The organism is Kitasatospora sp. NPDC051705 (assembly GCF_044453265.1).
In the GTDB taxonomy this organism is placed as follows: Bacteria; Actinomycetota; Actinomycetes; order Streptomycetales; family Streptomycetaceae; genus Kitasatospora.
Genome location: NZ_JBITCO010000005.1, coordinates 1 through 55,965 on the forward strand (window position 1 = coordinate 1; position 55,965 = coordinate 55,965).

Below are 55,965 nucleotides of genomic sequence, written 5' to 3' on the forward strand. Positions count from 1 at the left end.
GACGACGCACACACCCGCGCCACCTCCTCGATCACGATCACCGTCGCCAACGCGTCCGCACCCGCACCGCCGTACTCCTCCGGCACGTGCACCGCGTGCAGGTCACTGCCCTGCAACGCCTCCAGCGCCTCCTGCGGGAACCGGCCCAGCTCGTCCACCTCCGCCGCGAACGGAGCGATCTTCGCCTCGGCCAGCGAACGCACCGCCTCACGGAGCATCCCGTGCTCCTCGGAGATACGGAAGAGATCGAAGTCAGCCGCGCCTGCGCCGCCCGCCATGTTGCCCGCCTCGCCAGTGGTCGAAGTCAATTCGGGTTAACTACCGTTCAGTAGAGATCCTAGGGCTCCGACCTGCGGCTGCCTAGCGTTCCCCGTGACCGGGCGATCCCTGCCGACTCCGGCGGGCGGATAGCATCAGGTGCACCCGTACAGGTCGAGTCCGCACAAAGGGGAACCCGTGACCCTCCGCATCTCCGTGATCGGCACCGGCTACCTCGGCGCCACGCACGCCGCCGCGATGGCCGAGTTCGGCTTCGAGGTGCTGGGCCTGGACATCGACCCCGACAAGATCGCCACGCTGACCGCCGGCCGGGTGCCGATGTACGAGCCGGGCCTGTCGGAGCTGTTGCTCAAGCACGTGGCCGGACACGAGGGCTCGACCGGCCGGCTGCGCTTCACCAGCTCCGTCCAGGAGGCCGCCGAGTTCGGCGACGTGCAGTTCATCTGCGTCAACACCCCCCAGCGCAAGGGCGAGTTCGCGGCCGACATGTCCTACGTGGACACCGCCATCGACGACCTCGCGCCGTACCTGACCCGCCCGGTCCTGGTGGTCGGCAAGTCCACCGTGCCGGTCGGCTCGGCGAGCCGGCTGGCCGAGCGGCTGGCCGCCCTGGCTCCGGTCGGCGCGGGCGCCGAACTCGCCTGGAACCCGGAGTTCCTGCGCGAGGGCTTCGCCGTCCGGGACACCCTGCGGCCGGACCGGATCGTCGTCGGCGCCCACAGCGAGAACGCCGAGCGGCTGCTGCGCGAGGTGTACGCCGAGCCGATCGCGGCCGGGGTGCCGTTCATGGTCACCGACTACGCGACCGCCGAACTGGTCAAGGCCGCCGCCAACTCCTTCCTGGCCACCAAGATCTCCTTCATCAACGCGATGGCCGAGGTCTGCGAGGCGGCCGGCGCGGACGTCACCCAGCTCAGCAAGGCCCTCGCCCACGACGAGCGGATCGGCGGCAAGTTCCTCAACTCCGGCCTCGGCTTCGGCGGCGGCTGCCTGCCCAAGGACATCCGCGCCTTCATGGCCCGGGCCGGCGAGCTCGGCGCCGACCAGGCGCTGACCTTCCTGCGCGAGGTCGACTCGATCAACATGCGCCGCCGCTCCCGGATGGTCGAACTGGCCCGCGAGCAGTGCGACGGCGGCTTCCTGGGCCGCCGGGTGGCCGTCCTGGGCGCCGCGTTCAAGCCCAACTCGGACGACATCCGGGACTCCCCCGCGCTCAACGTCGCCGCCCAGATCCAGCTCCAGGGCGCCCAGGTCACCGTCTACGACCCCAAGGCCGTGGACAACGCCCGCAAGATGTTCCCCTCGCTCGCCTACGCCTCCTCGGCCCTGGAGGCCGCCGAGGGCGCCCACGTCGTCCTGCACCTGACCGAGTGGAGCGAGTTCCGCGAGCTGGACCCGGCGGCGCTGGGCGCCGTCGTCGCCGAGCGGCGACTGCTCGACGGCCGCAACGTGCTGGACGCCGAGGCCTGGCGCGCCGCGGGCTGGACGTACCGCGCCCTCGGCCGCCCCAGCTGACGGCGCCCCCACCGCCGGTCGCGGGGGCGGCCGGATGGCTCATCCTCGTTGGCACCGCCGCCCGGCGCGCCGGATGCTCGTCGCACCGGGCGTCGGCTCCACCGTCACCGGAGCGGGCCGGATGAGGTGAGGGCATGGCCGCAGCGGACGCGTCGAGCGTCGTCCACGACGTGGTGACGTCGGCGCTCCCGGCCGTCGTGGCCGCGCTCCTCGGCGCCGCGGGGCTCTGGTTGCGGGACTGGCGCGCCCGGCGGAGCGCCGCGACCAGGCGGCGGCAGCAGCTGGACGAGGCGCAGGCCTACCTCGGCTTCCTCGGCCAGTGGTTCAGCACCTACGCGGCCGTCGCCCCGGGGGCGGACGCCGCCCAGGCGCGGGCCTGGGCCGCCGGGTACCTGGAGGACCAGCTCCGGGCCCTGCAGACACCGGAGGCCGAGGCGCCGCGGGGCGAACCGACCCCGTTCCGGACGAGGACGAGGCTGGTGCTCCTCCTCTACCCCCTGCACTCCTTCGCCGGCTCGATGGTGCGACTCCTGTACTACGCCGCGCTGGGGCTCACGGTCGAGTTCACCTCGGCCTCCCTCGTGACCTCCGACGAGTGGCTCGTCAGGGTCGCGCTGGCCGCGTTCTTCCTGGTGGCCGGGCTCGTGGTGCTCGGCGTCCTGTGGCGGCTCGCCGTTCAGCTCTCGCCCGGGAACGCCGTCCCCGGGAGCCGTCACGAGGACCGCGCGCGGCGGGCCGGCCCGGCGCCGGACGGGAGCGGTGCAGACCACGACCGGGCGCCTCCCCCGCCGCCGTCCGCACCGCCGCCCGGGCCGCCGCGCTGATCTCCGGGATCCGCCCGCGTCCGCCGGACGGGCGCTAGCCGAACCGGCCGGCCAGGCCGAGGCGGGGGATCTCGATGGCGGGGCACTTGTCCATCACCATCGCGAGCCCCGCCGCCCGCGTCCGCTCGTACGCGGCCTCGTCGACCACGCCGAGCTGGAACCAGACGGCCGCGGCGCCGATCGCGGCCGCCTCGTCCGCGACCCCGCCGGCGAGGTCCGAGCGGACGAAGACGTCCACCACGTCGACCTCGAACGGGACGTCCGCGAGCGAGGCGTACCCCTGCTCGCCGTGCACCGTCTCCGCCTTCGGGTGCACCGGCACGATCCGCTTGCCGAAGCGCTGCAGCACCTCGGCGACGCCGTACGCCGCTCGCCGCCGGTTGGACGAGAGGCCCACGACGGCCCAGGTGTCACCCAGCTCGGTAAGGATCCTCCGGACCGTCTCCGGGTCGCCGTACATGTCCTGCCTCCTCGCAGCCGGGAACTCACCGGAGCCAGCGCCACCGCGGCCCCGGCCATTCCCGGCCGCCGTCAGCACGGGTCGGCGCGGGTCGGCACCGTCGACCCGGACGGTCGGGTCAGGCCTCCCCGTCCCCGGCGCCGTCCAGCTGCGCGATGGTGGCGATGGACGGGCGGCGGCGCGCCCGCAGCCCGGCGGCGGCCGACTCGGCGTCGCGCAGCACGCGGACGGCGTTGTGCCAGGTGAGCTTGGCGAGGTCGCCCTCGGACCAGCGGCGGCGCAGCAGCTCGGCGACCAGGTTGGGGTAGCCGGCCACCGAGTCCAGGCCCTCGGGCAGGAAGGCGGTGCCGTCGAAGTCCCCGCCGATGCCGATGTGGTCGATGCCGGCGACCTCGCGCATGTGGTCGAGGTGGTCGGCGACGGTGGCCGGGGTGGCGGCCGGCCGCGGGTTGTCGGCCTCGAAGGCGCGCTGGCGGTCCATCGCGGCCGGCGTGGTGTCGAGCGGGTGGAAGCCGTGGGCACGCATGTTGGCGTCGGCGGCGAGGGTCCACTCGATGGCGGCGGGCAGGATGAACTTGGGCACGAAGGTGGCCATCGCCACGCCGCCGTTGGCGGGCAGCTGGGCGAGCACGTCGTCGGGGACGTTGCGCGGGTGGTCGCAGACGGCGCGGGCGGAGGAGTGCGAGAACACCACCGGGGCCTCGGTGACCCGCAGGGCGTCGCGCATGGTGTCGGCGGAGACGTGCGAGAGGTCGACGAGCATGCCGAGCCGGTTCATCTCCCGGACGACCTCCTCGCCGAAGCGGGTCAGGCCGCCGGCCGCCGGCTCGTCGGTCGCGGAGTCCGCCCACGGGGTGTTGTCGTTGTGGGTGAGCGTCAGGTAGCGCACGCCGAGCTCGTACAGGGCCCGCAGGGTGGCGAGCGAGCAGTCGATGGAGTGGCCGCCCTCGGCGCCCATCAGGGAGGCGATCCGGCCCTCGGCGCGGGCGGCCTCCATGTCGTCGGCGGTGCGGGCGAGCCGGAGCCGGTCGGGGTAGCGCTCGACCAGGGCGTGGACGAAGTCGATCTGCTCCAGGGTGGCGCTCACCGCGTGGTCGCCGGCCAGCCGGGTGGGCACGTAGACGGACCAGAACTGGGCGCCGACCCCGCCCTCCGCGAGGCGGGCGAGGTCGGTGTGCAGGCGGTCGCTCTGGTCGGCGGCGAGGTCGAGCGCGCCGAGGTCGTACCCGGCCTGTTCGCGCATGGCCCACGGGAGGTCGTTGTGGCCGTCCACCACGGGGGCGGTGCGCAGCAGGGCCCGGGCGCGGTCCAGCGGGGCGGGGGAGTCCGGCTCAGAAGTCATGTGAGCCGTTCTACCCCACCCGCCCCGGTGGTCGGACTACTTGCCGAAGCCGAAGGAGGAGGATCCGGCCACCTTGGCCCGGAGCTTCTTGCCCTTCTCGGTGGCCTGGTTGTTCAGCTCGGCCTGGAACTCGGTCATCCGCTCGGTCAGCTCGGGGTCGAAGGCCGCGAGCATGCGCACGGCGAGCAGGCCGGCGTTGCGCGCGCCGGCCACCGAGACGGTCGCGACCGGCACGCCGGCCGGCATCTGGACGATGGAGAGCAGGCTGTCCATGCCGTCGAGGTAGCGCAGCGGCACCGGCACGCCGATGACCGGCAGCGGGGTGACGGAGGCGAGCATGCCGGGCAGGTGGGCCGCGCCGCCGGCGCCCGCGATGATCGCCTTCAGGCCGCGCCGGTGGGCGTTCTCGCCGTAGGCGACCATCTCGCGCGGCATCCGGTGCGCCGAGACGACGTCGACCTCGTAGGGGATCTCGAACTCGTCGAGGGCCTGGGCGGCGGCCTCCATGACGGGCCAGTCGGAGTCCGAGCCCATGACGATGCCAACAACCGGGGATGTCATTCGGTGATCGTTCCTCGCAGGTAGGCGGCCGCGTGGCGGGCTCGCTCGCGGACGTCGTCGAGGTCGTCCCCGAAGACGTTGACGTGGCCGACCTTGCGGCCGGGCTTCACGTCCTTCCCGTACATGTGGATCTTCAGCCCGGGGTCGCGGGCCATGCAGTGCAGGAAGGCGTGGTACATGTCCGGGTAGTCGCCGCCCAGGACGTTGACCATCACGGTCCACCGGGCGCGCGGCCTCGGGTCGCCGAGCGGGAGGTCGAGGACGGCCCGCAGGTGGTTCTCGAACTGCGAGGTGACCGCGCCGTCCTGGGTCCAGTGCCCGGAGTTGTGCGGGCGCATGGCGAGCTCGTTGACCAGGATCCGGCCGTCCCGGGTCTGGAACAGCTCGACGGCGAGGTGGCCGACGATGCCGAGTTCGCCGGCGATCCGCAGGGCGAGCTGCTGGGCCTCGTCGGAGAGGGCGGGGTCGAGGTCGGGCGCGGGGGCGGTGACCTCGGCGCAGACGCCGTCCTCCTGGACGCTCTCCACCACCGGGTAGGCGACGGCCTGGCCGCTGGGCGAGCGCACGACGTTGGCGGCGAGCTCGCGGACGAAGTCGACCTTCTCCTCGGCCAGCACGGCGACGCCGGCGAGGAACGGCGCGGCCGCCTCCTCCTCGCCGTCGACGACCCAGACGCCCTTGCCGTCGTAGCCGCCGCGGACGGTCTTCAGCACGACGGGGTAGCCGTCGCCCTCCGCGGCGAACGCGGTGACGTCGGCCGGGTCGGCGACGATCCGGTGCCGGGGGCAGGGCACGCCGATGGAGTCGAGCCTGGCCCGCATGACGCCCTTGTCCTGGGCGTTGACGAGCGCGTCCGGGCCGGGGCGGACGGCGATGCCGTCGGCCTCCAGGGCCCGCAGGTGCTCGGTGGGGACGTGCTCGTGGTCGAAGGTCACCACGTCGCAGCCGGCCGCGAAGCGGCGCAGCGTGTCGAGGTCGCGGTAGTCACCGAGGACGACGTCGGAGACCACCTGCGCGGCGGAGTCCTGGGGCGTGTCGGCGAGGAGTTTGAACCTGACTCCGAGCGGGATGCCCGCCTGGTGTGCCATGCGGGCCAGTTGCCCGCCGCCGATCATGCCCACCACTGGAAAATTCACATTGCCCGGGGAAGTCACGCCGCCAGGATATCCGGGCCGGTCGGGGGTGGTGGAGCCGCTGGTGGGCGGCATGGAGCGGACGCGCGTAGATGTCAACCCGGCGCCCTCGCGGCTGAGCCGTTCGGCGGAAGCGGGTAGCCTGGACGGCTAGGTCCTGGTCTACGCGGTCCGATCATGTGCGTGCACGCAGGGCTCAAGGGACGACCGCGATGCCGCGATCCGCCCTCTCGACCCGCACGCACATGGAGGCAGCCCGGTATGGCGACGACCGCAGCTTCGAGCACCTCGCTCGCGCAGAAACTGCGCGGGCTCTCGGGCGAAGTGGTGAAGTTCGGCCTGGTCGGCCTGAGTGGCGTGGTGGTCAACTTCGCCGTCTTCTGGATCTGCATCAACGGCCTGCACCTGGCCTCGCTGCGGTCCAACATCGCGGCCACCCTGGTCGCCATCGCCAGCAACTACCTCGGCTACCGCTACTGGCTGTACCGCGACCGCGACGCCGCCTCGCGCAAGCGCGAGATCACCCTCTTCCTGGTCTACAGCGGCATCGGCATGCTGATCGAGACCGGCGTGCTCGGCTTCTCGGTGTACGTGCTGGGCCTGGACTCGCACTACGAGCAGCTGGGCGCCAAGGTCGCCGGCCTCGCGGTGGCCACCGTCTTCCGCTTCGTCTCCTACCGGACCTGGGTGTTCAAGGAGCTGCCCGGGACGGGGCAGCCGGCGGACGCCGCCAGCGGGCAGGAGCTCGCCGAGCAGGCCGAGATGATGCTGGCCGCCGAGCAGATCCGGTACGCCAAGGCCGAGTAGGCCCCCCGCTTGCCGGACCGCCGTCCGCCGGAGGACAGTGGTGACCGAGGGCGAGCGCGGCAGGCGGACGATCGAGGCCGAGGGGGGTCCCCGGGAGGATCGCCATGGCGTTCGTCCAGATCATCGACTGCAGGACCGACAGGCTCGACGACCTCAACCGGCTGATGGACAGCTGGGCCGAGCAGACCAGGGGCCGGCGGACGGCCGGCCACGCGGTGGTCGCCACCGACCGCGCCGACAGCAAGCACGTCGTGGAGATCGTCGAGTTCGCCTCGTACGAGGAGGCGATGAGGAACTCGGGCCTGCCCGAGACCGATCGGATCTTCCGCGAGATGGTCGCGCTCTGCGACGCACCGCCGACCTTCACCGACCTCGACGTGGTCCGTGACGCGGCGTTCAACAAGGCCACCGCGGGCCGGGTGCTCGACGGGCTGGCCGCGGGCGACCTCGGCGTGATCGACGAGTGCATGACCGCCGGCTACCGCGACCACGACTACGCCAGCGAGGGCGACGCCGTCGGCCGGGCGGCCTTCAAGGAGCGCTGCAGCGGCTACCTCGCCGCCTTCGACTTCACCTTCGACGTGGAGAGCCAGATCGCCGAGGGCGACGAGGTCGCCACCCGGTGGACCTGGCGCGCCACCCAGAAGGCCGACTTCATGGGCACCACGAACACCGGCCGGTCCGTCACCGGCCGCGGCACGACGACCTTCCGCTTCGAGCAGGGGATGATCTGCGAGGGCTGGTGGCAGTGGGACGTCATGGGCCTGATGCGCCAGCTCGGCATGATGCCCGGCTGACGGCCGCGGCTCCCGCCCCGGTGATCAGTCCGTCTGGCTGCGGCCGAGGAAGATCGCGAACACCGGCGGCCGCAGCGAGAGCAGTTCGAGCCGGCCGCCGTCCGCCTCCGCGAGGTCGCGGGCGACGGCGAGGCCGATGCCGGTCGAGTTGCGGCCGCTGACCGCGCGTTCGAACACCCGGTTGCCGAGGTCCGGCGGCACGCCGGCGCCCTGGTCCTGCACCTCGACCACCACCGAGGTGCCGGAGGGCCGCACCCGCAGGGTGATCGTCCCGGCGCCGTGCATCAGCGAGTTCTCGATCAGGGTGGCCAGCACCTGGGCGACCGTCCCCGGGGTGCCGACCGCGGTGACCCCGTGCAGGCCCTCCAGGGACAGCACCCGGCCGGTCTCGCGCAGCGACGGGCCCCACTCCTCCACCTGCTGCTTGATCACCTCGTCCAGGTCGAAGGCGACGGCGGTGGGGCTGCGCGGGTCGCGCTGGGTGGTGAGCAGCCGCTGGACGACGTCGGTGAGCCGCTCGACCTGCTGGAGGGCGATGGTCGCCTCCTCCTTGACGGTCTCCGGCTCCTCGGCGAGGGCGGTGATCTCCTCCAGCCGCATGGAGAGCGCGGTGAGCGGGGTGCGCAGCTGGTGCGAGGCGTCGGCGGCGAGCCGGCGTTCGGCGGTGAGCATCCGGGCGATCCGTTCGGCGCTGGTGTCCAGCACCTCGGCGACCCGGTCGAGCTCGGGCACCCCGTAGCGGCGGTCGCGCGGTCGCGGGTCCCCCGAGCCGAGCCGTTCGGCGGTCTCGGCGAGGTCGGTGAGCGGGCGGGCGAGCCGCTTGGCCTGCCAGACGGCGAGCGCCACCGCGGCCTGGACGGCCAGCAGGGCGACCACGCCGAGCAGCAGCAGCATGTTGGCGATCTGGTGGTCGACGTCCTCGCGGGACTGCTCGACGGTGACGACCTCGCCGCTGTTGCCACGCTCGACGGCCTTCAGCAGGTGGTCCCCGGCCGGCCGCTCACCGGTGGAGACGACCTCCTGGCCGGGGATCTGCACCTCGACGTAGCTGCCCTCGGTGACCTGGTTGTCGAAGGCCCGGCCGGTGACCGGTTCGCCGGCGTTCAGCCGGTTCTCGACGAGCGCGAGCACCCGGACGGCGGCCGCGTCCACCCGGTCCTGGGCCGAGTTGACGATGGTGCGCTTCTCGACGAGGGCGAGCGGGACGCAGAACACCACGACCACCACCAGGACGACGCCCAGCAGCGAGTTGATCATCCGGCGTTTCACGCTGCCGCTCCCCGAGGTGTGCTGCTCCACCGGCCGGTGCCCGGCCGCGATCTCCGTACGGGGCTAATTCTTCTCGAACCGGAAGCCCACCCCGCGCACGGTGGCGATGTAGCGCGGGTTCGCCGCGTCGTCGCCGAGCTTCTTGCGGAGCCAGGAGATGTGCATGTCGAGGGTCTTGGTGGAGGTCCACCAGGTGGTGTCCCAGACCTGCCGCATGATCTCCTCGCGGGTGACCACCCGGCCGGCGTCCCGGACGAGCACGCGCAGCAGCTCGAACTCCTTGGCGGAGAGGGTGAGCTCCTCCTCCCCGAGCCAGGCCCGGTGGGACTCGATGTCGATCTTGACGCCGTGCGCGCCGGTGGTGAGCTGGTCGACGTTGCCGCGTCGGAGCAGGGCCCGGACCCGGGCGAGCAGTTCGGCCAGGCGGAAGGGCTTGGTGACGTAGTCGTCGGCGCCGGCGTCCAGGCCGACCACGGTGTCGACCTCGTCCGCACGGGCGGTGAGCACCAGAACGGGGCAGCTCTTGCCGTCGGCGCGCAGGCGGCGGCAGACCTCCAGGCCGTCCATCTCGGGCAGCCCGAGGTCGAGGACGACGAGGTCGACCTCCTCGGTCAGGCCGGCGGCGAGTGCGGTCGGACCGTCCTCGCGGACGAGCACCTCGTAGCCCTCACGTCGCAGGGCCCGGGCGAGCGGTTCGGAGATCGCCGGATCGTCCTCGGCGAGCAGCACACAGGTCATGTGGTGATGGTAGTCCGCCGGGGTATGCCCGACCGCCTTGTGAGGTAGTTCACAGAGTGTGATCGTTATACAAGGACTTCCTAGCACTCAACAGACCGTTGCCAACCGCCCGTTCGGCGAAGAATTCACCTTTGGATCTTGAAACCGAAGGAAGAGGTGCCCGTCTACCATGGATAGACCGGGCAGATCTTCTGCAGGCTTTACCATTCCCATACCTAATTCGTGGCTTTTGTCATCCGATAACTCCAAATATGGCCACGTAGAGTGGTTCCGTCCACGTCCGCCGCCACCCCCCTTGGCGGACGCTGTCAGGCAAGGAACCCCTACACATGGCGTCTACGACCCTGGACGCCGACCTCGCGTCGGCCTCTCCCAGCGGCAAGACCTTCCTCGGCCACCCCCGAGGTCTCGCCACTCTCTTCATGAGCGAGATGTGGGAGCGCTTCAGCTACTACGGCATGCGCGCCCTGCTGGTGCTCTACATGACCGCCTCCATCGCGGACGGCGGCCTCGGCATGAAGATGGCCGTCGCCACCGCCATCTACAGCGTCTACACGGCGATGGTCTACCTGCTCGCCCTCCCCGGCGGCTGGATCGCGGACCGCTTCCTCGGCGCCCGCAAGACCGTGGCGGTCGGCGGCACGATCATCATGATCGGCCACTTCCTGCTGGCCGTGCCGTTCAGCGGCTCGTTCTTCGCCGGCCTCGCCCTGATCGCGATCGGCTCCGGCCTGCTCAAGGCCAACATCTCCACGATGGTCGGCCACCTGTACGACGGCCCGAACGACCCGCGCCGTGACGGTGGCTTCACCGTCTTCTACATGGGCATCAACCTCGGCGCCTTCGCGGCCCCGCTGGTCATCGGCACCATCGGCCAGAACGTCAGCTGGCACCTCGGCTTCGCCCTGGCCGGCGTCGGCATGGCCCTCGGCCTCGGCCAGTTCCTGCTCGGCACCCGCCACCTGAGCCCCAAGAGCGACGTCGTCGCCTCGCCGATCTCCGCGGCCGAGAAGCGCGCGATCTTCACGAAGGCCGGCATCTGGCTGGGCATCGCCGCGGTCATCTACGGCGCGCTCGTCGCGAGCGGCTCCTTCACCATCGACTGGGTGCTCTGGCCGCTGTCCATCGCGGGCATCGCGATCCCGGTCTTCGTCTTCGCCAAGGTGAAGCGCGACAAGGACCTCGACGCCACCGAGCAGTCCCGGATGAGCGGCTACATCTGGTTCTTCGTCGCCGCCGCCGTGTTCTGGATGATCTACGACCAGTCCGGCTCGACGCTGAGCATCTTCGCGGACGACCACACCGCGTCCACGCTGTTCGGGTTCGACTTCCCGTCCAGCTGGTTCCAGTCGCTCAACCCGCTGTACATCATGGCGCTGGCCCCGGTCTTCGCCTGGTTCTGGGTCGCCCTGGCCCGCCGGTCGAAGAACCCCAGCACCACCACGAAGTTCGCCTTCGGCCTGCTGATGATCGGCGCCTCCTTCATCGTCATGATGCTGGCGATGGCCGCCGCCACCGGCGGCACCAAGGTCACCCCGCTCTGGCTGGCCATGGTCTACCTGGTCCAGACCGTCGGTGAGCTCACGCTCTCCCCCGTCGGCCTGTCCGTCACCACCAAGCTGGCGCCCACCAAGTACGCCAGCCAGATGATGGGCGTCTGGTTCCTCGCCGTCACCGCGGGTGACTGCGTCGCCGCCATCTTCCAGCTCGTGCTGGGCGACGACGTGGTCGGCAGCACCTCGTACTTCGCGGTGCAGGGCGCCATGGCGATACTCGCCGGTGTCGCGCTGTGGCTGTACCGCAAGAGGGTCGTCAAGCTCATGGGCGACGTCCACTGACGTCCTGACGACCGGGCACACGCTCCGGGGCCGGTGCGGATTCCTGAGATCCGCGCCGGCCCCGGCCGTTTTCCCCCACCTCCCGCGGCCCGCCCGCACGGCCCGACCGGCGGGTCCGGAAATCCACTCGACCGCGGCGGGCCCGGTCTGCCTATGGTGCCCGCCATGCCGACCGACTCCCTCCCCCGCCAGCTCGCCCGCACCCGGCGCCTCACCCTGGGCGCGCCCACCCAGCCCCTGATCACCGCCGACGGCACCACCGTCCTGTTCCTGCGCAGCCGGGGCGGCACCGACCCGGTCGCCCGGCTCTGGGCGCTCGACACCGCCACCGGCGCGGAACGCCTGGTCGCCGACCCGGCCGCGCTCGGCGAGGGCGGCGGCGGGCTCCCCGAGGCCGAACGGATCCGCCGCGAACGCGCCCGCGTCGCGGGCTCCGGCATCACCGCCTTCAGCACCGACGCCACCGGCCGGCTCGCCGCCTTCACCCTCGGCGGCTCCCTCTGGCTCGCCGACACCGCCGCGGGCACCGTCCGCGCCGTGCCGACCGCCCCCGGGGTGTACGACCCGCGGATCGACCCGACCGGCCGCCGGATCGCCTACTCCTGCGACGGCGCCCTGCGGGTGGCCGACCTCGACGGCGGACCCGATCGGGCGCTCGCCGAACCGGAGGCCGAGGAGGTGACGTACGGCGTCGCCGAGCACGTCGCCGCCGAGTCGATGCACCGCGACCGCGGCCACTGGTGGTCCCCGGACGGCACCGCGCTGCTGGTCGCCCGCGTCGACCCGCGCCCGGTCGGCCGGCTCTTCCTCGCCGACCCGGCCGAGCCGCAGCGGCCGCCGCGCGCGATCCGCTACCCGCTGGCCGGCACCGCCAACGCGGAGGTCTCGCTCTGGCTGCTCGGCGTCGACGGCGGCCGCACCGAGGTCCGCTGGGACCGCGAGGCACACGAGTACCTCACCGCCGCCGGCTGGGACGCGCACGGCCCGTACGCCGCCGTCCAGAGCCGTGACCAGCGCACCCTGCGCACCCTCGCCGTCGAACCGGACGGCACCACCCGGCTGCTCGCCGAACGGCGCGACGAGCACTGGGTCGAACTCGTCCCCGGCCTGCCGGTGCGCACCGCCTCCGGAGCACTCGTCGACGCCGCCGACGTCGACGGCACCCGGCACCTCACCGTCGACGGCGTGCCCGTCACCCCGCCCGGGCTGCAGCTGGCCCGGGTGCTCGGGACGGACGGCGAGCAGGTGCTCTTCACCGCCCAGGACGATCCCGTCGAGACCCACCTCTGGAGCCACCACCCGGCCGAGGGCGTCCGGCGGCTCAGCGAGGGCCCGGGGCTGCACACCGGCACCCGGCGCGCCGGCACCCTGGTGCTCACCACCCGCCGGGCGGGCCACCCCGCCGGCCTCGGCACCGTCCACCGCGACGGCCGGGCCTTCCCGCTCACCTCGTACGCGCAGCCGCCGGTGCTCACCGCCCGGCCCGAGCTGCTCCGCCTCGGCCCGCGCGACCTGCGCGCCGCGCTGTACCTGCCCACCGGCCACCGGGCCGGTGCGGGGCCGCTGCCCGTCCTGCTCGCCCCGTACGGCGGGCCCGCCCAGCAGATCGTCGACACCGGCGGCCAGTGGTACGACCTGCTCGCGCAGTGGTACGCCGACCAGGGCTTCGCGGTGCTGGTCGTCGACGGCCGCGGCACCCCGGGGCGCGGCCCGCACTGGGAGAAGAGCGTCCGGGGCGACAAGGCCGGCCCCGCCCTGGAGGACCAGGTCGACGGCCTGCGGCAGGCCGCCCGGCTGCGGCCCGGCCTGCTCGACCTCGACCGGGTCGGCATCCGCGGCTGGTCCTACGGCGGCTACCTCGCGGCGCTCGCCGTGCTGCGCCGCCCGGACGTCTTCCACGCGGCCGTCGCCGGCGCGCCGCCCACCGACCAGCGGCTGTACGACACCCACTGGCAGGAGCGCTTCCTCGGCCACCCCGCCGAGCACCCCGAGCACTACGACGCCTGCTCGCTGATCGCCGACGCGCCGCGGCTGGTCCGCCCGCTGCTGCTGGTGCAGGGCCTCGCCGACGACAACGTCCTGCCCGTCCACGCCCTGCGGCTGTCCGGCGCCCTGCTCGCCGCCGGCCGCCCGCACGAGGTCCTCCCGCTCTGCGGCACCACCCACACCCCGAGCGACGAGTCGGTGGCGGAGAACATCCACCACCACCAGGTGGAGTTCCTGAAGCGCTCGCTGGGGCTCGCCCGCGGCTGACCGGCCCCGGGCGTGACGGAGCCCCCGCGCCGGCCACCCCGGCGGCGCGGGGGCTCCCCCGTGCGGTGCTCAGACCTCCCGCACGCCCGACCGCCAGACCGCCGCCGTCAGCGGCACGCCCGGCCGGTAGGCCAGGTGGACGTGCGAGGGGGCGTCCAGCAGCAGCAGGTCGGCGCGCGCACCGACGGTGACCGACCCGACGTCGGTGCGCCGCAGCGCGTGCGCACCGCCGGCCGTGGCCGCCCAGACCGCCTCGTCCGGCGTCATGCCCATCTCGCGCACCGCGACCGCGATGCAGAACGCCATCGAACTCGTGAAGCTGGAGCCCGGGTTGCAGTCCGTGGAGAGCGCCACCACGGCGCCCGCGTCGAGCAGCCGCCGGCCGCTCGGGTACTCGGCGCGGGTGGAGAACTCGGCGCCCGGAAGCAGCGTCGCCACCGTCCCCGAGCCGGCCAGGGCCGCCACGTCCTCGTCCGTCAGGTGGGTGCAGTGGTCCGCCGAGGCGGCACCCAGCTCGACGGCGAGCTGCACGCCGGGGCCGTGGGAGAGCTGGTTGGCGTGCACCCGGGGGGTGAGGCCGCGCTCGATGCCCGCGGTCAGCACGGCCCGTGCCTGGTCGCCGTCGAAGGCGCCCTTCTCGCAGAACACGTCCACCCAGCGGGCGTGCGGCGCACAGGCGTCCAGCATCTCGCCGGTGACCAGGTCGACGTACCCGGCCGGGTCGTCGGCGTACTCGGGCGCGACCACGTGCGCGCCCAGGTAGGTGGTCTCCGGGGTGTACTGCGCGGCGATCCGCAGCGCCCGGGCCTCGTCCTCGACGGTCAGCCCGTAGCCGGACTTGCACTCGATGGTCGTGGTGCCCTGCCGCAGCGCCTCCCGGACGAACCGGGCCAGGTTGGCGTCGAGTTCGGCGTCGCTCGCGGCCCGGGTGGCCGCCACCGTGGTGCGGATGCCGCCCGCGCTGTACGACTGCCCGGACATCCGGGCGTTGAACTCGGCGGTGCGGTCGCCCGCGAACACCAGGTGCGCGTGCGAGTCGACGAAGCCGGGCAGCAGCGCCCGCCCGGCCGCGTCGAACCGCTCGTCGGCGGCCGGTGCCTGGGCCGCCGGGCCGACCCAGGCGACGGTGGCGCCGTCCAGCACCACGGCCGCGTCGGTGAGCAGGCCGAGCGGCCCGGTGCCGGACCCGGGGTCGTTGGTGACCAGGCTGCCGATGCCGGTGATCAAGGTGCTCAAGACAACGCCTTCCGAACGGGGTTGGGGACACGGATCAGCAGCTCAGCGCGCCGATGGCGGCGCCCAGGGCGCCCGGCACGTCCGCGACCAGCTGGTGCACGCCGTCCCGGACGACCTGCCGGCCGCCGACCACCACGTGCCGCACGTCGGCGGCGGAGGCCGCGAAGACGGCCGTCTCGGCGCCCAGCCGGGGCGGCGGCCCTGCGGTGCGCACCGAGTCCAGCGCGATCACGGTGAAGTCGGCCAGGGCGCCGGCCTCGACCCGGCCGGCCTCCGGCCAGCCGAGCGAGGCGTGCCCGTCCTCGGTGCCGGCCCGCAGCAGGGCGGCGGCCGTCCAGTGCCCGCGGGTGCGGGTGCGCAGCCGCTCGTCCAGCTCCAGGGCGCGGGCCTCCTCGAACGGGTCGATGACGGCGTGGCTGTCACTGCCCAGGGTGACCGGGCAGCCCGCCGAGGCCAGCCGGCGGGCCGGGCCGATGCCGTCCGCGAGGTCCCGCTCGGTGGTGGGGCACATGCAGATGGTGGTGGACGTGTCGGTGAGGAGCCGGACGTCCTCGTCGGTGAGGTGGGTGGCGTGCACCGCCGAGGTCCGCGGGCCGAGCGCGCCGTGGTCTGCCAGCAGCCGGGTCGGGGTGACGCCGTGCGCGGCGAGGCAGGCCTCGTTCTCGGCGGTCTGCTCGGACAGGTGGACGTGCAGCGGCGCCTTGCGCGCCGCCGCCCACTGCGCGACGGTGCCCAGCTGCTCGGCCGGCACGGCCCGCACCGAGTGGATGGCGGCGCCGATCCGGGCGTGCTCGCGGGGCTTGAGCGCGTCCGCCCGCTCGGCCCAGGCGTCGGCGTCGCCGTCGCTGAACCGCTGCTGGGGCTTGGTCGGCTCGGCGCCGAAGCCCGCGGACAGGTAGCAGGTGTCGAGCAGGGTGATCCGGATGCCGGCCCGCGCGGCGGCCTCGATCAGCGCCTCGCCCATCGCGTTGGGGTCGTCGTACCGGGCGCCGCCGGGCGCGTGGTGCAGGTAGTGGAACTCGCCGACGGCGGTGATCCCGGCCAGCGCCATCTCGGCGTAGACGGCGGTGGCGAGCGCCAGGTAGCGGTCCGGGTCGAGCGCCCCGGCGAACCGGTACATGGTGTCGCGCCAGGTCCAGAACGTGCCGGAGCCGACCTGGACGTGGCCGCGCAGCGCCCGGTGGAAGGCGTGCGAGTGGGCGTTCGCCTGGCCGGGCAGCAGCAGCCCGTCGAGGCGGACGGCGCCGGGCGGGCAGGGCCCGCTCTCCGGCGTCACCGCGGTGGTCCGGCCGTCGGGGCCGACGGCGATCAGCACGTCCCGCTCGACCACCGGACCGTTCGGGTGGGGCAGCCAGGCGTACTGCGCCCAGTAGGTCACTGACACGCCAGGTCCTCCAGTACGTCGGCGAGGGCGGTGACGCCGGCCAGGCAGTCCGCCTCCTCGGCGTGCTCGGCCGGGGAGTGCGACACCCCGGTGGGGTTGCGCACGAACAGCATGGCGGTCGGGATCGCCGACGCCAGGATCCCGGCGTCGTGTCCCGCCCCGGTGGGCAGCACCGGGGCGTCCAGCAGCTTGGCGAGCCTGTCGCGCAGCGGGCCGTCGAAGTCCACCACCGGGGTGTAGGACTCCCGGGTCAGCTCGACCCGGACACCGTCGCGCTCGCCGCGCTCGGCGGCGGCCTGCTCGATCTCGTCGACCAGCGCGGCCAGGGTGCGCTCGTCGGCGGCCCGGGAGTCCAGCCAGCCGCGCACCAGCGAGGCGATCGCGTTGGTGCCGTTGGGCTCGACCGCGACCTTGCCGAAGGTGGCCAGGGCACCCGCCAGCCGCGCCTTCTTGCGGGCGGAGAGCACGGTGTTGGCGTACGTCAGCATCGGGTCGCGGCGGTCCTCGATCCGGGTGGTGCCGGCGTGGTTGGCCTCGCCGTGGAAGTCGAACCGCCAGCGGCCGTGCGGCCAGATCGCGCTGGCCACGCCGACCGGCTGCTCCTCGGTGAGGAGGCGGCCCTGCTCGACGTGGAGTTCGACGAAGGCGCCGATCCGGGCCAGCCGGTCGTCGTCCGCGCCGAGCGCGGTCGGGTCGTAGCCGGCCCGCTCCATCGCGTCGGGCAGCCGGACGCCGTCGGCGTCGCGCAGCTCGTACGCCTGCTCGCGGGAGAGCACGCCGGCGGAGAGCCGGGAGCCGATGCAGGCCACGCCGAACCGGGCGCCCTCCTCGTCACCGAAGTTGACGATCGCCAGCGGCCGGTCGAGCTCCGCTCCCCGGCCGCGCAGCTCGTCCAGCGCGGCGAAGGAGGAGACCACGCCGAGCGGGCCGTCGAAGGCGCCGCCGTCCGGGACGGAGTCCAGGTGCGAGCCGGTGACGACCGCCCCGCCCGCGGCCGGATCGCCCAGCCAGGCCCACTGGTTGCCGTTGCGGTCCAGCTCGTAGGTCAGGCCGCGGTCACGGGCCTGCTGTTCGAACCAGGCGCGGCACTCGGCGTCGGCGGAGTTCCAGGCGAAGCGGCGGTAGCCGCCGGAGGCGGCGGAGCGGCCCACGGGGAGCAGCTCCGCCCACATCTCTTCGAAGGAGGACGTCACGCGACCGCCTCGCCGCGCCCGGCACCCGTGTCGCGCACCGCGCGGCTCTTCAGGCTCCGCTCGCTCACAGCTCGCCCATCGGGACGCGCACGCCGCGCTCGTCGGCGACCTCGACGGCCCGGTCGTAGCCGGCGTCGACGTGCCGGATGACGCCCATGCCCGGGTCGTTGGTGAGCACCCGGCGGATCTTCTCGCCGGCCAGCGCGGTGCCGTCGGCGACGGTGACCTGACCGGCGTGGATCGAGCGGCCGATGCCGACGCCGCCGCCGTGGTGGATGGAGACCCAGGACGCGCCGGAGGCCACGTTGACCATGGCGTTGAGCAGCGGCCAGTCGGCGATGGCGTCGGAGCCGTCCAGCATCGCCTCGGTCTCGCGGTACGGGGAGGCGACCGAGCCGCAGTCCAGGTGGTCGCGGCCGATCACGAGCGGTGCGGACAGCTCGCCGGAGGCGACCATGTCGTTGAAGCGCTCGCCGGCCTTGTCGCGCTCGCCGTAGCCGAGCCAGCAGATGCGCGCCGGCAGGCCCTGGAAGTGCACCTTCTCCTGGGCCATCTTGATCCAGCGGGCGAGCGACTCGTTCTCCGGGAAGAGGTCGAGGACGGCCTTGTCGGTCTTGTGGATGTCCTGCGGGTCGCCGGACAGCGCCGCCCAGCGGAACGGGCCCTTGCCCTCGCAGAACAGCGGGCGGATGTACGCGGGGACGAAGCCGGGGAAGGCGAACGCCCGGTCGTAGCCGGCCAGCTGGGCCTCGCCGCGGATCGAGTTGCCGTAGTCGAAGACCTCGGCGCCGCGATCCTGGAAGCCGACCATGGCCTCGACGTGCCTGGCCATCGACTCGCGCGAGCGGGTGGTGAACTCGGCGGGCTTCTCGGCCGCGTAGGTCGCCATGTCGTCGAAGTCGACGCCCACCGGCAGGTAGCTCAGCGGGTCGTGCGCGCTGGTCTGGTCGGTGACGATGTCGATCGGCGCGTCCATCGCGAGCAGCTGCGGGAACAGCTCGGCGGCGTTGCCCAGCAGGCCGATGGAGAGCGGCTGGCGCTTGTCGCGGGCGGCGGTGGCGAGCTCCAGGGCGTGGGAGAGGTTCTTGGCCTCGACGTCCAGGTAGCGGTGCTCGATCCGGCGGGAGATCCGGGACGGGTCGCAGTCGATGCAGATCGCCACGCCGCCGTTCATGGTGACGGCCAGCGGCTGGGCGCCGCCCATGCCGCCGAGGCCGGCGGTGAGGGTGATGGTGCCCTCGAGGGTGCCGTCGAAGCGCTTGTTGGCGACGGCCGCGAAGGTCTCGTAGGTGCCCTGCAGGATGCCCTGGGTGCCGATGTAGATCCAGGAGCCGGCGGTCATCTGGCCGTACATGGTGAGCCCGAGGCTCTCCAGGCGGCGGAACTCCTCCCAGTTGGCCCAGTCGCCGACCAGGTTGGAGTTGGCGATGAGCACCCGCGGCGCCCACTCGTGGGTCTGCATGACGCCGACCGGGCGGCCGGACTGGACCAGCATGGTCTCGTCCTGCTTGAGGGTCTCCAGGGTCCGGACCATGGCGTCGAAGGAGCGCCAGTCCCGGGCCGCCTTGCCGGTGCCGCCGTACACCACCAGCTTGGAGGGGTGCTCGGCGACCTCGGGGTCGAGGTTGTTCATCAGCATCCGCAGGGCAGCCTCCTGCTGCCACCCCTGCGCCGTCAGCCCCGTACCGCGTGCCGCACGCACCTCGCGCGGACCGCTCACCTGCTGCTGCACCATGTCCTGGCCTCCCTGCGGATGATTTCATTCAGACTTGGTTCGACTGAATATATCCAAACATTCAGTCCTCGACCAGACCCCTGGGCAATCCGATCAGCCCCGGCCCGCACCGGCCCCCAGGCACGCCGAAGCGCCCGTCCCGACACGTCGGAACGGGCCTGCCGGGCGGGCCTCAGGCGGCCGCGCCGCCGTCCCAGTCGATGCCGATCTCGGCGAGCCAGCGGCGGTCGTCGGCGTCGGGCGCGGGCGGGGACGGCGGGCGGGGGATGTTCTGCACCGGGCCCAGGCCGTACTTCTCGACCGCCTCCGCGGCGGCCCGGGCGTCCGGCTCGATGACGCCGACGTGGACGGCGGAGTCGTCTCCCGGATCGAGGACGGTCAGTTCGGGATCGGGCAGGCGCCGCAGGGTGACGCGGCGTCCGCAGGTGGGGCAGGACCATTCGTCGGCCCCCGAGGCCAGGCGGGCGACGAACTTCATCTCGTGGATCACGCGCATGGGCGGCACCCCCTGCAGTAGGGGATGCCCGGGTTCGTGACGACTACTCACGATCCGGCCCACTGCGGGCGCGCCCACCGGGCGGAGCCGGCGCCCGGGCGGGGTCGCGCCTACTCCAGGAACAGGCCGCGCGCCGCCGCCGACTGCTCGATGGCCTCCAGCCTGGCCTCCGCGCCCGGGATCTCGTCGCACATGCTCTGCAGCAGCACCCGGCCGAGCATCATCGGCGCGCACGCCGTGTCGAAGACCAGCCCGGTGCCGACGGCGGCCGGCAGCATCAGGTCGGAGAGCTTGGCGACCGGCGCGAAGGCGCTGTCCGCGACGGTCAGCACCGTCAGACCGCACTCGCGGGCCACCGCCAGCGCGTCCATCAGCTCCCGCGGGTAGCGCGGCAGGGCGAAGCAGAGCAGCGCGGTGGCGCCGGCGGCGCTCGCCTGCTCCAGCCGGTCGGCGAGCATGCTGCCGCCCTCGTCGAGCAGCCGGATGTCGGGGTGCACCTTGGCGGCGAAGTAGGCGAAGCCGCGCGCCTGCGCGGAGGCCGCCCGCAGTCCGAGCACCGGCAGCGGGCGCGAGGCGGCGAGCAGCCGGGCGGCCCGGATGATCGGCTCGGGGTCGGCGAGCAGTTCGGCGAGGTGGCGCAGGTGGGCGATCTCGGCGAGCACCGCCTGCTGGTGCTCGTTGCGCACCGCGTCGTCCGGGGTCTCCGGGGCGACGGCCTCGCCCGCGCCGAGTTCGCGCAGCTGCCGGCGCAGCGCCGGGTAGCCGTCGTAGCCGAGGGCGACCGCGAAGCGGGTGACGGAGGGCTGGCTGACCCCGGCCAGCTCGGCGACCTCGACGCTGGAGAGGAACGGCGCCTCGGTGGCGTGCCGGACCAGGGAGTGCGCGATGCGCCGCTGGGTCGGGGTGAGCCGGTGGCCCTCGAACAGCTGGAGCAGCCGGGAGGAGGGGCCGACCGAGCCGGCCTCGTCGATGGCGGTCATCAGCGGTACCTCCGGGTGCGAGCGGTTCGGACGACGACTGTGCAGCAGCGCGTCGCGCCTGGCAAAGACGTCTCGTACGGCGGAACGTCGCGTGGGACGTCCCGAGGGGTGAACGGCGGCTCGGGGTAACCCTGATTTCCCCCTGAGCCCGCCCGGATTCCCCGGCGAACGGATGGACCCGGCTCCGCCGCGGATTGCAGGCTTGCCCGTATGAACACTCGCCAGGACGAACTGCGCCGCGACCTCGACGCCACCCTGCAGGCCCGCAAGGAACTCGGCAAGGAGTACGAGTCGGAGCTGGTCGACTCGTTCCTGAGCCGGATGGAGTCCCGGATGGACGCCCGTCTGGACCGCCGGGTGGACGAGCGGATGGACGAGTACGGGCCCGCCCACCGCCACCACCCCCGCCGACAGGGCCGGGTGCCCGGCCGCCCGGGGACCAGGCTCGCGGTGATCTCGCTGGTCCTCGGCATCCCGCTGACCGGGATCGCGAGCAGCCCGTCGGGCGGCGGCTTCGTCGGGATCCTGGTCAGCTGGGCGGGCATCGTCGGGGTCAACTTCGCCGCTGCCTTCGCCGACCGCCGGGAGCACCGCGACGAGGCGCGGCGCTCCCCGCGGAGCGACTGGGACTGACGGGGCGGGGCCGGTCGGCCTGTTCAGCGCCCCGGCGGGTGGTCAGGCCAGCGGCCCGGTGACCCCCTCCACCGCCCGGACCAGCCCGCCGGAGGCGACCAGCGCGGCGGCGGCCTCCAGGTCCGGCGAGAGGAAGCGGTCGCGGCCGGCGCCGCCGACGCCCGCCTCCCGGGCGGCGGCCATGGCGGCCGCGGTGGCCGGGGCGACGCGGCCCGACTCGTCGGCCTGCTGACGGATCTCCAGCGCCCGGGCGGCCGCGGTGAGTTCCACGGCGAGGATCCGGCCGAGGTTGTCGACGGCCTGGCGCAGCTTGCGGGCGGCCGACCAGCCCATCGACACGTGGTCCTCCTGCATCGCGGAGGACGGGATCGAGTCGACCGAGGCCGGGACGGCGAGCCGCTTGTTCTCGCTGACCAGTGCCGCCTGGGTGTACTGCGCGATCATCAGGCCGGAGTCCACGCCCGGGTCGTCGGCCAGGAAGGCCGGCAGGCCGTGCGAGCGGGCCTTGTCGAGCAGTCGGTCGGTGCGGCGCTCGGAGATCGACCCGAGGTCGGCGGCGGCGATGGCCAGGAAGTCCAGCACGTACGCCACCGGGGCGCCGTGGAAGTTGCCGTTGGACTCGACCCGGCCGTCCGGCAGCACCACCGGGTTGTCGACCGAGGCGGCCAGTTCGCGGGAGGCGACGAGCTGGGCGTGCGCCAGGGTGTCGCGGCCGGCGCCGGCCACCTGCGGGGCGCAGCGGATCGAGTAGGCGTCCTGGACGCGCGGCGCGTCGTCCTGGTGGTGGCCGGTGAGGCCGGAGTCCTTGAGGACGGCCAGCATGTTGGCGGCGCTCAGCGCCTGGCCCGGGTGCGGGCGGATCGGCGCGTGCAGCTCGGGGGCGAGCACCTTGTCGGAGCCGAGCAGCGCCTCCAGGGTCATCGCGGCGGTGATGTCGGCGGTGGTGAACAGGCGCTGGAGGTCGGCGATCGCCATCACGAGCATGCCGAGCATGCCGTCGGTGCCGTTGATGAGGGCCAGGCCCTCCTTCTCCAGCAGCTCGACCGGCTCGATGCCGGCGGCGGCGAGCAGCTCGCCGGCGGGCTTCTCCACGCCGTCCGGGCCGGTGGCCACGCCCTCGCCCATCAGGGCCAGCGCGCAGTGCGACAGCGGCGCGAGGTCACCGGAGCAGCCGAGCGAGCCGAACTCCCGGACCACCGGGGTGATGCCCGCGTTGAGCAGGGCGGCCATGGTCTGCGCGACCAGCGGGCGGACCCCGGTGCGGCCGGAGGCCAGCGTCTTCATCCGCAGGAACATCAGCGCCCGGACGACCTCGCGCTCGACCGCGGGGCCCATGCCGGCGGCGTGCGAGCGCACCAGCGAGCGCTGCAGCTGCGCACGCAGTTCGGGGCTGATGTGCCGGACGGCGAGCGCGCCGAATCCGGTCGACACGCCGTAGACGGGGCGCGGCTCGGCCGCGAGGGCGTCGATCCGGGCCCGGGCGGTCGCCATCTCGGCCAGGGCGTCGGGGCCGATCTCGACCCGGGCGTTGCCCCGGGCGACGGCCAGCACGTCCTCCGCACTGACGTCGGCCTTGCCGACCTGGACCAGCGGAGCGTCGGGGGCCACAGCACTGTGCATATCCATATACACCATCACATCAGGTGAATGGGAATATGACAACAGCTGCTCGCCATTCGGATTTTCCGCCGCCCCGTCCCGCGCCGCACGCCGGGCCGGGACGGGGCCGTTGGCCGGCGGCCGCCGCCATGCCGCAGGCTGGTGGTCACGGGACACGTACGGAGGTGGCGGGGCGATGACGCGGGCGACGGCGAGGCGGCGCGTGGTGCGGCTGCGGGGGGACGGGCGCGGAGTGCGGCCGGACGCCCTGGCGGCGGAGGAACCGCTGGAGATCAGGCTCGGCGGCGAACCGCTGACCGTCACCATGCGCACCCCCGGGCAGGACTTCGACCTGGTGGCCGGGTTCCTGGTCGGCGAGGGGCTGGTGCACACCGCGGAGGAGCTCGCCGCGCTGCGCTACTGCGCCGGGACGGACGAGGCCGGCGCCAACACGTACAACGTCGTCGACGCCACCCTGCGCGGCGCGGCCCGCCCCCTGCCGCTCTCCGCGCACCGCAACCTGCTCACCACCAGCGCCTGCGGCCTCTGCGGCCGGGACACCGTGGACGCGGTGCGCACCCACGTCCGCCACCCCGTCGGCGAGGACCCGCTGACCGTCCCGCCGTCCCTGCTGTACGGCCTGCCGGACCGGCTGCGGGCCGCCCAGCGCACCTTCGAGTCCACCGGCGGCCTGCACGCGGCCGGCCTGTTCGACGCCGCCACCGGGGAGCTGCTCTGCGCCCGCGAGGACGTCGGACGGCACAACGCGGTGGACAAGGTGGTCGGCTGGGCCCTGCGCGAGGGCCGGCTGCCGCTGACCGGGCACGTCCTGCTGGTCAGCGGCCGGGCCTCGTTCGAACTGACCCAGAAGGCCGCGCTGGCGGGCGTGCCGCTGCTGGCGGCCGTCTCGGCCCCGTCCTCGCTCGCGGTGGACCTGGCCGAGGAGCTGGGCCTCACGCTGGTCGGCTTCCTGCGCGGGGAGAGCGCGAACGTGTACACCCGGCCGGACCGGATCAGCGAGCCCGCCGCCGCCCCGCCCGTCCCGGCCTGAGCCCGGACGGGCCCCGGGGGGCGCCGGCCCGGGGAGGCCCTAGGACCGGCCGTCCCGGCGCCTGAGCCGCACCACCAGGACCACCAGCACGGCGACCAGCAGGAGCACCACGAGGAAGCCGATGACCTTGCCGATCACCCCGGCGAAGAAGCCCTTCTTCTTCTTGCTCTTCGACTTGGACTTGGAGCCGGCCAGGTCCGAGATCCGGTGCGCCCCGGCCACCACCCGCACCTGTCGGGCGCCCTCCGCCGGCGTACCCGCCGCGCTGCCCGCACCCGCACCCGCTGTCAGCGCGTCCGCCGTCCGCACCACCGGCGCCGCCGAGGCGGGCGCGGCCAACGCCACCCCGCCACCGAGCACCAGCGCCCCGGCCACCGCCACGCCCACCAGTCGTCTGCCCACGGCCCGCACCCCGTCCCCGGCGCGCCCGCCGCGCCGATCCAGCGGACACCGTCCCACCACCGGGCGGCCCCCACCACCCCCCGGGCGCGGACCGCGACCCACCCGCAACACGGCGGTCACCGAACCGGCACAGAACCGCCGGGGGCCGGCTCCCGCGGCCCGCCGTCAGCCCGCCGGCGGCGAGGTCGGCCCGGACAGCGCCACGGCCACGAGGGCCCGCATGGCGCAGGCGGCCTGACCGAGCGGGAGGGTGGCGTCGTCGGCGAAGAGCTCGACCAGCCAGCCGCCCGCCGGGTTCTGGCCGCCCGCCGCGACCATCCCGCGGTAGCCGGAGACGACGAGCATGGCCTCCTCGGCCGGGTCGTTGCCGGCCGCGCCCGCCCGCAGGGCGAAGGCGCCGCCGCGGACGGCCCGCCGGGTCATCGGGTAGTGACGCAGGTCGAAGACGGCGTCGGGGGCCTCGATCTGGGCGCGCTGGGTCTCGGCCCGGACGCTGCTGGGGCCGCTGGTCATCCGGTAGACGGCGTGCTGGGCGGTGCGCATGAGCTGGGAGCCGGGCGGGACGTAGGAGATCCACCAGCCGACGGCGTCGAGCAGCCGGGCGGAGGACTCGGCGACGACCACGAGCTTGGCGAGGGTGTCGGCGGGGTGGACGGCCCTGGCGCCGGCGGCCCGGTCCAGGCCGGCGAGGACGGCGGTGAGCAGCTGGCCGGGGTCGGCGCTGTGGGCGGCGCCGCGGAACCGCCGCCGGTCGCCCGCGCCCGCCCGGCCGCCGCCGCGGGGCCGCCCGTCGGCCCGGTGGTGCGGGTCGGCGGCGTCGGCCAGCAGCACGGTCGGGTCCGGGGCGAAGCCGGGGCCGTGGCTGCGCCCGGCGACGACGGGGTGGGCGGCGCGGGCGGCCTTGGCCCGGTACTGGGCGGCGTCGGCGAGCCGGAAGAGCCGGTCGGGGGTGGTGACGGGGCCGATGGAGTCGCCGGTGGAGGCGACGCCGCAGGCGACCCCCTCCCCCTCGGACAGGGCGAGGGCGCGGGCGCACAGCTCCTCGGCGACGACGACCACCTCGTCGGCCTTCTGCCCCTCCGCCAGCAGGCAGAACTCGTCGCCGCCGAGCCGGGCGGCGAGGCTGCCGGGCAGCTTGGCGGCGGCCAGCGACAGCTGGTGGGCGAACCGTTCCAGCAGCCGGTCGCCCATCTCGTGGCCGAGCTGGTCGTTGACCCGCTTGAGCCCGTTGACGTCGCAGACCACGAGCGAGACCACGGTGTTGTCGCGGTTGTGGGCGGCGAGGGCGCTCTCCAGCCGGGCGTCGACGGCGCGCCGGTTGGCGAGGCCGGTGAGCGGGTCGGAGAAGGCGAGCTTGCGCAGGTCGGCGAGGCGTTCGGTCTGGGCCAGACCGGCCGACACCTGGGCGGCCAGCAGGGTGGCGTAGTCGGCGTCGGCCTCGGTGAACTCGGGCATCCCGACGCTGCGGGCGAGGTAGAGCTCGCCCCAGGCCTGCCCGTGCAGGACGATCGGCGCGACCACGCAGCAGGCCCGACCGCGCCGGCGCAGCGCCGCGGCGCGCTCCTGGCAGTACGCGCCGGCGGTGGGGTGCGCGTGCCCGGTGTGCGGTTCGGTGTTCTCGGCGGTCTGCAACCAGGCGCGCGGAAGGCGCCCGGTGGTCCAGCGCTCCTCCAGGTAGGTGACGATCTCGGGGAAGTCGGCGACCGGGTAGGACTCGTCCTCGGGCAGTTCCTCCTCGCCCGGCGCGAGCTCCCCGTGGTTGACGAGGACCCTCAGCCGGCCCGATTCGCGGTCCCAGACGGAGACCGCCGTCATGGTGGCGCCGAGCGCCTCGGTGGCCCGGACGGCGGCGGCCCGGACGGCCTCCAGCGGGGTGAGCGCTCCGGCCATGTCCTGGGCGAGCTCGACCACGGACTGCAGCCGCAGGTCGGGCAGCGGGTCGGGGTGCCGCGAGCCACCGCAGTCGCAGCCGCGGTCCGTCATGATCGCCTCGCCGCCCACCGGTTCGCCTCGCTCCCTGTGTCCGGTCCTGCCAGACCCCCGTCACGACCGCACCCGTCCGGCCGCTTGCAACCAAGACTATGGCGGTTTCGTTCGGTTATGCCCCGTTTGCGGGGACGAACCCGCACCAGGCCGTACGGGTTTCAACCATTCGGCACCGGGAGCACGCAACCCCCGGACCTACTCCGGCTTGAGCCGCCGCGACAGCAGCCACGGCTCGACCAGCCCGAGCCCGCGCACCGGCCGGCGCCACATCGGCTGGAGGTGGAAGCGGTGCCCGGCGTCCGGGCCCGGCACCGGCAGGCCGGAGGCGGGCATCCCGGCCGCCGCGGACAGCGCCTCCGCCAGGCCGGGCCCGTCCACGTCGGCCGGGGCGACGCTGCCGTTCTGCTCCAGCGCGGCGGCGAACTCGCCGTCGATCAGCACCGCGTCCTTGGGCGCGATCGAGGTGAGCCGGCTCGCCAGGTTGACGGTGGTGCCGAAGACGTCGCCCATCCGGGAGGTGACGGTGCCGAAGGCCATGCCGACCCGCAGCGCGGGGATGGTGTCGTCCTCGGCGAGCGCCTCGATCAGGCTGAGCGCGATCTCGGCGGCGGTCACCGGGTCCTCGGAGACGTAGAGGATCTCGTCGCCGAGCGTCTTGATGACCCGGCCGCCCTGACCGGCGATCAGGTCGGAGCAGGTGTTCTCGAAGGTCTCGACGAGCTCGCCGAGCTCCTCCTCCTCCAGCCGGCGCGACAGCCGGGTGAAGCCGACCAGGTCGGCGAAGCCGACCGCCAGCCGGCCGCTGGTGATCTCGTGGTCCTCGGCGGCCTGGACGACCCGGCCGGTGACGGCGGCGAGCTGCCGGCGCCAGACGTAGACCAGGAACTGCTCCAGCTCCGGAAGCAGCAGCTCGACCAGCGGGTACGCCACGTCGGCCCGGGTCAGCCCGGGTTCGACGGACTGGGTGAGGTTCTCCAGGAAGGTGTCCATCTGCCAGCCGGCCAGCCGCGCGGTGGTCTGCCCGGTGGACCGGGCCACCTGGATCGCCATCGACTCGCTGAGCAGACCGGACTCGACCAGGCCGGCCAGGCGGCGCAGCGCGATCACGTCGCCGTCGGTCAGCGCCCGGGACTGCCCGATGTCGGGGAAGCCCATCGCCCGCCAGAACCGGGTGGCCAGCTCCATCGGGACGTCGGCGGCGCGCGCGGCCTGGTACGGGGTGTAGCGGCGTGGCGCGTCCAGGATCAGACGTTCCAGTTCGAGCGCGACCGTGGGGTCGTGGGTGCCCGCCGTTCCGCCGCTGCTGCCGTCCTCTGCCACCGGTCCGTCCCCGTGCGGTCGCCGCACTCGCCTCGTGTCCTGCCTGTCCGGGCGCGCCCGCCACCCGGCGGGCAGTGGCGCGCCTCACACCGCTGCCAGGTGGAATGTTCGCACGGAATCACGTGATCCGGGGCATCAGCCCGGGTCAAGGGGAGGTGAAGAGTGCCGTTCAGCGGGGCTCGGGGCGCACGTGGACGACGTCCCCCGCGCCGACCGCCTGCCGTGCGCCGTCGGGGGTGCGGACCACCAGCCGTCCGTCGCCGTCGATCGCCACCGCCTCGCCGGTCAGCTCGCGGTCCCCCGGCAGGTGCACCCTCACCTGCCGGCCGAGCGTGGTGCAGCGGTCCGCGTAGGCCCGGAGCAGTTCGCTGGCGTGCGGGTCCCCGGCGGCCGCCGTCCAGTCGCGGTACAGCTCGGCGAACTCGCGCAGCAGCGCCCGCAGCAGGACGGACCGGTCGGTGACCGCGGCGCCGGCCAGCGCCAGCGAGGCCGCCGCGGGGACGGGCAGCTCCGCCTCGCGCAGCGAGACGTTGAGGCCGAGGCCGGCGACCACGGCGCCGCCGCCCAGCTCGGTGAGGATGCCGCCGAGCTTGCGCTCCCGGCCGTCGATCTCCACCTGGAGGTCGTTGGGCCACTTCAGCCCGACCTCGACCCCGGCCACCCGGCTCAGCGTGCTGGCCGCGGCCACCCCGACCAGGATCGGCAGCCAGCCGTACCGCTCGACCGGCACCTCCTCGGGGCGCAGCAGCACCGACAGGAACAGCCCGGAGCGGGCCGGGGCGGTCCACTGCCGCTCCAGCCGGCCGCGCCCGGCGAGCTGCTCCTCGGCGACCAGCACCGCGCCCTGCGGGGCCCCGGCCCGGGCGCGGGCGGCGAGGTCGCTGTTGGTGGAGCCGGTCTCGGGGACGACGTCCAGCGAGGTCCAGAGCCCGCCCGGCAGCAGCAGGTCGCGGCGCAGCGCCGCCTCGTCCAGCGGCGGGCGGTCCAGGTCGGCCCAGGGCGACGGCCCGGTGCGGCCGAAACCGCGCAGTCCACTGCGGCGGGGGGTGTCGGGTGCGGTCATGGGGGCCACCCTAGGACCTGGCCGCGGGCAGGGGGCGTAGGCCGCCCCATCGTCCCTCAGAACGGCCGTTGACACACTGTGTCGATGGCCATAACGCCAGGACGTGCCCTACCGCCCCGCGTGCTGGCTACGCTACTCAACGGTAGTTCGCAGCGCCGCCCTGCCCTCATGCCCGGGACCCACTCCGGCCCGCGCGCACTCGAACAGGTCGCGGCCCATGGATCAGGGAGAGCCACCGGATGACCGAGGCGCCGTACGACCCCCACACCACCGCCGGCAAGCTCGCCGACCTGCGGCGCAGGCTCGACGAGGCGGTGCACTCCGGCTCCGCCAAGGCCGTGGAGAAGCAGCACGCCAAGGGCAAGCTGACGGCCCGCGAGCGGGTGGTCGAGCTGCTGGACGAGGACTCCTTCGTCGAGTTCGACGAGTTCGCCCGGCACCGCTCGACCAACTTCGGGCTGGACCGGACCCGCCCGTACGGCGACGGCGTGGTGACCGGCTACGGCACCGTGGACGGCCGCCAGGTCGCCGTGTTCGCGCAGGACTTCACCGTCTTCGGCGGCTCCCTCGGCGAGGTGTTCGGCGAGAAGATCGTCAAGGTGATGGACTTCGCGCTGAAGACCGGCTGCCCGGTCATCGGCATCAACGACTCCGGCGGCGCCCGGATCCAGGAGGGCGTGGTCTCGCTCGGCCTGTACGGCGAGATCTTCCGCCGCAACGTGCACGCCTCGGGCGTGATCCCGCAGATCTCGCTGATCATGGGCCCCTGCGCCGGCGGCGCGGTGTACTCCCCCGCGATCACCGACTTCGTGGTGATGGCCGACCAGACCTCGCACATGTTCATCACCGGCCCGGACGTCATCAAGACCGTCACCGGCGAGGACGTCGGCATGGAGGAGCTGGGCGGCGCGCGCACCCACAACACCAAGTCGGGCAACGCGCACTACCTCGCCACCGACGAGAAGGAGGCCGTCGAGTACGTCAAGAGCCTGCTCTCGTACCTGCCCTCCAACAACCTCTCGGACCCGCCGTCCTACCCCGAGCAGGCGGACCTCACGGTCACCGACGAGGACCTCGAACTCGACACCATCGTCCCGGACTCGGCGAACCAGCCGTACGACATGCGCAAGGTGATCGAGCACGTCGTCGACGACGGCGAGTTCCTGGAGACCCAGCCGCTGTACGCGGGCAACATCATCACCGGCTTCGGCCGGGTCGAGGGCCACCCCGTCGGCGTCGTCGGCAACCAGCCGATGGATCTGGCCGGCTGCCTGGACATCGCCGCCAGCGAGAAGGCCGCCCGCTTCGTGCGGACCTGCGACAGCTTCAACATCCCGGTGCTGACCTTCGTCGACGTGCCCGGCTTCCTGCCCGGCACCGGCCAGGAGTGGGACGGCATCATCCGCCGCGGCGCCAAGCTCATCTACGCCTACGCCGAGGCGACCGTCCCGCTGATCACCGTGATCACCCGCAAGGCCTTCGGCGGCGCGTACGACGTCATGGGGTCCAAGCACCTGGGCGCCGACCTCAACCTGGCCTGGCCGACCGCGCAGATCGCGGTGATGGGCGCGCAGGGCGCGGTGAACATCCTGCACCGGCGCGAGATCGCCGAGGCCGAGGCCGCCGGGAACGCCGAGGAGCGCCAGGCCGAGCTGCTCGCCTCGTACGAGGACACCCTGCTCAACCCGTACCTGGCGGCCGAGCGCGGCTACGTGGACGCGGTGATCGCACCGAGCGAGACCCGCCGGCACATCGTCCGGGGCCTGCGGGCGCTGCGCGGCAAGCGCGAGGTGCTGCCGCCGAAGAAGCACGGCAACATCCCCCTCTAGGCCCCGTCGGGAGAGAATCTAGCCATGGCCCCGATCCACGTGCTGCACGGGCAGCCGACCCCCGAGGAGCTGGCCACCGTCCTGGCGGTGGTCCAGGCCCGGGCCGCCGCCGCGCAGGCCGCCGCGGAGGCGGCGCGCCTGGCCGGTGTCGGCCCGGCCTCCCCCTGGAACGACCGCTCCCGCCTGCTCCGACCCGCCGTCCACCCGGGCGTCAACGCCTGGCGGACGTCCGGGTGGGCGGGCTGATCCGAGCCGAGCCGAGGTGTGCGGAGTGGGAAGTCGACCCGGTCGACTTCCCACTCCGTACGCGTTCCACCGCCGTCCCCGCCGCCCTGACCGCCGGAAACTGAGTACGGATACTCAGGCGCCCGGGCCCCGGCGCGGCGCACTCTGGACGGGTGCTCTGGTCAGACCCTCGCGACGAGCCCTCCCCGGAGGCCCGCCGGATGCTGGAGCGGCTGCACCGGGCCGGCCGGGTGCTCGCCGCCCTGTTGCTGGTGGGCGCCGTGCTGCTCATGATCTTCCCCTCGTTCACCTGACCGGCGGACACCCGCACCCCCTACCCTGGTGGGCATGACCGACCAGCGCCCCCTCGTCCTCGCCTCCGCCTCCCCCGCCCGCCTCGGGCTGCTGCGCCAGGCGGGCCTCGACCCGCGCGTGGTGGTCAGCGGCGTCGACGAGGACGCGATCAGCGCCCCCACCCCGGCCGAACTCGCGCTGGTCCTGGCCGAGGCCAAGGCCAAGGCGGTCGCCGCCGCACTGACCGGCGCCGAGCTGGTGATCGGCTGCGACTCCGTCCTGGAGCTGGACGGCCTGGCGCTCGGCAAGCCCGCCGACGCCACCGAGGCGCTGGCCCGCTGGCAGTCGATGCGCGGCCGGTCCGGGGTGCTGCGCACCGGCCACTGCGTGATCGACACCGCGACCGGCCGGCAGTCCTCGGCCACCGCCTCCACCACCGTCCGCTTCGGGACCCCGGACGACGCCGAGATCGCCGCCTACGTGGCCTCCGGCGAGCCGCTGCACGTCGCCGGGGCGTTCACCCTGGACGGGCGCTCCGCGCCCTTCGTCGAGGGCATCGACGGCGACCCGGGCAACGTCATCGGTCTCTCGCTGCCGCTGCTGCGCACCCTGCTCGCCGACCTCGGCGTCCGGATCACCGACCTCTGGAGCCGGTAGCCCGCCCGGCGGCCCGCCCGGGCCGGTGACCCGCCCGGGCCGGCGGCTCACCCGGCGGGGGCGTTCCTCGCCAGGAAGGCCAGCACGTCCGGCAGGGCGCCGTCCGCGAGCAGGTCGGCGCCGTGGTCGCCGCCCGGGTAGATCTTGAGCTCGTTCACGGGGGACCTCCCGAAGTCGTGCATCTGCCGGGCGTTCCCGGCGAACGGGGAGTCGTCCTCCTCGGCCGCGAAGAACTCCGGGGCCCGGAGGGCCTTCAGGGCCTCGTGCGCGTCCTCACCGTCCCAGGACCACGGGCCGCTGAGCGAGACCACCGCCGCCACCGGCAGCGGGGTCGGCGCGCCCGCCGCGACCAGCGAGCCGGTGGCCCCCTTGGAGGCCCCCAGCAGCACCACCGCGGTGACGCCCTTGGTGCCCAGCCAGCTCAGCGCGGCCGGGATGTCCCTGGACGGGCTGCCCCCGACGGTGGCGGCCAGCACCGCGTAGCCCGCCCGGGTGAACGCGGGCAGGTAGGGCAGCCAGTCGCAGAGCGAGCCCTCCGCCTGGTGCGAGAACACCACGGCGACCTTCGCCGCCCCGCCGTCCGCCTGCTGGAAGTACGCCGGCCGGACGCCCGAGGCGCCCTGCAGGTCGATGCTGCCGGCCCTGGCCCGGTCCTCGCCGAGGCAGCCGTCCGTCCGGTCCGGCCGCGGGGTCGCCCCGCCCTGCACCGCCCCGGCCGCCGTCGTGCCGCCCCGGGCCGACGCGGTCGCCGCCGCGTCCCCTCCCGGCCCGGGACCGCCGCACCCCGCCAGGGCGAGCAGTGCCAGCAGTGCCACCGCCTTCGCCGACTTCCCCGTTGTGTAGGTCATGTGACGAACGCTAGGGAGACCGTCACGCACGGTCAATGGTCGTGCGGGGCGGGCGCCGCTAGGGTGATGGCCGTTCGAACGGGGAGGGGACGCGGCGATGACCGACGGCGTGCTCAACGTGCTGCTGGGGCTGGTGGCCAGTGCCATCAGTGCCGCGCTCGGCTGGCTGGGGCAGGCGCTGCGACGCCGCCGCCGGGTCGAACGGGTCCGGGAGTTCCTCGGGCTGCCGGCGGGCGGCGAGTGCCTGATCGTGGTGCCGCGCAGTGTCGGGACGGGCTCGCACGCCAACACCGTGACCCGCCGGGACGCCTACGCGCTGATGTGGCTGGCCGGGCTGGTCGAGGAGTGCGGGGCGCGCCCGGAGCTGGTCGCGCACGACGCGGCGCACCGGGGGCTGGGCGTCAAGACCGAGCTGTGCCTGGGCGGCCCGGTCAGCAACGACCGGATGGCCGCGCACCTCGCCTGGGGCCTGCCGGGGGTGCTGGTGACCTCCGGTCCCGGTCCGGGGAGCAACGTCATCGTGGTGGGCGAGCGCGAGTTCGCCGCCGACCGCGACCAGGTGCACACCCTGCTGGCCCGGATCGCCACCCCGGAGGGCGGGCGCCCGGTGTTCCTGATCTCCGGCCAGACCGGCACCGCCAACCAGGCGGGCGTCCGGTACCTCGTCGCCCACCACCGCGAACTCGCCCGGAAGTACGGCCGCAACGGAAGCTTCGCGATCGTCCTGCGGGCGCTCAACCCGGAGGCGTACGGGCCGGACATGGTGGAGGTCGCCGCGGACGTCACGGCCGAGGCCCTGCAGCGCCCGGCCGCCCGCACGACCGCCGCTTGAGCCCGCCGGGCGAGAGTGTGTCCGATGCCACCGGGGCGCCACGCCGCCGCACCGTCACCCGCAGCGAACCGGGCCTCCCCGGCGGCACCGGCCGCGACCTGCGACGTCACTCGGAGGACGGCCGCGGAGGCCGCGAAATCCATCACCGTCCGTGTGGGATAGTTCACAACCTGGGGCTACTCGCCGGTACCGCCCAGGAATCCATAAACTCGACCAGGTTCAAGAAGGGAGCCACAGTGCGCAAGGTGCTCATCGCCAACCGCGGGGAAATCGCCGTCCGCGTCGCCCGGGCCTGCTCGGACGCCGGTATCGCCAGCGTCGCCGTCTACGCCGAGCCGGACCGGGACGCGCTGCACGTCCGCGCGGCCGACGAGGCTTATGCGCTGGGAGGCGACACCCCCGCTACCAGTTACCTGGACATCAGCAAGGTCCTGAAGGCCGCCGAGGACTCCGGTGCCGACGCGGTCCACCCCGGCTACGGGTTCCTGTCGGAGAACGCCGAGTTCGCCCAGGCCGTGCTCGACGCCGGTCTCACCTGGATCGGCCCGCCCCCGCAGGCCATCCGCGACCTCGGCGACAAGGTGACGGCCCGGCACGTGGCGCAGCGCGCCGGCGCGCCGCTCGTCGCCGGCACGCCGGACCCGGTCTCGGGTGCCGACGAGGTCGTCGTGTTCGCCCGCGAGCACGGCCTCCCGGTCGCCATCAAGGCGGCCTTCGGCGGCGGCGGCCGCGGCCTCAAGGTCGCCCGCACGCTCGAGGAGATCCCGGAGCTGTACGAGTCCGCGGTGCGCGAGGCGGTCGCCGCCTTCGGGCGCGGCGAGTGCTTCGTCGAGCGCTACCTGGACAACCCGCGGCACGTGGAGACCCAGTGCCTCGCGGACAAGCACGGCAACGTGGTGGTCGTGTCCACCCGTGACTGCTCGCTGCAGCGCCGGCACCAGAAGCTCGTCGAGGAGGCGCCCGCGCCGTTCCTGACCGCCGAGCAGAACGCCGAGCTCTACCGGGCGTCCAAGGCCATCCTCAAGGAGGCCGGCTACGAGGGCGCCGGGACCTGCGAGTTCCTGGTGGCGCTGGACGGCACGATCTCCTTCCTGGAGGTCAACACCCGTCTGCAGGTCGAGCACCCGGTCACCGAGGAGGTCACCGGGATCGACCTGGTCCGCGAGATGTTCCGGATCGCCGACGGCGAGGAGCTCGGCTACGGCGACCCGGAGGTGCGGGGTCACTCCTTCGAGTTCCGCATCAACGGCGAGGACCCGGGCCGCAACTTCCTCCCCGCGCCCGGCACCGTGACGCTGTTCGCCCCGCCGTCCGGCCCGGGCGTCCGGCTGGACTCCGGCGTGGAGAGCGGCTCGGTCATCGGCCCGGCCTGGGACTCCCTGCTGGCCAAGCTGATCGTCTCCGGCCGCGACCGCAAGCAGGCCCTGGAGCGGGCCCGCCGCGCGCTGAACGAGTTCAAGGTCGAGGGCATGGCCACCGCCATCCCGTTCCACCAGGCGGTCGTCACCGACCCGGCGTTCGCGCCCGAGGTGCACGGCGACGAGGGCCCGTTCAAGGTCTTCACCCGGTGGATCGAGACCGAGTTCGACAACACCATCCCGCCGTTCGCGGGTGCGGCCGGCGACGGCGAGGAGGCCGAGGGCCGCGAGACCGTCGTGGTCGAGGTCGGCGGCAAGCGGATCGAGGTCTCGCTGCCGTCCTCGCTGGGCGTCGCGGCGGCGCCGGCGGCCGGTGCCACGGGTGCCGCGAAGGCCAAGCGCCGGGTGGGTGCCAAGAAGGCCGGTTCGGCGGTCAGTGGTGACACCCTGGCCTCGCCGATGCAGGGCACCATCGTCAAGGTCGCCGTGGAGGAGGGCCAGGTCGTCGCCGAGGGCGAGCTGATCGTGGTCCTGGAGGCGATGAAGATGGAGCAGCCGCTGAACGCGCACAAGGCGGGCACGATCGTCGGCCTCAAGGCCGAGGTGGGTGCCAGCGTCAGCAGCGGTGCCGCGCTCTGCGAGATCAAGGACTGACGCCCGCAGGGGCTTCACCCGGCCGGTCCGTACGCCCCTCGGGGTGTGCGGACCGGCCGCGTTCCCGGGCCCGTCCGGCCGGGTCGCGGGCCCGTCCGAGCTGCCTCCCGGGCCCGTCCGGCCGTGGCTCAGCGCCCGCGCGGCAGGCCCATCTCGGCCAGCCGGACGGGCATGCCGCCGCCCGGGCCGGCCGGGCCCCCGTGCGCTCCGGGCCGCCGCTGGCCGGGCAGCGGGGCCCCGCCGGGGGGCGGGCCGGCCCGCCGGGGCAGCGGCCCGGGCTGGGTCTGGTGGACGGGGCCGCTGCCGGTGCCGTGCACCGGGGCGTCGCCGGTGGGGGCGGCGCCGAGCGGCGCCAGGTCGATCTGCACCCCGCAGTCGGCGAGCGCGTCCAGTTCGCGGGCGGTTGCGTCGTCCGCGGTGGCGTGCTCGTCGGTGACCAGCCGGGTGATGGTCTCGGTGGGCACGGTCTGGAACATGGTGTCCGCGCCGAGCTTGGTGTGGTCGGCGAGGACGATGACCTCGGAGGCCGACTGCACCAGCGCCCGGTCCACGCTCGCGGACAGCATGTTGGTGGTGGACAGGCCCCGCTCGGCCGTCAGCCCGCTGCCGGAGATGAAGGCCTTGGACACCCGCAGGCCGTGCAGGGACTGCTCGGCACCGCTGCCGACCAGTGCGTAGTTGGAGCCCCGCAGGGTGCCGCCGGTCATCACCACCTCCACCCGGTTGGCGTGCGCCAGCGCCTGGGCGACCAGCAGCGAGTTGGTGACGACGGTGAGGCCGGGCACCCGCGCGAGCCGGCGGGCCAGCTCCTGGGTGGTGGTGCCGGCGCCGACCACCACCGCGTCGCCCTCCTCCACCAGGCCGGCGGCGAGGTCCGCGATGGCGCTCTTCTCGGCGGCGGAGAGGTGGGTCTTCTGCGGGTAGCCGGGTTCGCGGCTGAAGCCGCCGGGGAGCACCGCGCCGCCGTGCCGGCGGTCGAGGAGCCCTTCTGCCTCCAGTGCCCGTACGTCGCGGCGCACGGTCACTTCGGACGTCTGGACGACGCGGGCCAACTCCCGGAGCGAGACCGCTCCGTTGGCGCGCACCATTTCGAGGATCAACTGGCGACGTTCTGCTGCAAACACAGAACCGACGGTAACCTGCGTGACCGTCTGCTTTCAGGCGTTTGCAGCTAGTAGCGGGAATTGCTCGCGTCCGAGCGGCGCGTGACCGTACAATACGCGCCGTCAGCAACCCGGCACTGCGCCCGCCGTCCGGGTGACGATCACTCCTGCGCGAAGGGCGGCCGCCGGTCGGCAGCCGCCCTCAACTGTGCGCCGGAGGCTCAGGATTCGCCGCCGGCCCGCTTGCGGATGTGCAGCTGCCGGGCGGCCTCGGCGGTCGAGCCGGAGACGGACGGGTAGACCGTGAAGGCGCTGGCCACCTGTTCGACCGTCAGATTGGCGTCCACCGCGAGCGAGATCGGGTGGATCAGTTCGCTGGCGCGCGGGGCGACGACCACGCCGCCGACCACGATGCCGGTGCCCGGGCGGCAGAACAGCTTCACGAAGCCGTCCCGGATGCCTTGCATCTTGGCCCGCGGGTTGCCGCGCAGCGGCAGCTTGACCACGACCGCGTCCATCTTGCCGCACTGCACGTCCGCCGCGGTGTAGCCGACGGTGGCGATCTCCGGGTCGGTGAAGACGTTGGAGGCGACGGTCTTCAGGTTCAGCGGCTGCACCGCGTCGCCCAGCGCGTGGTACATCGCGATCCGGCCCTGCATGGCCGCCACCGAGGCGAGCATGAAGACGCCGGTGCAGTCGCCGGCCGCGTACACGCCCGGGGCGCTGGTGCGGGAGACCCGGTCGACCTGGATCTGGCCCCAGTCGTTGAGCTTGACCCCGGCCTCCTCCAGGCCCATCTCGGCCGTGTTGGGGATCGAGCCGACCGCCATCAGGCAGTGCGTGCCCTCGATCACCGTGCCGTCGGAGAGGGTCACCTCGACCTTGTCGCCGATCCGCTTGGCGCTCTCGGCGCGGGAGCGGCTCATCACGTTCATGCCGCGGCGGCGGAAGACGTCCTCCAGCACCTCGGCGGCGTCCGGGTCCTCGCCGGGCAGCACCCGGTCGCGCGAGGAGACCAGGGTGACCTTCGAGCCGAGCGCCTGGTAGGCGCCGGCGAACTCGGCACCGGTGACACCGGAGCCGACGACGATCAGCTCGCGCGGCAGCTCCTCCAGGTCGTACACCTGGGTCCAGGTCAGGATCCGCTCGCCGTCCGGCTGGGCGTCCGGCAGCTCGCGCGGGTGGGCGCCGGTGGCGATCAGCACCGCGTCGGCGCGCAGCGACTGCACGGTGCCGTCGGGAGCGTCCACCAGCACCTCGCGGGAGCCGTCCACGGCCTGCCCGCCGGAGCCGAGCCGGCCGCGGCCGCGCAGCACGGTGACGCCCGCGCGGGTGACCGACTGGGTGATGTCGTGGGACTGCGCGATCGCCAGGCGCTTCACACGGCGGTTGACCTTGCCCAGGTCCACGCCGATGACCCGCGCCGCCTGCTCGGCCGGCGGGGTGTCGTCCGCGACGATGATGCCCAGCTCCTCGAACGAGCTGTCGAAGGTGGTCATCACCTCCGCGGTCGCGATCAGGGTCTTCGACGGCACGCAGTCGGTGAGCACCGCCGATCCGCCAAGACCGTCGCGGTCGACGACGGTCACCTCCGCGCCGAGCTGAGCGGCCACCAGGGCCGCCTCGTAGCCGCCGGGTCCGCCACCGATGATCACGATCCGAGTCACGCTCACCATTGTCCCGCACGCCGGGAGCGCCGCCACGCCGGGGTCGGGGCTCCGGTGCGATCGTCCAGGAGCCCCGGAGCGTCCGCCGACCGGGCTACTCTTCCCCCCATGCCCCTTTACGCCGCGTATGCCACCAACCTCGATGCCCGGCAGATGACCCGCCGCGCCCCGCACTCCCCGCTGCGCGGCACCGGGTGGCTGGACGGCTGGCGGCTCACCTTCGGCGGTGAACACCTCGGCTGGGAGGGCTCGCTGGCCACCGTCGTCGAGGACGAGAAGGAGCGGGTCTTCGTCTCGCTGTACGACGTCTCGCCGATGGACGAGGAGGGCCTGGACCGCTGGGAGGGCGTCCAGCTCGGCATCTACCGCAAGACCAAGCTGCGCGCCCAGACCCTGGACGGCGACATCCAGGTCTGGACGTACGTGCTCAACGACTACGAGGGCGGCCTGCCCGCGGCCCGCTACCTCGGCCTGATCGCCGACGCCGCGGAGAGCGCCGGCGCCCCGCACGACTACGTCATGGACCTGCGCCGCCGCCCCTGCTAGGTCCACTCCTTCGGGCCCGCCACCGCTAGCCCGCCGCCCAGCCGCGCGCCGTCCGCGCCAGCACCCCGGCCACCTCCGCGCGGCGGGCCGGCTCGGTGCGCAGCGCGTTGCCCAGCTCGACGTGCAGCCACGGCACCGCCAGCCCGGCGGCGAACCGGCCCTCCACGTTGGTGGTGCCCCCGAGCTGCCCGCACTTCTCCCGCCAGGCCCGGCAGACCGCGAAGCCCGCCCGGTCAAGCCCGGCCGCCGTCGTGTCGGCGGCCGGCCCCGGCTGCCCGGCGCCGCTGGAGACCACCGCGTCCTGCCCGGGCAGGCTGCCCTCGTCGAAGCCGTGCACCTGGATGCCGGGCAGTCCGCGCCCGGTGAGCGCCTCCACCACCGCCGCGAAGACGGTGTCGGCCCGGTGGGCGACGTCCGAGGCGCCGTCCGGCCCGGCCCTGCGGTGCGCCCCGGCCAGCACCAGCACCCCGCCGGGCGCGGCCCGGAAGAGGTCCACCCCGAGCGCCTCGGTGCGCGCGTCCGACACCGGGTGCGGCACCTGCACCGACCAGCCGGCCCGGACCGAGAGGTCCAGGTAGACCCGGCCCCAGCCACGGCCGTCCGCCGCGGTGGCGTCGGCGATCTCGGCCACCCGCCGGCCGGTCGCCGCCTCGGTGAACTCGGTCAGCCGGTAGCCCACCCGCGCCAGAGCCCGGCCCGCCTGGTCGGGGTGGCCGTCCAGCGCGCCGAGCACGCCGTCGGCGATCGCCCGGCGCTGCCCGGCGTCCGGCACGGCGTACGGGCCGGACGGGCCGAAGCCCTCGGTGTACGCGTCCACCAGGGCCGCCAGGTCCACCGGGCCGGGCCCGGTCGGGCCGGTCGGGCCCGCGGGGGCGTCCCGCACCGCCGCGGGCGGGCCGGCCGTCCCGCGCGCGGCGAGGGTCAGCACGACCGCGAGCGCCGCGAGCACCAGCAGCACCGCCACCGGCAGCAGTGGTGTGCGTCGCGAACCCCGAGTCTCCATGGCCGTCGAACCTACCCTGCCGGCCACCGTGTCCATGATCCACACCGGGTGGACGAAAAGAGATCCCGAAGCGACATCCGACCGCAACCGAGACGTGACAACTTTTGCGATTCCTCTTCGTACGCTGATTCGGCTTGACCCATTCTTGATCAGCGCTTGACCGAGGAGGCCGGCGGAGCTTCCCGGGGGGGGCGGGCCGCGCCGGGCCTTCGGAGGAGAACGAGGCCCCCGTGAGCACGGCACCCAACCCGCCGCGACAGCACCGCTATCGCCGCCGGGCCGACATGCCGCTGCTCGGAGGCATCCGGCCGCCCATCGTGCTGCTCCTGGTGCTGCTGCTCGCGGTCGCCGCGATCACCGCGCTCGCCGTCGGCGGACTGCGCGTCGACGACACCCCGCAGGCCGTCCGGGAGTCCCACCAGTACGCCGCCGAGGACACCGCGGCCTCGCTGCGCGCCGGACTCCACGAGAGCGCCACCGACCTGCGCCGCGCCGCGGCCCGGTACGACGCCGCGCCCGCCGAGCCCTCCGCCGTGCTGACCGCGCTCGGCCAGGCGTACCACAAGTGGCGCGGCACCGTCGTGGTCCGCCCCGACACCGGCCGGCTGCTCGCCGCCCGCGGCGAGACCGTTCCGCTGGCCAGCCTGGACCTCGGCAGGGTCACCGACACCGCGCCCGCCCCCGTGCTGGTGCCCTCGACGACCGGCACCCGGCTGCTCACCTTCGCGCTCGTCACCACCAAGGCCGACGGCCGGGCCCTGCTGGTCGCCTCCGACAACCTTCGGCTGCCCGGCATCGCGACCCGCAAGGAGCAGACCATCCAGGTCCTGGACGCCGCCGGCGCCGTCCTGGACACCACCGGCGCCGAGCTCGGCGCCGAGGCCGACCGCAAGCTCGTCTCCGGCGCCCGGGAGCGCGCCGCCCGCGAACGCCCCCTCCCCGGCGGGACGGCCTCCGGCAGCCTGGCCGGCAGCCCGGACGCCAAGGGCGTGCGCCGGGTGGCCGGCTACGCCGCCGTCGGCACCGCGGGCGGGCACGACCTCGCCACCCCGCTCGGCCTGACCGTGGTCTCCACCAGCACCGTCGACGGCAGGCCCGGCAGCCTGCGGCACCCCCTGCTCGGCCTGGCCGCCGCCGGCGCCCTGACCGCCCTGGCCCTGCTGCTCGCCTGGTACCTCGTCCGCAGCCTCCAGCGCCCGCTGCTGCGGCTGTTCCTGGAGTCCCGCCGGCTCACCCGCGGGGACCGCCTCGACCAGCCCGTCCACGGCCCCGCCCGCGGCGAGGCCGGCCGGATCACCCGCGCCCTGGAGGAGCTGCGCCTGCAGCTGCTCGACCCGGCCCGCCCGCCGGCCCCCGTCCGGCCCGCCCGCCGCCGACCGGGCACCGCGCTGCCGCTGGCGCTGTGCGCCGTCCTGGTGCTCGGCTGGTCCGGCCCGCTGCTGCTGCTCGGCGGCAACGACCCGACCGTCCGGGTCCCCACCCAGGTGGTGGCCGGCCAGCGCGACCGCACCGACACCGCCGCCGACCGGGTCCGCCAGGCGCTCAACGAGGGCTACGCGGACCTGCGCTCGCTCGCCCCGGAACTCGCCGGCGTTTCCGTCGGCCAGGCCGACGCCCTGCTGCGCGCGACCCTGGCCGAGCACGACCGCTACCGCGCGCTGTACGTCCTCGGCGCGGGCGGCGAGCTCCTGGCCCACGTCGGCGAGCCGCCGCACCGCACCGGCCCGGAGGCGCTCGGCGCGAGCGGCGTGCTGCTGCTCAACAGCTCCGGGAAGGAGCCGCGGATCGCCGCCCGCGCCGCACTCGCCGCGGCGCCCGCGGACGCCGAGGCGGAGGGCGCCGCCGAGCCGGCGGGGCCGGTGCTGGTCGGCGAGTTCAAGACGGACTTCCTCAGCGCGCTGCTGGTCCGCCCGGGACTGGGCCGGGTCTGGCTGGTCGACGACCGGCAGCGGGTGCTGGCCGCCAACGCGGGCTACAGCTCCTTCGGCGACCTGCCCGAGGGCCGCGCCAAGGCCCTGCTGGCGGGCGCCGGGAAGTCGGCCGCCGCCGACGTGCTGCGCGGCGGCGGCGACCCGGCCCTGCTCGCCGCCGCCCCGCTCGGCGGCAACGGCAGCGTGGCCAAGCTCGGCTGGTCGGTGGTCACCGCCCACCCGGTGGCCTGGCTGCACCTGGACCAGAACCGGGCCGACCGGCGGGCCGTACTGGCCGGCATGCTCGGCCTGGCCGCGGCCGCGCTCTGCCTCGGCTGGCTGTTCATCGCCGTCGGCCTGCCGCTGCGCCGGCTGGCGGCGAGCGCCGAGGCGCTGGCCGCCGGTGACCGACGGACGGTGCTCTACCCCGTCCACCACGACGAGGTGGGTGCCGTCGCCCGGAGCCTGGAGCTGATCCGCCAGGAGCTGGCCCGCCCCCGCCGTACCGCCACCGCTCCCGCCCCCGCGCCCGCGCCCGCCCGCTGAGCCCCGCCCGAAGGACCTCCCGTGCTCTTCCTCTACGTCGTGCTGCTGGTCTGCTGCGCCGTGCTGCTGGTAGCCGGCATCGTCGAGCAGCGCCGGCACTTCGCCGCGCTGGAGCAGATCCCCACCCGGGTGCTGGTCAACGGCATCCGCGGCAAGAGCTCGATCACCCGGCTCTGCGCGGGTGCGCTGCGCGGCGGCGGGCTGGTGACGGTCGCCAAGACCACCGGCACCGCCGCCCGGTTCATCCACCCGGACGCCACCGAGGAGCCGGTCTACCGCAAGTTCGGCATCGCCAACGTGGTGGAGCAGATCGGCATCGTCCGCCGCGCCGCCACCTACCGGCCGGACGCCCTGGTCATCGAGTGCATGGCCGTCATGCCGGCGCTCCAGGAGGTCAACCAGACCAAGCTGATCCGCTCCACCATCGGCGTGCTGTGCAACGTCCGCGAGGACCACCTCGCCGAGATGGGCCCGACCCTGGACGACGTCGCCCGCTCGTTGTCCCGCTCGATGCCGGTCGGCGGCGTCTGCGTGACCGCCGAGCAGGAGCGCGCGCACATCCTTCGCGAGGAGGCGGCCCGCCGGGACTGCCGGCTGATCGTGGTGGACCCGGAGTCGGTCACCGACGAGGAGCTGCGCGGCTTCAGCTGGTTCACCTTCAAGGAGAACGTCGCGATCGCCCTGGCCGTCGCCGAACTCCTCGGCGTGGAGCGGCGGACCGCGCTGCAGGGCATGTGGGCGGCCCCGCCGGACCCGGGCGTGCTCTCCGTCGAGCGCTACCGCACCGAGGACGGCAAGCGGCTGCGGTTCGCCAACGTCTTCGCCGCGAACGACCCCGAGTCGACGCTGATGAACGTCCGCCAGCTGGAGGACCTGGGCGCGATCCACCGCCCGCTGAACGTGGTGGTGAACTGCCGCCCGGACCGGGTCGAGCGCAACGGGCAGATGGGCCAGATCGTGCCCGACCTCGACCCGGACACGGTGTTCCTGATCGGCCACCCCACCAAGAGCGCCCGCGACGGCATCCCGGCCGGCTGGTCCGGCCGGGTGGTCGACCTCGGCGGCGACCGGCGCGACCCGGCGCAGCTCACCGCCGAGCTGCTGGCCGAACTCGGCCAGGACTCCTCGCTGGTGGCCGTCGGCAACATCCACGGCCAGGGCGAACTGTTCCTGGAGGAGCTGGCCCGGCTCGCCCCCGACGAGGACCCGGACGCCCCGGACGCACCCGAGTCCGCCTACCGGGAGCCCGAGCCGCTCTACCCCGAGCCGGACTACGGCGACCCGGGCTACCACCGGCCCTGGCCGTACGAGGCCGGCGCGTACGAGGCCGGCGCGTACGAGCCGGTCGCGTACGAGCCCCGGCCCTACGAGGCCCAGCCGTACGAGGCGGGCGCGTACCGGTCCGGGCCGCAGGCGTACCGCCCGCACCCGTACGAGCCCGGCCCCGCGGTGCCCGTCCACGTCCCCGAGCCGATCCCCGACTCCTGGTACGACCCCCTCCCCCGCACCACCGACCACGGAGACCAGCAGTGATCCCCACCGAGCTCACCCCCGAGATCGCCGCCATCGGCATCGCGCTCGGCCTGGTCTTCTCGCTCGTCTGCTACCTGACCACCAACCTGTCCCCCGGCGGCATGATCACCCCCGGCTGGCTGGCCCTCACGCTGGTCGAGGACCTCCAGCGGGTGGCCATCGTGATCGGCGTGACGGTGCTGACCTACCTCGCCACCCGGCTGGTCCAGAAGCTGGTGATCCTCTACGGCAAGCGGCTGTTCGCCGCCGTGGTGCTGATCGGCGTGCTGCTGCAGGCGACGGTGATGCTGGTGCTCCAGCGCGAGCTGCCGACCCTGTACGCCAACCAGACGCTCGGCTTCATCGTCCCCGGCCTGATCGCCTACCAGCTGGTCCGCCAGCCCCGGGCCGCCACCCTGATGGCCACCAGCACGGTGACCCTGGCCAACTACGTGGTGCTCACCGCCGGCGTCCTGCTCGGCGCCCTGCCCGGCACCTGATCCCGCACGCGCCGGACGCGCCGGAACCACCCGGAAGCCCGGCCCCCGGACCACCCGGACCCCAGGACCCCAGGAAGGAAGCGAGCGAGCTCCCGATGCCCGTCACCCGCAAGTCCCTGCTCAGCGGCGGCCTCGCCGTCACCCTGCTCGCCGCCAGCGGCTACCTCACCGTCCAGCTGCGCGACCGCGACCGGCAGCCGGCCGCGGGCGGCACCGCGCCGCTGATCACCACCACCGCCACCCCGGGCCCGGTCGGGGACACCGCCGCGGCGGCCGCCGGGTACCGCTACGAGCGCCTGACGGGGCCCGACCGGACCGTCGTCCGGGACGCCCGCGGCGGCGTGGTCGCCACCCTGACCGACAACGCCCGCACCGCCGTCCTGGCCGGCCCCAGCCGGACCTTCGCCGAACCGGGCACCACCGCGGCAACCGTGCTCTCCGACAACTGGGTGCGGCTGATGCCGCAGCCGTGGCGGCCGGGCGCGGAGCAGGAGGCCTGGTTCCGCACCTGGTTCCGGCAGTCGCTCGGCTCCACCGCGGACGACGTGCTGGCGGTGGCCGTCCAGTACCTGGCCGGCGCGGCGCCCGAGAAGGACGGCAAGGGCGTGCGGTTCAAGGGCGACGCCTCCTTCGGCCCGCTCAACCCCAACGGTTCGGTCGGCAACGACCTGCGCCTGGAACAGACCGACTTCCTCGACTACCTGGGTGTTCCGTACACGTTCGCGGACAAGGTCGCCAAGCAGCCCGACCGAGCCCGTTACGGCGCCTTCGACTGCTCCGGGTACGTCCGGATGGTCTACGGCTACCGGTCGGGTTATCCGCTGCTCTCCAAGGACGCGGCCGGCCCCGGCCTGCCCCGCACCGCCAACGGCCTGGCCCGGCTCGGCCCCGGCGTCCCGGTGCTGCCGCTGACCACCGCGCCGGGCTCCGACACCACCGTGCGGCCGGCCTCGATCGACCCGCTCCAGCCCGGTGACCTGGTCTTCTTCGAGATCGACACCCGCACCGGCGCCCGGCTCGACCACACCGGCATCTACCTGGGCCTGGACACCGACGGCCACCCCCGGTACGTCTCCAGCCGGGAGGAGGCGGACGGCCCGACCTTCGGCGACAAGGGCGGCACGGCGCGGCTGGACGACAACGGCCTGTACGCGAAGGGACTGCGCAGCGCGAAACGGCTCTGACGAGCGGCCCGGCCCCCTGGAGGTACCGACGAGTGACATCACCCGAAAGGCCTCATCCAGCTGTGCTTTCGGGTCAACCGGGTAACGATCCGGCACGCCGCGCCCGATTTTCTACGCGCGTAGCCGATTCCCGTCTATCCTCGGACCCGTGAACGCAACCCCTCAGTCGGTCGTCTCCGCCGACCCCTACGCCGCCGCCCAGGCCGCCGCCGAGCGCCTCCGCGAGCTGACCGGTGCCGAGCGGCACGACGTCGCCCTGGTGATGGGCTCCGGCTGGGTGCCGGCCGCCGACGCCCTGGGCGAGACCGTGGCCGAGTTCCCGGTCACCGAGCTCCCGGGCTTCCCCGCCCCCGCCGTCGCCGGCCACGCCGGCAAGATCCGCTCGGTGAAGATCGGCGACAAGCGCGCCCTGATCTTCCTCGGCCGCAACCACTACTACGAGGGCCACGGCGTGGCCACCGTCGTCCACGGCGTGCGCACCGCCGCCGCGGCCGGCTGCGGCATCATCGTGCTGACCAACGGCTGCGGCGGCCTGCGCCAGGGCTGGGTGCCCGGCCAGCCGGTCCTGATCAGCGACCACATCAACCTGACGGCGGACTCCCCGATCGTCGGCGCCAACTTCGTCGACCTCACCGACCTCTACTCCAAGCGCCTGCGCGAGCTGTGCCACGAGGTCGACCCGACCCTCGACGAGGCCGTGTACGTGCAGTTCCGCGGCCCGCACTACGAGACCCCGGCCGAGGTCAACATGGCCCGGGTGATCGGCGGCGAGCTCGTCGGCATGTCCACCACCCTGGAGGCCATCGCCGCCCGCGAGGCCGGCTCCGAGGTGCTCGGCATCTCCCTGGTCACCAACCTGGCCGCCGGCATCACCGGCGAGCCGCTCAACCACGAAGAGGTGCTCGAGGCCGGCAAGGCCTCCGCCGAGCGCATGGGTGAGCTGCTGGCGAAGGTCCTCGAGCGGATCTGACGCCCACCGGGCGCACGACGCACGAGCGACGGGGCCCGTGGGCGGGCGTGATCCGCCGATCACACCCGCCCGCGGGCCCCGTCCGCATGCGCACCCCCTGATTGCGGAACCCTCCGGCAGACAACCGACGAACTCCCCGATGGAGAACGCAGCGATGACGCAGGCACCCACCACCGACCTCCTCGCCCGGGCCCGGACCTGGCTGGCCGAGGACCCCGACCCGCAGACCCGCGAGGAACTGACCGCCCTGCTGGCCCGGGCCGAGGGCCCGGACGCGGAGTCGGACAGCAAGACCGCCTGGGCCGAGCTCGCCGAGCGCTTCTCCGACCGGCTCCAGTTCGGCACCGCCGGCCTGCGCGGTGAACTCGGCGCCGGCCCCATGCGGATGAACCGCGCCGTGGTGATCCGGGCCGCCGCCGGCCTGGTCGCCCACGTCCGCAAGCAGGAGCTCGGCGACCTCGTCGTCATCGGCTACGACGCCCGCCACAAGTCCTACGACTTCGCCCGCGACACCGCCGCCGTCGTGGTCGGCGCCGGCCTGCGCGCCGCCCTGCTGCCCCACCCGCTGCCCACCCCGGTGCTCGCCTTCGCCATCCGCCACCTGGGCGCGGCCGCCGGCGTCACCGTCACCGCCAGCCACAACCCGCCGCAGGACAACGGCTACAAGGTCTACCTGGGCGACGGCTCCCAGATCGTCCCGCCGGCCGACGCCGGGATCGCCGCCGAGATCGACGCCATCGGCTCGCTCGCCGAGGTCCCGCTGGCCGAGGACGGCTGGGAGGTGCTCGGCGACGAGATCGTCGACGCCTACCTGGACCGGGCCGTCACCATCGTCGACCGGCACAGCCCGCGCGACCTCGACGTCGTCTACACCCCGATGCACGGCGTCGGCCGCGACACCCTGGTGGCCGCCTTCCGCCGGGCCGGCTTCCCGGCGCCCACCGTGGTCGCCGAGCAGGCCGAGCCCGACCCGGACTTCCCGACCGTGGCCTTCCCCAACCCGGAGGAGCCGGGGGCGATGGACCTCGCCTTCCGCACCGCCGCGTCGGTCGGCCCCGACATCGTGATCGCCAACGACCCGGACGCCGACCGCTGCGCGGTGGCCGTACCGGTCAACGCCAACGCGGCCGGCAGCGGCAACGGCACCTCCGGCTGGCGGATGCTGCGCGGCGACGAGGTCGGCGCCCTGCTCGGCGCGGCCCTGGTCGCCAAGAAGGCCGAGGGCACCTTCGCCACCACCATCGTCTCGGCCACCCTGCTCGGCCGGATCGCCGAGGCCGCGGGCCTGGGCTACGCGGAGACCCTCACCGGCTTCAAGTGGATCTCCCGCGCCGAAGGCCTGCGCTACGGCTACGAGGAGGCCCTCGGCTACTGCGTCGACCCGCAGGGCGTCCGGGACAAGGACGGCATCACCGCCGCCCTGCTCGTCGCCGAGCTCGCCGCCACCCTCAAGCAGTCCGGCCGCACCCTGAGCGACCTGCTGGACGACCTGGCGCTGGAGCACGGCCTGCACGCCACCGACCAGCTGTCCGTCCGCGTCCAGGACCTCTCCCTGATCGCCGACGCCATGGGCCGCCTGCGCGAGCAGCCCCCGACCGTCCTGGCCGGGCTGGCCGTCACCCGCGCCGACGACCTCAGCGCGGGCTCCGCCGAGCTGCCGCCCACCGACGGCCTGCGCTACTACCTGGCCGGCGAGGGCGTCCGCTCCGCGCGCATCGTGGTCCGCCCCTCGGGCACCGAGCCCAAGCTCAAGTGCTACCTGGAGGTCGTCCTCCCGGTCGCCACCGCGGCCGACCTCGCCACCGCCCGCGCCCGCGCCGCCGAGCTCCTCGACGCGATCAAGCGCGACCTGGCCGAGGCCGCCGGCATCACCGCCTGACGCCCGGCCCCGCCCCGCACGAGTGCCTCCCGCCCCACCCGGGCCGGGAGGCACTCCCGCACCCGGCCCTCCCGGGACACCCGGCCCGGAACGCGCGAGGGGCCCGCCGAGCGGTCGGCGGGCCCCTCGTGGCGCGTCGTCGTCAGGCGGCGATCACCGCGATCAGCGCGACCAGGCCGACCACGGTGGGGGCGATGATCCACCAGCACCAGCGGACGCTGATCCCGCCGGCGGCCTCCGGGCGGGCGGCGTTGCGCTCGGCCATCTCCTGGAGGACGTTGGTGACCTGGTCGGACCAGGCCCGGGTCGGGTCCGGGGCGCCCTGCACGCCGGGGCCGGTGGTGGCCGGGCGGCCGAAGGCCAGGCCCATCCGGGAGACGTGCTCGGCGCCGCCGTTCTCCCGGGCCCGGTTGGCGCGCTTGCGCTGGCGCAGCGACACCGGCACCGCCCAGATCTGGAACTTCCGGCCCTCGGCCAGCAGCTCGACCGAGTACCCGGCGCGCAGTGCGTCGACCGAGGCCCACGGCGCGGTGATCGTCCGCCACGGGTTGCGCACGACCAGTCGCCGGTCGTTGGCGAGCACGGCCGGGCGCAGCGTGTAGGCGGCCACCGGGAACGCGAAGACCAGCGCCGCGGCGAGCGAGACGTACGGCGTCTTCCCGGTCCCGTTCAGCGCCGCGTCGCCGATCAGCCAGGCGGCCACGCCCAGCAGCAGCACGCCGGAGATCACACCGGGGACTGAGCGGTACACGCGGTCCGCGTACACGGTCTCCCCGTCGGGGGCGGCCGAGCCCTGGTGGGGCTTGCCGTCGGAATCGGTCATGCCGTCGATTCTGCCCCATGCCCCCCACGGTGAGGTCTCGGTCCGGCCACGAAAGGTGTGCCCCCTAGCGGTCGGCTACGCGCGTAGATATGCTGGTCTGGTGACTATGTCCACTGTTGCAGCCAATGCCCCCGGCGTTGCGGGCAGCGGCCTTCAGGACGTTGCGGCGTCCGAGGCCTCGCTCCGCCGCTTCCTGCACGGCCTGCCCGGCGTCGACCAGGTCGGCCTGGAGGCGCGTGCCGCCACCCTCGGTACCCGCTCGATCAAGACCACGGCGAAGGCGTACGCCATCGACCTCGCGATCTCGATGATCGACCTGACCACGCTGGAAGGCGCGGACACGGTCGGCAAGGTGCGCGCTCTGTGCGCCAAGGGCAGGACCCCCGACCCGACCGACCCGACCACCCCCCGCGTGGCCGCCATCTGCGTCTACCCGGACATGGTCGCCACCGCCAAGGACGCCCTCCGGGGCACCGACATCCAGGTCGCCTCGGTGGCCACCGCCTTCCCCGCCGGCCGCGCCGCCCTCCCGGTGAAGCTCGCCGACACCGCCGACGCGGTCGCCGCGGGCGCCGACGAGATCGACATGGTGATCGACCGCGGCGCCTTCCTCTCCGGCCGCTACCTCGACGTCTTCAACGAGATCGTCGCCGTCAAGGAGGCGTGCAAGCGCGCCGACGGCAGCTACGCCCACCTCAAGGTGATCTTCGAGACCGGCGAGCTGCAGACCTACGACAACGTGCGGCGCGTCTCCTGGCTGGCGATGCTGGCCGGCGCCGACTTCATCAAGACCTCCACCGGCAAGGTCGCCGTCAACGCGACCCCGCCGGTCACCCTGCTGATGCTGGAGGCGGTCCGCGACTTCCGCGCGCAGACCGGCGTCCAGGTCGGTGTGAAGCCCGCCGGTGGGATCAAGACCACCAAGGACGCCATGAAGTACCTGGTGATGGTCAACGAGACCCTCGGCGACGACTGGCTCTCCCCGCACTGGTTCCGCTTCGGCGCCTCCAGCCTGCTCAACGACCTGCTGATGCAGCGCCAGAAGCTCACCACCGGACGCTACTCCGGCCCCGACTACGTGACGGTGGACTGATCACCATGGCCAAGAAGAAGATCATCGAGGAGCCCGCGGCCAAGCCCGCCGGCGGCCTCTTCGCCTACGCCCCGGCGCCCGAGTCCCCCGCCGCCGCGGGTGACATCGCCACCTCGTACGGCCACTTCATCGGCGGCGAGTTCGTCGACTCCTCCGGCAGCGAGGCCCTGAAGACGGTCAACCCGGCGACGGAGCAGGTGCTCGCCGAGTTCGCCCAGGGCACCGACGAGGACGTCGACCGCGCCGTCGCCGCCGCCCGCGCGGCCTTCGCCGACTGGTCGGCGCTGCCGGGCAGCGAGCGCGCCAAGTACCTGTTCCGGATCGCCCGGATCATCCAGGAGCGCAGCCGCGAACTGGCCGTGCTCGAGTCGATCGACAACGGCAAGCCGATCCGCGAGACCCGCGACGTCGACCTGCCGCTGGTCGCCGCGCACTTCTTCTACTACGCGGGCTGGGCCGACAAGCTGGACTTCGCCGGCTTCGGCGCGGCCCCGAAGCCGCTCGGCGTGGCCGGCCAGGTCATCCCGTGGAACTTCCCGCTGCTGATGCTGGCGTGGAAGATCGCGCCCGCCCTGGCGACCGGCAACACCGTCGTCCTGAAGCCGGCCGAGACCACGCCGCTGACGGCCCTGCGCTTCGCCGAGATCTGCCGCCAGGCCGGTCTGCCCAAGGGCGTCGTCAACATCGTGACCGGCGACGGCCGCACCGGTGCCGCGCTCACCTCGCACCCGGACGTCAACAAGGTCGCGTTCACCGGCTCCACCCCGGTCGGCCGGGCGATCGCCAAGCAGCTGGCCGGCACCCGCAAGAAGCTGTCGCTGGAGCTGGGCGGCAAGGCCGCCAACATCGTCTTCGACGACGCGCCGCTCGACCAGGCGGTCGAGGGCATCGTCAACGGCATCTTCTTCAACCAGGGCCACGTCTGCTGCGCGGGCTCGCGCCTGCTGGTCCAGGAGTCGGTCCAGGACGAGCTGCTGGACGCCCTGAAGCGCCGGATGGCGACCCTGCGGGTCGGCGACCCGCTGGACAAGAACACCGACATCGGCGCCATCAACTCGGCCGAGCAGCTGGCCCGGATCACCGCGCTGACCGACGCCGGCGAGGCCGAGGGCGCCGAGCGCTGGTCGCCGGCCTGCGAGCTGCCGGGCACCGGCTTCTGGTTCAAGCCGACCCTGTTCACCGGCGTCAGCCAGGCCCACCGGATCGCCCAGGAGGAGATCTTCGGCCCGGTCCTGTCGGTGCTGACCTTCCGCACCCCCGAGGAGGCGGTCGCGAAGGCCAACAACACCCCGTACGGCCTCTCCGCCGGCATCTGGACGGAGAAGGGCTCGCGCATCCTCTGGATGGCGAACAAGCTCAAGGCCGGCGTGGTCTGGGCCAACACCTTCAACAAGTTCGACCCGACCTCGCCGTTCGGCGGCTACAAGGAGTCGGGCTACGGCCGCGAGGGTGGCCGCCACGGTCTGGAGGCCTACCTCGATGTCTGATGTCGCGACGCGTCTTGACGTCTTCAAGACCTACAAGCTGTACGTCGGCGGGAAGTTCCCGCGCTCCGAGAGCGGGCGGGTGTACGAGGTGACGGACTCGAAGGGCGAGTGGCTCGCCAACGCCCCGCTGGGCACCCGCAAGGACACCCGGGACGCCGTCCTGGCCGCCCGCGCGGCGGTCAAGGGCTGGGCCGGCACCACCGCGTACAACCGCGGCCAGGTGCTGTACCGGGTCGCCGAGATGCTGCAGGGCCGGCGCGAGCAGTTCGCCGCCGAGGTGGCGCTCGCCGAGGGCGTCGGCCCGAAGAAGGCCGCCGCCCTGGTGGACGCCGCGATCGACCGCTGGGTCTGGTACGCGGGCTGGACGGACAAGGTCGCCCAGATCGCGGGCGGCGCCAACCCCGTCGCCGGGCCGTTCTTCAACCTGTCGACCCCGGAGCCGACCGGCGTGGTCGGGATCGTCGCCCCGCAGGCCGGCTACGGGCACTCGCTGCTCGGCCTGGTGTCGGTGGTCGCCCCGGCGGTCGCCACCGGCAACACGGTCGTGGTCGCGGCCGCCGCGGACGCCCCGCTGCCGGCCCTGTCGCTGGGCGAGGTGCTCGCCACCTCGGACGTCCCGGGCGGCGTGGTCAACATCATCTCGGGCCGGACGGCGGACATCGCGCCCACCCTGGCCTCGCACCAGGACGTCAACGCGGTGGACCTCACCGGCGCGATCGCCGCCGACGGGCCCGGCGCGGCGAAGGCCCTGGAGGAGGCCGCCGCGGATACCCTGAAGCGGGTGGTCCGTCCGGAGCTGGACCCGTTCGCCCAGGACTGGACCAATGCGCCCGGTACGGACCGGCTACTCTCCTTCCTGGAGACGAAGACGGTCTGGCACCCGATGGGGATCTGACCCTCCCCGTCTCCACCGGGTGAACAACTCCACAAGCTGGCCGTCCCCCGTGCCCTCTCCCCCCCCAGGGCCCGGACGGTCATTGGACGGACCCGCGCCTCTCCCCCCCTGGCGCGGGTCCGTCGACTTTCGTCGCCGCGACGTCCGCCTTTCGGCGCTCCCCCGGGAGCCCGCCGCCGGGCGAGGATCGTGGCGGAGGAAGACGATCGAGGAGGGACGCCGTGGGAGAGTTCGTCGGCGAGCTGATGGCGCTGTTCGCGGACGGTTTCGTCCGCCGCCTGCACGTGGCCCGCACCCGGCGCCGGCTGGCCGCCGGCCGGACGGTACGGGTGCCCTGCTCGGCGCGGTCCGACCGCCCCGGCTGGCGGCCCGCCTACGTCAACGGCCGGCTGCGCATCACGCCCGGGGCCGCCACCGTGACCTTCGACACCCGCCCGGGCCGGATCGAGCTCCCCGCCGGCGGCACCTTCCACGACCCCGAGCCCGACGTGTGGCACGACCAGGACTGGGCCGCCACCGCCTACCGGCCGCCCGGCGACGGCGCCCCGGTCTTCCTCCAGGTCGACAGCCGCTACCTGCCGGTGGTCCACGCCGCCCTCGCCGACCCGAACTCGCAGCAGCCGCAACAGAAGGTGTGACCCGACCGGTTTCGGCATCGGGCCCCGATGCGTCAGACTGGTGTCCCGTGAGTGACGCCCCGCTGAACCCTGTGCCGATGACCCGCGCCCGGGTCGTCCTGTTGTCCGGTCCCTCCGGTTCCGGGAAGTCCTCGCTCGCCGAGCGCAGCGGACTGCCGGTGCTCCAGCTTGACGACTTCTACAAGGACGGGGACGACCCCACCCTGCCGCTGCTGCCGGACGGCGCGGTCGACTGGGACTCCCCGCTCGCCTGGCACCGCGACCAGGCCGTCGCCGCGATCCGCAGCCTCCACGAGACCGGCCGGGTCGACGTCCCGGTGTACTCGATCCCGGACAACGGCCGGATCGGCACCCGCCCCCTGGACCTCGCCGGTGCCCCCGCGTTCATCGCCGAGGGCATCTTCGCCGCCGAGATCACCGCAGAGTGCGCCGCCGAGGGGCTCCTCGGGGACGCCCTGTGCCTGCGCAACGGCGCGCTCACCACGGCCTGGCGCCGGCTTCGCCGGGACGTCCGGGAGGGCCGCAAGTCGCTGCCGGTGCTGGTGCGCCGCGGCTGGCGGCTGATGCGCGCCGAGCGGTCCATCGTCGGACGGCAGGTCACCCTCGGCTCCTACCCGTGCGCGGGCCCGGAGGCCGAACGCCGGATCCGCGCGGCCGCGGGGCGGCGGGAGCTGTCCGCCGTCTGAACACCCGGGCGGGCCCGCCGCCCGGCGGCCCGGGCAGCGGAACGGGCCGGCGGCCCGGCAACGCGAACAGCAGAACGACGGGCCCGGTGCGTCTCCCCCGCACCGGGCCCGTCGCCTTCCCCGGACGGCCCGGGCCGCGTGGTCACCGCTCCCCCGAGCCGGCGTTCACGCACCTCGACCGTCCGCTACCCGTCCCCCGACGGGAGTCCCTCTCCTCGCGCGCCCCGCGTCAGGCGACCAGCTCGCCGAACGCCCGGACGGTGTCGCCCGACTTGTTCAGGTGCTCGTCCTCGCGCAGGCGGCGCAGCGCGCGCCAGATGCTGCTCTTGACCGTGCCGACGCTGATCGCCAGCACGTCGGCGATCTCCGGGTCGGTCTTGCCCTCGTAGTACCGCAGCACCAGCATGGTCCGCTGGTTCTCCGGCAGCTTCGCCAGCGCCTGCCAGAGCACGGTGCGCAGCTCGGTGCCGCCCATCGCGTCGGTGTCGCCGGCCGTCTCCGGCAGCTCCTCGGTCGGGTACTCGTTGACCTTGCGGCGCCGCCAGGCGGAGATGTGCAGGTTGGTCATGGTGCGGCGGAGGTAGCCCCCGACCGCGGCCTTGTCGGTGATCCGGCCCCAGGCCCGGTAGGTGCTGAAGAGCGCGCTCTGCAGCAGGTCCTCGGCCTCGTAGCGGTCACCGGTCAGGTGGTACGCCGTGGCGTACAGGGAGGCGCGGCGCTCGCGCACGTACGCGGTGAACTCCGTGATGTGGTCCTCCGCGACGGCCGGGTGCTCCCCCTGCGCGTCTCCCTGTCCCGCCTCGTCGGCGCGGGCCGGTGCGGGGTTCAGCCGCAGCAGCGTCGCACCGGCGGCCGCGCGTCCGGCCGACTCCCCCGAGCCGACCGTCCGCAGGCCGTTCCCTCCGGTACCCCGGTTCCCCCCGGTACCCCGGTTCCCCCCGGTACCCCCCAGGGCGTCCTTGCCCTCGACGCGGACGGGGAGGATCCCCCGCAGCGTGAGGGTGTTGGCGGAGTCGGCCGCGTTCCCCACCCGGCCGATCCCGTACAGCTCCCCCGTCCTGCCGCCGCCGCTCACCCGGCGGGCGACAGGGTTTCCACCGGTGCTGTGCGCGCACCCCCGTACGGTCACGGCACCGGAGTTCTCGTCGGTCCTGACCTCGTACCGGGTCCGGTGGGTGGACACTGACGAACGCGCGGTGCGGACAGCCGGGTTGGTCCGGGTCTGAAGCATGGCGTTCATGGTGCGCCCCCTGGGTCGGTACGAGCGGTTCCTGTTGCCGCCTTCCAGCCGGCCGGGTTGGCCCGCTGTCCTGCGGCGACATGGAAAATCCTGCCCGGCGGTTGTGATGGCGCTGTCCGCCGACTGTCACAGGGGTGTCACAGGGGCGGGCCTTTCGTCCCGGTCCGCCTCCCTCCGTACCGGACGCCGGTGGCGGTGGTTCCGGTTCCCGGGTGCCCGGGGGCCCATCCGGGGGGTGATTCGACGCTTCCGGTGGGCCAAAATGGGGCCGTGCCTTTCCTCCTACTGATCGAGGACGACGACGCCATCCGGACCGGCCTCGAACTCGCCCTCACCCGCCAGGGCCACCGCGTGGCCACCGCCGCCTCCGGCGAGGACGGTCTGAGGCTCTTCAAGGAGCAGCGGCCCGACCTGATCGTGCTGGACGTGATGCTGCCCGGGATCGACGGCTTCGAGGTCTGCCGCCGGATCCGGCGCACCGACCAGCTGCCGATCATCCTGCTGACCGCACGCTCGGACGACATCGACGTGGTGGTCGGCCTGGAGTCCGGCGCGGACGACTACGTGGTCAAGCCGGTGCAGCCGCGGGTGCTGGACGCCCGGATCCGGGCGGTGCTGCGCCGCGGTGAGCGGGAGAGTTCCGACTCCTCCGCGTACGGCACCGTGGTGATCGACCGCGCGGCGATGACCGT

General features: G+C 74.0%; 50 protein-coding genes and 1 pseudogene (1 of these 51 only partly in view). 27 read left to right on the plus strand and 24 right to left on the minus strand.

What is annotated here, in order from left to right; genetic code table 11:
* Window positions 1-278, minus strand: a 278-nt coding sequence (locus tag ACIA8Q_RS08170; RefSeq protein WP_396316968.1) for an acyl-CoA dehydrogenase family protein, incomplete at its 3' end; no start/stop codon positions are given.
* A 178-nt stretch (window positions 279-456) separates the two neighbouring features.
* On the opposite strand from ACIA8Q_RS08170, the gene ACIA8Q_RS08175 reads away from it, so the two are divergent.
* Together ACIA8Q_RS08175 and ACIA8Q_RS08180 are read left to right on the plus strand one after the other, a co-directional pair.
* Complete coding sequence (locus ACIA8Q_RS08175) at window positions 457-1,794, plus strand: UDP-glucose/GDP-mannose dehydrogenase family protein (protein WP_360216237.1); 1,338 nt, start codon at window positions 457-459, stop codon at window positions 1,792-1,794.
* A gap of 134 nt (window positions 1,795-1,928) precedes the next feature.
* On the plus strand, window positions 1,929-2,618 hold the full coding sequence (locus ACIA8Q_RS08180; protein WP_360216240.1) for a hypothetical protein: 690 nt from the start codon (window positions 1,929-1,931) through the stop codon (window positions 2,616-2,618).
* 34 nt (window positions 2,619-2,652) lie between these two features.
* Here the strand turns inward: ACIA8Q_RS08180 and ACIA8Q_RS08185 are convergent, their stop codons facing one another.
* The 4 genes from ACIA8Q_RS08185 to ACIA8Q_RS08200 all read right to left on the minus strand — a co-directional run bounded on the left by ACIA8Q_RS08185 (window position 2,653) and on the right by ACIA8Q_RS08200 (window position 6,117).
* Window positions 2,653-3,078: a CoA-binding protein gene (locus ACIA8Q_RS08185; RefSeq protein WP_360216243.1), complete on the minus strand. Its 426-nt coding sequence runs from the start codon at window positions 3,076-3,078 to the stop codon at window positions 2,653-2,655.
* 118 nt (window positions 3,079-3,196) lie between these two features.
* A complete protein-coding gene (locus tag ACIA8Q_RS08190) occupies window positions 3,197-4,420 on the minus strand; it encodes a dipeptidase (protein WP_360216246.1) in 1,224 nt (407 codons plus the stop codon).
* Between the two features lie 36 nt (window positions 4,421-4,456).
* Window positions 4,457-4,981, minus strand: a complete 525-nt coding sequence (gene purE / locus ACIA8Q_RS08195) for a 5-(carboxyamino)imidazole ribonucleotide mutase (protein WP_360216248.1) — start codon at window positions 4,979-4,981, stop codon at window positions 4,457-4,459.
* The gene (locus ACIA8Q_RS08200; RefSeq protein WP_360216250.1) at window positions 4,978-6,117 is read right to left on the minus strand and encodes a 5-(carboxyamino)imidazole ribonucleotide synthase; all 1,140 of its coding nucleotides are present in this window, start codon (window positions 6,115-6,117) and stop codon (window positions 4,978-4,980) included. The genes purE and ACIA8Q_RS08200 overlap by 4 nt, the downstream gene beginning before the upstream one ends.
* A 258-nt stretch (window positions 6,118-6,375) precedes the next feature.
* Here ACIA8Q_RS08200 and ACIA8Q_RS08205 point away from each other — a divergent pair, with 258 nt between their 5' ends.
* Both ACIA8Q_RS08205 and ACIA8Q_RS08210 read left to right on the plus strand, forming a co-directional pair.
* Window positions 6,376-6,921 (plus strand): GtrA family protein, encoded by a 546-nt coding sequence (locus tag ACIA8Q_RS08205; protein ID WP_360216252.1) that lies wholly within the window; start codon window positions 6,376-6,378, stop codon window positions 6,919-6,921.
* A 104-nt stretch (window positions 6,922-7,025) separates the two neighbouring features.
* The gene (locus ACIA8Q_RS08210; RefSeq protein WP_360216254.1) at window positions 7,026-7,718 is read left to right on the plus strand and encodes an ester cyclase; all 693 of its coding nucleotides are present in this window, start codon (window positions 7,026-7,028) and stop codon (window positions 7,716-7,718) included.
* 24 nt (window positions 7,719-7,742) lie between these two features.
* On the opposite strand, the gene ACIA8Q_RS08215 is transcribed toward ACIA8Q_RS08210, so the two are convergent.
* Together ACIA8Q_RS08215 and ACIA8Q_RS08220 are read right to left on the minus strand one after the other, a co-directional pair.
* Window positions 7,743-8,987 (minus strand): ATP-binding protein, encoded by a 1,245-nt coding sequence (locus ACIA8Q_RS08215; protein WP_360216257.1) that lies wholly within the window; start codon window positions 8,985-8,987, stop codon window positions 7,743-7,745.
* A gap of 63 nt (window positions 8,988-9,050) precedes the next feature.
* Complete coding sequence (locus ACIA8Q_RS08220) at window positions 9,051-9,725, minus strand: response regulator transcription factor (protein ID WP_030290974.1); 675 nt, start codon at window positions 9,723-9,725, stop codon at window positions 9,051-9,053.
* Window positions 9,726-10,054: 329 nt separating this feature from the next.
* On the opposite strand from ACIA8Q_RS08220, the gene ACIA8Q_RS08225 reads away from it, so the two are divergent.
* Entirely contained in the window at window positions 10,055-11,563 is a 1,509-nt protein-coding gene (locus ACIA8Q_RS08225; protein WP_360216260.1) for an oligopeptide:H+ symporter, read from the plus strand.
* 165 nt (window positions 11,564-11,728) lie between these two features.
* Window positions 11,729-13,816 carry a prolyl oligopeptidase family serine peptidase gene (locus tag ACIA8Q_RS08230; protein ID WP_360216263.1) on the plus strand — a complete coding sequence of 696 codons (2,088 nt, stop codon included), beginning with the start codon at window positions 11,729-11,731 and terminating at the stop codon, window positions 13,814-13,816.
* Between the two features lie 69 nt (window positions 13,817-13,885).
* On the opposite strand, the gene hutI is transcribed toward ACIA8Q_RS08230, so the two are convergent.
* The 6 genes from hutI to ACIA8Q_RS08260 all read right to left on the minus strand — a co-directional run bounded on the left by hutI (window position 13,886) and on the right by ACIA8Q_RS08260 (window position 20,840).
* Complete coding sequence (hutI, locus tag ACIA8Q_RS08235) at window positions 13,886-15,052, minus strand: imidazolonepropionase (protein WP_360216266.1); 1,167 nt, start codon at window positions 15,050-15,052, stop codon at window positions 13,886-13,888.
* Window positions 15,053-15,086: 34 nt separating this feature from the next.
* Complete coding sequence (locus ACIA8Q_RS08240; protein WP_360216269.1) at window positions 15,087-16,436, minus strand: formimidoylglutamate deiminase; 1,350 nt, start codon at window positions 16,434-16,436, stop codon at window positions 15,087-15,089.
* Window positions 16,427-17,608, minus strand: a complete 1,182-nt coding sequence (locus ACIA8Q_RS08245; RefSeq protein ID WP_360216381.1) for an allantoate amidohydrolase — start codon at window positions 17,606-17,608, stop codon at window positions 16,427-16,429. Before ACIA8Q_RS08245 ends, ACIA8Q_RS08240 begins: the two co-directional genes overlap by 10 nt.
* A gap of 85 nt (window positions 17,609-17,693) precedes the next feature.
* Entirely contained in the window at window positions 17,694-19,349 is a 1,656-nt protein-coding gene (gene hutU, locus ACIA8Q_RS08250) for a urocanate hydratase (protein ID WP_360216384.1), read from the minus strand.
* 187 nt (window positions 19,350-19,536) lie between these two features.
* Window positions 19,537-19,860: a hypothetical protein gene (locus ACIA8Q_RS08255; protein WP_360216272.1), complete on the minus strand. Its 324-nt coding sequence runs from the start codon at window positions 19,858-19,860 to the stop codon at window positions 19,537-19,539.
* 110 nt (window positions 19,861-19,970) lie between these two features.
* Window positions 19,971-20,840, minus strand: coding sequence for a MurR/RpiR family transcriptional regulator (locus ACIA8Q_RS08260; RefSeq protein WP_360216275.1), 870 nt, complete (start codon window positions 20,838-20,840; stop codon window positions 19,971-19,973).
* Window positions 20,841-21,050: 210 nt separating this feature from the next.
* On the opposite strand from ACIA8Q_RS08260, the gene ACIA8Q_RS08265 reads away from it, so the two are divergent.
* On the plus strand, window positions 21,051-21,473 hold the full coding sequence (locus tag ACIA8Q_RS08265; RefSeq protein WP_360216278.1) for a hypothetical protein: 423 nt from the start codon (window positions 21,051-21,053) through the stop codon (window positions 21,471-21,473).
* 42 nt (window positions 21,474-21,515) lie between these two features.
* Here ACIA8Q_RS08265 and hutH read toward each other — a convergent pair whose 3' ends face one another.
* Window positions 21,516-23,099, minus strand: a complete 1,584-nt coding sequence (gene hutH, locus ACIA8Q_RS08270; protein WP_360216281.1) for a histidine ammonia-lyase — start codon at window positions 23,097-23,099, stop codon at window positions 21,516-21,518.
* 169 nt (window positions 23,100-23,268) lie between these two features.
* Between hutH and fdhD the strand changes: the two genes are divergently transcribed.
* A complete protein-coding gene (gene fdhD / locus ACIA8Q_RS08275) occupies window positions 23,269-24,123 on the plus strand; it encodes a formate dehydrogenase accessory sulfurtransferase FdhD (RefSeq protein ID WP_360216284.1) in 855 nt (284 codons plus the stop codon).
* Window positions 24,124-24,162: 39 nt separating this feature from the next.
* Here the strand turns inward: fdhD and ACIA8Q_RS08280 are convergent, their stop codons facing one another.
* From ACIA8Q_RS08280 to ACIA8Q_RS08295, 4 genes and pseudogenes are all read right to left on the minus strand, one after another.
* A complete protein-coding gene (locus ACIA8Q_RS08280) occupies window positions 24,163-24,525 on the minus strand; it encodes a hypothetical protein (RefSeq protein ID WP_360216287.1) in 363 nt (120 codons plus the stop codon).
* Window positions 24,526-25,257: 732 nt separating this feature from the next.
* Window positions 25,258-26,415 (minus strand): annotated as a pseudogene (locus ACIA8Q_RS08285) (diguanylate cyclase domain-containing protein); the annotation flags it as partial.
* 291 nt (window positions 26,416-26,706) lie between these two features.
* Complete coding sequence (locus ACIA8Q_RS08290) at window positions 26,707-27,831, minus strand: adenylate/guanylate cyclase domain-containing protein (protein WP_360216290.1); 1,125 nt, start codon at window positions 27,829-27,831, stop codon at window positions 26,707-26,709.
* Window positions 27,832-28,000: 169 nt separating this feature from the next.
* Window positions 28,001-28,894 carry a biotin--[acetyl-CoA-carboxylase] ligase gene (locus ACIA8Q_RS08295; RefSeq protein ID WP_360216293.1) on the minus strand — a complete coding sequence of 298 codons (894 nt, stop codon included), beginning with the start codon at window positions 28,892-28,894 and terminating at the stop codon, window positions 28,001-28,003.
* A gap of 239 nt (window positions 28,895-29,133) precedes the next feature.
* Between ACIA8Q_RS08295 and ACIA8Q_RS08300 the strand changes: the two genes are divergently transcribed.
* From ACIA8Q_RS08300 to ACIA8Q_RS08315, 4 genes are all read left to right on the plus strand, one after another.
* Window positions 29,134-30,723, plus strand: coding sequence for an acyl-CoA carboxylase subunit beta (locus tag ACIA8Q_RS08300; RefSeq protein WP_396316911.1), 1,590 nt, complete (start codon window positions 29,134-29,136; stop codon window positions 30,721-30,723).
* Window positions 30,724-30,747: 24 nt separating this feature from the next.
* Entirely contained in the window at window positions 30,748-30,969 is a 222-nt protein-coding gene (locus ACIA8Q_RS08305; protein ID WP_360216299.1) for an acyl-CoA carboxylase epsilon subunit, read from the plus strand.
* A gap of 152 nt (window positions 30,970-31,121) precedes the next feature.
* Entirely contained in the window at window positions 31,122-31,262 is a 141-nt protein-coding gene (gene mmpB / locus ACIA8Q_RS08310) for a morphogenic membrane protein MmpB (protein ID WP_360216302.1), read from the plus strand.
* Between the two features lie 34 nt (window positions 31,263-31,296).
* Window positions 31,297-31,899, plus strand: a complete 603-nt coding sequence (locus tag ACIA8Q_RS08315) for a nucleoside triphosphate pyrophosphatase (protein ID WP_360216305.1) — start codon at window positions 31,297-31,299, stop codon at window positions 31,897-31,899.
* A gap of 47 nt (window positions 31,900-31,946) precedes the next feature.
* Here the strand turns inward: ACIA8Q_RS08315 and ACIA8Q_RS08320 are convergent, their stop codons facing one another.
* Window positions 31,947-32,747, minus strand: coding sequence for a hypothetical protein (locus tag ACIA8Q_RS08320; protein WP_360216308.1), 801 nt, complete (start codon window positions 32,745-32,747; stop codon window positions 31,947-31,949).
* 97 nt (window positions 32,748-32,844) lie between these two features.
* On the opposite strand from ACIA8Q_RS08320, the gene ACIA8Q_RS08325 reads away from it, so the two are divergent.
* Both ACIA8Q_RS08325 and ACIA8Q_RS08330 read left to right on the plus strand, forming a co-directional pair.
* Entirely contained in the window at window positions 32,845-33,579 is a 735-nt protein-coding gene (locus ACIA8Q_RS08325) for a hypothetical protein (protein ID WP_360216311.1), read from the plus strand.
* Window positions 33,580-33,815: 236 nt separating this feature from the next.
* On the plus strand, window positions 33,816-35,591 hold the full coding sequence (locus ACIA8Q_RS08330) for a biotin carboxylase N-terminal domain-containing protein (RefSeq protein WP_360216314.1): 1,776 nt from the start codon (window positions 33,816-33,818) through the stop codon (window positions 35,589-35,591).
* A 128-nt stretch (window positions 35,592-35,719) separates the two neighbouring features.
* On the opposite strand, the gene ACIA8Q_RS08335 is transcribed toward ACIA8Q_RS08330, so the two are convergent.
* Together ACIA8Q_RS08335 and ACIA8Q_RS08340 are read right to left on the minus strand one after the other, a co-directional pair.
* Entirely contained in the window at window positions 35,720-36,679 is a 960-nt protein-coding gene (locus ACIA8Q_RS08335; protein WP_387901321.1) for a DeoR/GlpR family DNA-binding transcription regulator, read from the minus strand.
* A gap of 236 nt (window positions 36,680-36,915) precedes the next feature.
* The gene (locus ACIA8Q_RS08340) at window positions 36,916-38,370 is read right to left on the minus strand and encodes an NAD(P)H-quinone dehydrogenase (RefSeq protein ID WP_360216321.1); all 1,455 of its coding nucleotides are present in this window, start codon (window positions 38,368-38,370) and stop codon (window positions 36,916-36,918) included.
* 99 nt (window positions 38,371-38,469) lie between these two features.
* On the opposite strand from ACIA8Q_RS08340, the gene ACIA8Q_RS08345 reads away from it, so the two are divergent.
* Window positions 38,470-38,907, plus strand: coding sequence for a gamma-glutamylcyclotransferase (locus ACIA8Q_RS08345; RefSeq protein ID WP_360216324.1), 438 nt, complete (start codon window positions 38,470-38,472; stop codon window positions 38,905-38,907).
* A 25-nt stretch (window positions 38,908-38,932) separates the two neighbouring features.
* Here the strand turns inward: ACIA8Q_RS08345 and ACIA8Q_RS08350 are convergent, their stop codons facing one another.
* Window positions 38,933-39,910 carry a hypothetical protein gene (locus tag ACIA8Q_RS08350; RefSeq protein WP_360216327.1) on the minus strand — a complete coding sequence of 326 codons (978 nt, stop codon included), beginning with the start codon at window positions 39,908-39,910 and terminating at the stop codon, window positions 38,933-38,935.
* A 230-nt stretch (window positions 39,911-40,140) separates the two neighbouring features.
* On the opposite strand from ACIA8Q_RS08350, the gene ACIA8Q_RS08355 reads away from it, so the two are divergent.
* From ACIA8Q_RS08355 to ACIA8Q_RS08380, 6 genes are all read left to right on the plus strand, one after another.
* Window positions 40,141-42,366, plus strand: a complete 2,226-nt coding sequence (locus ACIA8Q_RS08355; RefSeq protein ID WP_396316912.1) for a HAMP domain-containing protein — start codon at window positions 40,141-40,143, stop codon at window positions 42,364-42,366.
* Window positions 42,367-42,387: 21 nt separating this feature from the next.
* Entirely contained in the window at window positions 42,388-43,899 is a 1,512-nt protein-coding gene (gene pgsB, locus ACIA8Q_RS08360) for a poly-gamma-glutamate synthase PgsB (RefSeq protein ID WP_396316913.1), read from the plus strand.
* Window positions 43,896-44,378 (plus strand): poly-gamma-glutamate biosynthesis protein PgsC/CapC, encoded by a 483-nt coding sequence (locus ACIA8Q_RS08365; protein ID WP_360216336.1) that lies wholly within the window; start codon window positions 43,896-43,898, stop codon window positions 44,376-44,378. Before pgsB ends, ACIA8Q_RS08365 begins: the two co-directional genes overlap by 4 nt.
* A gap of 95 nt (window positions 44,379-44,473) precedes the next feature.
* Entirely contained in the window at window positions 44,474-45,562 is a 1,089-nt protein-coding gene (locus ACIA8Q_RS08370) for a C40 family peptidase (RefSeq protein ID WP_396316914.1), read from the plus strand.
* A 148-nt stretch (window positions 45,563-45,710) separates the two neighbouring features.
* A complete protein-coding gene (locus ACIA8Q_RS08375; protein WP_360216342.1) occupies window positions 45,711-46,532 on the plus strand; it encodes a purine-nucleoside phosphorylase in 822 nt (273 codons plus the stop codon).
* 154 nt (window positions 46,533-46,686) lie between these two features.
* Window positions 46,687-48,411 carry a phospho-sugar mutase gene (locus ACIA8Q_RS08380; protein WP_360216345.1) on the plus strand — a complete coding sequence of 575 codons (1,725 nt, stop codon included), beginning with the start codon at window positions 46,687-46,689 and terminating at the stop codon, window positions 48,409-48,411.
* Window positions 48,412-48,553: 142 nt separating this feature from the next.
* On the opposite strand, the gene ACIA8Q_RS08385 is transcribed toward ACIA8Q_RS08380, so the two are convergent.
* On the minus strand, window positions 48,554-49,234 hold the full coding sequence (locus tag ACIA8Q_RS08385; protein WP_360216348.1) for a PH domain-containing protein: 681 nt from the start codon (window positions 49,232-49,234) through the stop codon (window positions 48,554-48,556).
* A 106-nt stretch (window positions 49,235-49,340) separates the two neighbouring features.
* Here ACIA8Q_RS08385 and deoC point away from each other — a divergent pair, with 106 nt between their 5' ends.
* From deoC to ACIA8Q_RS08410, 5 genes are all read left to right on the plus strand, one after another.
* Window positions 49,341-50,327 carry a deoxyribose-phosphate aldolase gene (gene deoC / locus ACIA8Q_RS08390; protein WP_360216351.1) on the plus strand — a complete coding sequence of 329 codons (987 nt, stop codon included), beginning with the start codon at window positions 49,341-49,343 and terminating at the stop codon, window positions 50,325-50,327.
* Between the two features lie 5 nt (window positions 50,328-50,332).
* Complete coding sequence (locus ACIA8Q_RS08395) at window positions 50,333-51,814, plus strand: aldehyde dehydrogenase family protein (RefSeq protein WP_360216353.1); 1,482 nt, start codon at window positions 50,333-50,335, stop codon at window positions 51,812-51,814.
* Complete coding sequence (locus ACIA8Q_RS08400) at window positions 51,807-52,709, plus strand: aldehyde dehydrogenase family protein (RefSeq protein ID WP_360216356.1); 903 nt, start codon at window positions 51,807-51,809, stop codon at window positions 52,707-52,709. The genes ACIA8Q_RS08395 and ACIA8Q_RS08400 overlap by 8 nt, the downstream gene beginning before the upstream one ends.
* 221 nt (window positions 52,710-52,930) lie before the next feature.
* The gene (locus tag ACIA8Q_RS08405; RefSeq protein ID WP_387901265.1) at window positions 52,931-53,347 is read left to right on the plus strand and encodes a hypothetical protein; all 417 of its coding nucleotides are present in this window, start codon (window positions 52,931-52,933) and stop codon (window positions 53,345-53,347) included.
* A gap of 77 nt (window positions 53,348-53,424) precedes the next feature.
* Window positions 53,425-54,033 carry an ATP-binding protein gene (locus tag ACIA8Q_RS08410; protein WP_387901263.1) on the plus strand — a complete coding sequence of 203 codons (609 nt, stop codon included), beginning with the start codon at window positions 53,425-53,427 and terminating at the stop codon, window positions 54,031-54,033.
* Window positions 54,034-54,262: 229 nt separating this feature from the next.
* On the opposite strand, the gene ACIA8Q_RS08415 is transcribed toward ACIA8Q_RS08410, so the two are convergent.
* A complete protein-coding gene (locus tag ACIA8Q_RS08415) occupies window positions 54,263-54,925 on the minus strand; it encodes a SigE family RNA polymerase sigma factor (RefSeq protein ID WP_396316969.1) in 663 nt (220 codons plus the stop codon).
* Window positions 54,926-55,543: 618 nt separating this feature from the next.
* Here ACIA8Q_RS08415 and ACIA8Q_RS08420 point away from each other — a divergent pair.
* On the plus strand, window positions 55,544-55,965 hold the 5' portion of the coding sequence (locus ACIA8Q_RS08420) for a response regulator transcription factor (RefSeq protein WP_063349065.1). It continues 256 nt past the right edge of the window; only the first 422 of its 678 coding nucleotides appear in the window; it begins with the start codon at window positions 55,544-55,546; the stop codon falls past the right edge of the window.

Bases quoted from the DNA above. Each gene is read 5' to 3' on its own strand.
- ACIA8Q_RS08180 (WP_360216240.1), top strand. From the start codon at position 1,929: ATGGCCGCAGCGGACGCGTCGAGCGTCGTCCACGACGTGGTGACGTCG.
- ACIA8Q_RS08185 (WP_360216243.1), bottom strand. From the start codon at position 3,078: ATGTACGGCGACCCGGAGACGGTCCGGAGGATCCTTACCGAGCTGGGT.
- ACIA8Q_RS08190 (WP_360216246.1), bottom strand. From the start codon at position 4,420: ATGACTTCTGAGCCGGACTCCCCCGCCCCGCTGGACCGCGCCCGGGCC.
- purE (WP_360216248.1), bottom strand. From the start codon at position 4,981: ATGACATCCCCGGTTGTTGGCATCGTCATGGGCTCGGACTCCGACTGG.
- ACIA8Q_RS08205 (WP_360216252.1), top strand. From the start codon at position 6,376: ATGGCGACGACCGCAGCTTCGAGCACCTCGCTCGCGCAGAAACTGCGC.
- ACIA8Q_RS08210 (WP_360216254.1), top strand. From the start codon at position 7,026: ATGGCGTTCGTCCAGATCATCGACTGCAGGACCGACAGGCTCGACGAC.
- ACIA8Q_RS08220 (WP_030290974.1), bottom strand. From the start codon at position 9,725: ATGACCTGTGTGCTGCTCGCCGAGGACGATCCGGCGATCTCCGAACCG.
- ACIA8Q_RS08225 (WP_360216260.1), top strand. From the start codon at position 10,055: ATGGCGTCTACGACCCTGGACGCCGACCTCGCGTCGGCCTCTCCCAGC.
- ACIA8Q_RS08230 (WP_360216263.1), top strand. From the start codon at position 11,729: ATGCCGACCGACTCCCTCCCCCGCCAGCTCGCCCGCACCCGGCGCCTC.
- ACIA8Q_RS08245 (WP_360216381.1), bottom strand. From the start codon at position 17,608: ATGTGGGCGGAGCTGCTCCCCGTGGGCCGCTCCGCCGCCTCCGGCGGC.
- ACIA8Q_RS08255 (WP_360216272.1), bottom strand. From the start codon at position 19,860: ATGCGCGTGATCCACGAGATGAAGTTCGTCGCCCGCCTGGCCTCGGGG.
- ACIA8Q_RS08260 (WP_360216275.1), bottom strand. From the start codon at position 20,840: ATGACCGCCATCGACGAGGCCGGCTCGGTCGGCCCCTCCTCCCGGCTG.
- ACIA8Q_RS08265 (WP_360216278.1), top strand. From the start codon at position 21,051: ATGAACACTCGCCAGGACGAACTGCGCCGCGACCTCGACGCCACCCTG.
- hutH (WP_360216281.1), bottom strand. From the start codon at position 23,099: ATGGATATGCACAGTGCTGTGGCCCCCGACGCTCCGCTGGTCCAGGTC.
- fdhD (WP_360216284.1), top strand. From the start codon at position 23,269: ATGACGCGGGCGACGGCGAGGCGGCGCGTGGTGCGGCTGCGGGGGGAC.
- ACIA8Q_RS08295 (WP_360216293.1), bottom strand. From the start codon at position 28,894: ATGACCGCACCCGACACCCCCCGCCGCAGTGGACTGCGCGGTTTCGGC.
- ACIA8Q_RS08300 (WP_396316911.1), top strand. From the start codon at position 29,134: ATGACCGAGGCGCCGTACGACCCCCACACCACCGCCGGCAAGCTCGCC.
- ACIA8Q_RS08305 (WP_360216299.1), top strand. From the start codon at position 30,748: ATGGCCCCGATCCACGTGCTGCACGGGCAGCCGACCCCCGAGGAGCTG.
- ACIA8Q_RS08315 (WP_360216305.1), top strand. From the start codon at position 31,297: ATGACCGACCAGCGCCCCCTCGTCCTCGCCTCCGCCTCCCCCGCCCGC.
- ACIA8Q_RS08320 (WP_360216308.1), bottom strand. From the start codon at position 32,747: ATGACCTACACAACGGGGAAGTCGGCGAAGGCGGTGGCACTGCTGGCA.
- ACIA8Q_RS08325 (WP_360216311.1), top strand. From the start codon at position 32,845: ATGACCGACGGCGTGCTCAACGTGCTGCTGGGGCTGGTGGCCAGTGCC.
- ACIA8Q_RS08335 (WP_387901321.1), bottom strand. From the start codon at position 36,679: ATGGTGCGCGCCAACGGAGCGGTCTCGCTCCGGGAGTTGGCCCGCGTC.
- ACIA8Q_RS08340 (WP_360216321.1), bottom strand. From the start codon at position 38,370: ATGGTGAGCGTGACTCGGATCGTGATCATCGGTGGCGGACCCGGCGGC.
- ACIA8Q_RS08345 (WP_360216324.1), top strand. From the start codon at position 38,470: ATGCCCCTTTACGCCGCGTATGCCACCAACCTCGATGCCCGGCAGATG.
- ACIA8Q_RS08350 (WP_360216327.1), bottom strand. From the start codon at position 39,910: ATGGAGACTCGGGGTTCGCGACGCACACCACTGCTGCCGGTGGCGGTG.
- ACIA8Q_RS08370 (WP_396316914.1), top strand. From the start codon at position 44,474: ATGCCCGTCACCCGCAAGTCCCTGCTCAGCGGCGGCCTCGCCGTCACC.
- ACIA8Q_RS08380 (WP_360216345.1), top strand. From the start codon at position 46,687: ATGACGCAGGCACCCACCACCGACCTCCTCGCCCGGGCCCGGACCTGG.
- ACIA8Q_RS08385 (WP_360216348.1), bottom strand. From the start codon at position 49,234: ATGACCGATTCCGACGGCAAGCCCCACCAGGGCTCGGCCGCCCCCGAC.
- deoC (WP_360216351.1), top strand. From the start codon at position 49,341: ATGTCCACTGTTGCAGCCAATGCCCCCGGCGTTGCGGGCAGCGGCCTT.
- ACIA8Q_RS08395 (WP_360216353.1), top strand. From the start codon at position 50,333: ATGGCCAAGAAGAAGATCATCGAGGAGCCCGCGGCCAAGCCCGCCGGC.
- ACIA8Q_RS08400 (WP_360216356.1), top strand. From the start codon at position 51,807: ATGTCTGATGTCGCGACGCGTCTTGACGTCTTCAAGACCTACAAGCTG.
- ACIA8Q_RS08410 (WP_387901263.1), top strand. From the start codon at position 53,425: ATGACCCGCGCCCGGGTCGTCCTGTTGTCCGGTCCCTCCGGTTCCGGG.